This is a genomic window from Streptomyces sp. NPDC001443 (assembly GCF_053597355.1).
In genome coordinates, this window is the sequence record NZ_JBSFIA010000004.1 from 202273 (window position 1) to 259394 (window position 57122).

A 57122-nucleotide genomic window follows, 5' to 3' on the forward strand; every position below is an offset into this window, starting at 1 on the left:
CACGACGACGTACCACCGGCCGTCGACGACGTACCACCGTCCCCCGCCACGGACCGGCCGCCCTTCGCCGCCGACCTGGTCCGGGCCCCCGCCGACCTCATGCCCGCCGTGCGGCGGCTGCTGCGCGGGATCGTCGTCGTCGCCACCCTCGACGAGGCCGTGGATCTGGTCGGCACCCACCCCCAACTCACCGCCGTCACCGCCGAGGGCGACCTGCTGGGCACGCACTTCGCGCACGGCGGGTCGGCCGGCGCGCCCAGTCTGCTGGAGGTCCAGGCGTCGGTGGACGAGGCGGCCGCCGAGCTGGAGGTGCTGGCCGTCCGGTGCGAGGAACTGGCCGGGGCGCAGCAGGCGGCCGTCGCCCGGCGCGCGGAGTGTGCCGCGCTCGTCGAGGAGCTGGGGGAGCGGCGCCGGGCCGCCGACCGGGAGAAGTCGGCCGTGGCGCAGCAGCTCGGGCGGCTGGCCGGACAGGCCCGGGGTGCCGCCGGGGAGGCCGAGCGGTCCACGGCGGCCGCGGCCCGGGCGCAGGACGCGCTCGACAAGGCCGTACTGGAGGCGGAGGAGCTCGCCGAACGGCTCGCCGTGGCGGAGGAGATGCCGGTCGAGGAGGAACCGGACACCTCCGTGCGCGACCGGCTGGCCGCGGACGGGGCCAACGCCCGGCAGACCGAGATGGAGGCGCGGCTCCAGGTCCGTACGCACGAGGAGCGGGTCAAGTCGCTCGCCGGACGGGCCGACTCCCTGGACCGGGCGGCCCGCGCCGAACGCGAGGCACGCGCGCGTGCGGAGCAGCGGCGCGCCCGGCTGCGGCACGAGGCGGCCGTCGCGGAGGCGGTCGCCTCGGGCGCCCGGCAGCTCCTGGAGCACGTCGAGGTCTCGCTGCGGCGGGCGGACGAGGAGCGCACCGCGGCCGAGGCCGCCAAGGCCGAGCGCGAGCGGGAACTGGTCGTCGCCCGCACCGCCGGACGTGACCTCAAGGCGGAGCTCGACAAACTGACGGATTCAGTTCACCGGGGTGAGGTACTCGGCGCCGAGAAGCGGCTGCGGATCGAGCAGCTGGAGACCAAGGCGCTGGAGGAACTGGGTGTGGAACCGGCGGGACTCATGTCCGAGTACGGCCCGCACCAACCGGTGCCGGCCTCGCCCGCCGCCGAGGGCGAGGAGCTGCCGGACGATCCGGAGCACCCGCGCAACCGGCCCAGGCCGTTCGTACGGGCGGAACAGGAGAAGCGGCTGAAGGCCGCCGAGCGGGCCTACCAGCAGCTCGGCAAGGTCAATCCGCTCGCCCTGGAGGAGTTCGCGGCCCTGGAGGAGCGGCACAAGTTCCTCAGCGAGCAGCTCGAGGACCTGAAGAAGACCCGTGCGGACCTCCTCCAGGTGGTGAAGGAGGTCGACGAGCGGGTCGAGCAGGTCTTCACCGAGGCGTACCGGGACACCGCACGGGAGTTTGAAGGCGTCTTCGGCCGGCTGTTCCCGGGCGGAGAGGGGCGGCTGCTGCTCACCGACCCCGACAACATGCTCACCACGGGTGTGGACGTCGAGGCACGGCCGCCGGGCAAGAAGGTCAAGCGGCTGTCGCTGCTCTCCGGTGGTGAGCGGTCGCTGACGGCCGTCGCGCTGCTGGTGTCGATCTTCAAGGCGCGGCCGAGTCCGTTCTATGTCATGGACGAGGTCGAGGCCGCGCTGGACGACACCAACCTCCAGCGCCTGATCCGCATCATGCAGGAGCTCCAGGAGGCTTCGCAGCTGATCGTGATCACGCACCAGAAGCGCACGATGGAGGTCGCCGACGCGCTCTACGGCGTGTCCATGCAGGGCGACGGTGTCTCGAAGGTCATCTCCCAGCGCCTTCGCTAGTTGCGTGCAGGCTACATCAGTGTAACCTCGCATCCCTAATCAGTTCACTACTTGAACACTTGGTGGGCACGACCTGTCCATAAGCTCACACTCTCAGGATTATTAACTTCGAAACTTGAAGGCATAATCTCTGCGACATTGCTTTTACCTTCAGGTGGTGGCAGGCGTGAACTTGTGCGCCACTGGAACCATCACCCAAGGGCTTGCCCCCACATCCCGGCAGCGAGGCCGGTGGCCCGAGGAGTCAGACGTGACCAGCACAGCGCAGGTACCCCCACCCGGAGCCAGGACGGCTCACCCCGATCACCTCGGGCATGTCATCTTCATCGCGGCCGCGGCCGCGATGGGCGGCTTCCTCTTCGGCTACGACAGTGCTGTGATCAACGGTGCCGTCGAGGCCATCCGCAGCCGTTACGACATCGGCTCCGCAGCGCTGGCACAGGTCATCGCCATCGCCCTGATCGGCTGCGCCATCGGCGCGGCGACCGCGGGCCGGATAGCCGACCGCATCGGCCGCATCCGCTGCATGCAGATCTCCGCCGCCCTGTTCACGGTCAGCGCGGTCGGTTCCGCACTGCCGTTCGCGCTGTGGGACCTCGCCTTCTGGCGCATCGTCGGCGGCTTCGCCATCGGCATGGCCTCCGTCATCGGCCCCGCCTACATCGCCGAGGTCTCCCCGGCCGCGTACCGCGGTCGTCTCGGCTCCTTCCAGCAGGCCGCGATCGTCGTCGGCATCGCCATCTCGCAGCTGGTGAACTGGGGCATCCTGAACGCCGCGGGCGGCGACCAGCGCGGTGAGCTGCTGGGCGTGGAGGCCTGGCAGGTCATGCTCGGCGTCATGGTCGTCCCGGCCGCCCTGTACGGCCTGCTCTCCTTCGCGATCCCCGAGTCGCCGCGCTTCCTGATCTCCGTCGGCAAGGAGGAGCGCGCCCGCGAGGTCCTCAAGGAGGTCGAGGGCGACAGGACCGACCTGAAGGCCCGCGTCGCCGAGATCGAGCTCGCCATGAAGAGCGAGCACAAGTCCACCTTCAAGGACCTGCTCGGCGGCTCCTTCTTCTTCAAGCCGATCGTCTGGATCGGTATCGGCCTGTCGGTCTTCCAGCAGTTCGTCGGCATCAACGTCGCGTTCTACTACTCCTCGACGCTGTGGCAGTCGGTCGGCGTCGACCCGACGGACTCGTTCTTCTACTCCTTCACCACGTCGATCATCAACATCATCGGTACCGTGATCGCGATGATCTTCGTGGACCGCATCGGCCGCAAGCCGCTGGCCCTCATCGGTTCGGTCGGTATGGTCATCGGCCTCGGACTGGAGGCCTGGGCGTTCTCGTTCGACCTCGTCGACGGCAAGCTGCCGGCCACCCAGGGCTGGGTCGCCCTGATCGCCGCCCACGTGTTCGTCCTCTTCTTCGCCCTGTCCTGGGGCGTGGTCGTCTGGGTCTTCCTCGGCGAGATGTTCCCGAACCGGATCCGCGCCGCCGCCCTGGGCGTGGCCGCCTCCGCGCAGTGGATCGCCAACTGGGCCATCACCGCGAGCTTCCCGTCGCTGGCCGACTGGAACCTCTCCGCGACCTACGTGATCTACACGATCTTCGCCGCGCTCTCCATCCCGTTCGTCCTGAAGTTCGTGAAGGAGACGAAGGGCAAGGCGCTGGAGGAGATGGGCTGACCGCCCGCCCCGTGAACTCGGGGAGAAGGGCAAGTCCCCGCTGCCCCTCTCCTCGTTCCCGTAGGAGGTGCTGCCCCGGCTCAGTCACTGAGCCGGGGCAGCACCTCTTCGCAGAACAGCCGCAGACTGCGCCGCCCCTCCTCGACGGGCATCCCGCCGGCCAGCGGGTGCAGGACCAGGTTGTCCAGGCCCTGCGCCACACACTCCTCCGGTGTCAGGACCCGGTACACGCCCTCGGCGCGCAACTCCTCCACCGTGGTGGCCGAGGACCGCACGGCCGACCGGATGTCACCGGACTGCCAGGAGGCGTAGGTACGGGCCTCGTGCAGGAAGTGGCTCCCGTACGCGGCCCAGACCCGGTCCGGGTCCTCGGCGATGTGCAGCAGCGGGGTCTCGGCCGCGGGCATCATGGTCCAGCCCTCGGTGCCGTACTCCGCGAGCCGGTCCTTGTAGTACGCCTCCAGCTCCGGCAGATGCGCGCTGGGGAAGAACGGCAGCCCCAGGCGCGCGGCCCGGCGCGCGGCGGCCCGCGACGAACCGCCGACCAGCAGCAGGGGATGCGGTGCGGTGAACGGGCGCGGGGTGACCCGCACGGTACGGCCCCGGTGGGTGAACTCCTCGCCGGTCCACGCCTTCAGCACCGTCTCCAGCAGCTCGTCCTGGAGCCGGCCGCGCCGCCGCCAGTCCACCCCGAACATGGCGTACTCCTCGGGCCGGTACCCGATCCCGGCGACGGTCACCAGCCGCCCGCCGCTCAGCAGATCCAGTACGGCGATGTCCTCGGCCAGCCGCAGCGGGTCGTACAGCGGGCCGATCACCGCCGAGACCGTCACCGCCAGCCGTCGGGTCGCGCCGAGCAGGGCGCCCGCGAAGGCGAACGGCGACGGCAGCCAGTTGTCGGCGACGCCGTGGTGCTCCTCGGTCTGCACGGTGGTGATCCCGTGGTCGTCGGCGTACCGCGCCAGCTCCAGGGCCGCCGCGTAGCGCTCGTGCAGCGCGGTGGGCGTGGCGTCGGGGGCGACGAGATTGAGGCGTACGACGGTGACGGGCATGGGTCCCCCTTCGGGTCGGCGAGGGGGACGGTAGCTGACGATGCGTCAGATTGCTATGTCGCGGCCCGCCCGGGCCGGGGCCGTCGGGCGGCGCGCCGGGTTGGAGGAAACCACAAGCTGGGCCCTGCCCGGGTCCATGACAGATACTGGACGGGTTATGGAAACCGTCATCCTTGCTGTAGTCATCGCCGTGGTCGCGCTGGCCGCGATCGGCGCGCTCGTCGTCGGCAGTCGACGGACGAAGTCGCTGCCCCCGCCGCCGCCCTCGGCGCCCGACATCACCGCGCCTCCGGCCGAACCGCAGGTCGGCGAAGAGGCCGAGACGCCGCGTGAAGAACCGCGGCGCACGATAGAGGAGGTGGATCTTCCGGAGGCCTCGGCCCCGGTGGCCGTCGAGGAGCCTCCCGTCGAGGCTCCGGTCATCGAGATCCCGGAGCCCACCGCCGGGCGCCTCGTCCGCCTGCGCGCCCGTCTCTCCCGCTCGCAGAACGCCCTGGGCAAGGGCCTGCTGACCCTGCTGTCGCGCGAGCACCTCGACGACGACACCTGGGAGGAGATCGAGGACACGCTGCTCACCGCCGACGTCGGCGTGATGCCCACCCAGGAGCTGGTCGAGCGGCTGCGCGAGCGGGTGAAGGTGCTCGGCACCCGCACCCCCGAGCAGTTGCGCGGTCTGCTGCGCGAGGAACTGCTCACGCTGGTCGGTACCGACTTCGACCGTACGGTCAAGACCGAGCCCGAGACCAGCAAGCCCGGCATCGTGATGGTCGTCGGCGTCAACGGCACCGGCAAGACCACCACCACCGGCAAGCTCGCCCGGGTCCTGGTCGCCGACGGCCGGACGGTCGTCCTCGGCGCCGCCGACACCTTCCGTGCCGCCGCCACCGAGCAGCTCCAGACCTGGGGCGATCGGGTCGGCGCCCACACCGTGCGCGGGCCCGAGGGCGGCGACCCCGCCTCCGTCGCCTTCGACGCGGTGAAGGAGGGCAAGGACATGGGGGCGGACGTCGTCCTCATCGACACCGCCGGCCGGCTGCACACCAAGACCGGACTCATGGACGAGCTGGGCAAGGTCAAGCGCGTGGTCGAGAAGCAGGCCCCGCTCGACGAGGTACTGCTCGTCCTCGACGCCACCACCGGGCAGAACGGACTCGTGCAGGCCCGGGTGTTCGCGGAGGTCGTCGACATCACCGGCATCGTGCTGACCAAGCTGGACGGCACGGCCAAGGGCGGCATCGTGGTCGCGGTCCAGCGCGAGCTGGGCGTGCCGGTCAAGCTGATCGGGCTCGGCGAGGGTGCCGACGACCTGGCGCCGTTCGAGCCGGAAGCTTTCGTCGATGCCCTTATCGGGGAGTGATCCCCACCCGGCCGTCCGGCCGGTGAACGACGGGCCACCCGGCCCCCTGGGCGAACGCCCGGCCGGGTCCCCGACCGGAGAAGGGCCCCACCGCATGGTGCAGATGCGGCGGGGCCCTTCGTCGTGGGTGGCCCGGTCACGGGCCGTCCGACTTCCTCGGTCCGGTTACGGGCCGTCCGGCTCCTTCGGCCGGGGTTCCCGCCCGGGAGCGCGTCACCCCCGGAGCGCCTCGGACCGGTTCACGCGGGGGGCCGGTTCACGCTCGGGACCGGTGGGCCACGTACGCCAGCGTGCCGAGCAGCAGCCGGGCCTCGGGCGGCCTGCTCGCCGAGTCCAGGCCGGGCGGGCGCAGCCACCGCACCGGGCCGAGGCCGCCGCGGTCGGAGGGGGGCGCGGTGACGTACGCACCCGGGCCGAGGCCGCGCAGGTCCAGGGCGGTCGGGTCGTCCCAGCCCATGCGGTAGAGCAGGGCGGGCAGCTCGGCGGCGGCACCGGGCGCGACGAAGAACTGGGCGCGACCCTCGGGGGTGGCGGTGACCGGGCCGAGCGGCAGTCCCATGCGCTCCAGCCGGACCAGGGCGCGGCGCCCGGCGGCCTCGGCCACCTCTACGACGTCGAACGCGCGGCCGACCGGAAGCATCACGGCGGCCCCCGGGACCTCGGCCCACGCCTTGGTCACCTGGTCCAGCGTGGCCCCGGCGGGCATCGCCGGCGCGAAGTCGAGCGGATGCGCGCCCGGCGCCCGGCAGTCGGGGCGGCCGCAGGAGCAGGCGCCCGCGGCGGCCCTGGCGCCGGGCACGACGTCCCAGCCCCACAGCCCGGTGAACTCGGCCACGGCGGTGCACTCCGACGAGCGGCCGCGGCGGCGCGAGGCGGACCGGATGTCACGGATACCCAGACTGCTGCCGATCGTGAAGCCCATGCCCCCTCCAACGGGTCCGACGCACCGGTGGTTACGAGATGAACGCCATTCATCACTCTGCGTGACTTCGCGTGTTCCCGCTCCCTGGTGCCGCGCGATGCGGACGGCGCTTTGAGGCGTTCGGGGTTGCGTGTGCGGCGACGCGCGCCCCCGTGTGCACCTCTCTGCTCACTCCCGGCCGTCCTGTGTCAAGTGAATCGCGTAGAGGCCGTCGTGAGTTCATTCGAAGGGGTGGCGAATGGTGGCGTTTGAGGGATCCTCGTGGTGGGCGAGTGATCGTAGGATTACTTTGTGTGCACGAGGCCTGAAGGCGCACGCGCTTGTGGGTATGCCGGAGGCAACCCGGCTTTCCGTTCGAAGGGTGGCAACCCCGGGACGGACGGCCGCATCCACCGGCATTCTGATAGGGCTTGGCGCAGTCAGTGACAAGTGGTCTCAGGGATGGGGGCGTTCCAGTGGGCGGCAACGGCGGAAGCGGAGCGAACGCTGAGAAGCGCCCCAACGACATGCTCGGTTCGTGGTTCGTGCGCAGCGGCTGGTCCAAGGGCGAGCTCGCGCGCCAGGTCAACCGCCGGGCCCGCCAGTTGGGCGCCAGTCACATCTCGACCGACACCTCGCGGGTGCGCCGCTGGCTGGACGGCGAGAACCCCCGTGAGCCCATCCCCAGGATCCTGTCCGAGCTGTTCTCCGAGCGCTTCGGCTGCGTCGTCTCCGTCGAGGACCTGGGCCTGCGCACGGCACGCCAGTCGCCGTCCGTGTCCGGTGTCGACCTGCCCTGGACCGGCCCGCAGACCGTGGCCCTGCTCAGCGAGTTCTCGCGCAGCGACCTGATGCTGGCCCGGCGCGGCTTCCTCGGCACCTCGCTGGGCCTGGCCGCGGGCCCGGCCCTCATCGAGCCCATGCAGCGCTGGCTGGTGCCCACGCTGCCCGGCCCGCGCCAGGAGCCCGAGCCCGATCCCACGCCGGCCGCCCGCGCCCGCGGCCGGCTGTCCGGGCCCGAGCTGGAGCTGCTGGAGTCCACCACGGTGATGTTCCGGCAGTGGGACGCCCAGTGCGGTGGCGGTCTGCGCCGCAAGGCCGTCGTCGGCCAGCTGCACGAGGTGACCGACCTCCTCCAGGAGTCCCAGCCCGAGCCCGTCGCCCGGAAGTTGTTCAAGGTCGCCGCCGAACTGGCCGAGCTGGCCGGGTGGATGAGCTACGACATCGGACTTCAGCCCACCGCCCAGAAGTACTTCGTCCTCGCCCTGCACGCGGCGCGGGAGGCCGGCGACAAGCCGCTCGGCTCGTACGTCCTGTCCAGCATGAGCCGTCAGATGATCCACCTGGGACGGCCCGAGGACGCCCTGGAGCTGATCCACCTCGCGCAGTACGGCAGCCGTGACTGCGCGAGCCCGCGCACCCAGTCGATGCTGTATGCGATGGAGGCCCGCGCGTACGCCAACATGGGCCAGCCCGGAAAGTGCAAGCGGGCGGTGCGGATGGCCGAGGACACCTTCGCCGATGCCGACGAGTGGGACGAGCCGGACCCCGACTGGATCCGCTTCTTCTCCGAGGCCGAGCTGTACGGCGAGAACTCCCACTCCTACCGCGACCTCGCGTACGTCGCCGGCCGCAGCCCCACCTACGCCTCCCTGGCCGAGCCCCTCATGCAGCGCGCCGTCGAGCTGTTCGGCCAGGACCGCGAGCACCAGCGGTCGTACGCACTCAACCTGATCGGCATGGCCACCGTGCACCTGCTGCGGCGCGAACCCGAGCGGAGCACGGGCTTCGCCGAGGAGGCGATGGGCATCGCGAAGAAGGTCCGCTCCGAGCGCGTCAACACACGTATCCGAAAGACCGTCGACACCGCTGTACGCGATTTCGGGGATCTCGCCGAGATCGTCGATCTGACGGAGAAGCTCGCCGTCGAGCTGCCCGAGACCGCGGAAGCGGTCTGAACCCGCACGACCCCGGCCGCGGCCGGCCTTCCCGAACTGCCCGACTCGGCTCCCCCACGCCAGGTCATCGGAAGGCCGACCGCGGCCGGTTTCTTTCCTTCATCGAAGGTTGCGCCAAGATAACGATCCCCGCGCCCGTAATCCGGCGGTTCATCGAGGCGTAACACACAAGGTGCCTTCGTCACCGCGGCGAAACAACGAGGGGCGTCGACCGAAACGGCGCTGCGTCAATCTCATGGCGCATAACCGGCCCACCCCTCATTCCGCTCAGGCTTCGCCCGCACGGGTCCGTACCAACGACGAGGAGACGCCGATGGCACCAGCCATCACGCTTGCGGCAGACGCCACGCTGTCGCCGGCCAACACAGGCTTCATGCTCATTTGTTCCGCCCTGGTGATGCTCATGACCCCGGGTCTGGCCTTCTTCTACGGGGGCATGGTCCGCGTCAAAAGCACGCTGAACATGCTGATGATGAGCTTCATCAGCCTGGGGATCATCACCATCCTGTGGGTCCTCTACGGCTTCTCCGCCGCCTTCGGCACCGATTCCGGTGGATTCATCGGCTGGAATTCCGACTGGGTGGGCCTCAGCAACATCGGCCTGACGGAGTTGTGGGACGGATACACCATCCCGATCTTCGTATTCATGGTCTTCCAGCTGATGTTCGCGATCATCACGCCCGCCCTCATAAGCGGTGCGCTCGCCGACCGCGTCAAGTTCAGCGCCTGGGCGCTGTTCATCACCCTGTGGGCCACGGTCGTCTACTTCCCGGTCGCGCACTGGGTCTGGGGCGCCGGCGGCTGGGCCTACGAGCTCGGTGTGATCGACTTCGCCGGCGGTACGGCGGTCCACATCAACGCGGGCGCCGCCGCGCTCGGCGTGATCCTGGTCATCGGCAAGCGGGTCGGCTTCAAGAAGGACCCGATGCGTCCGCACAGCCTTCCGCTGGTCATGCTCGGCGCCGGTCTGCTGTGGTTCGGCTGGTTCGGGTTCAACGCCGGTTCGTGGCTCGGCAACGACGACGGCGTCGGCGCGCTGATGTTCGTCAACACGCAGGTCGCCACCGCCGCCGCCATGCTGGCCTGGCTCGCCTACGAGAAGATCCGGCACGGCGCGTTCACCACGCTGGGCGCCGCCTCCGGCGCGGTCGCGGGTCTCGTCGCCATCACCCCCTCGGGCGGTGCGGTCTCCCCGCTCGGTGCGATCGCCGTCGGCGCCATCGCCGGTGTGCTGTGCGCCATGGCCGTCGGACTGAAGTACCGGTTCAACTACGACGACTCCCTCGACGTCGTCGGTGTCCACCTGGTCGGCGGTGTCGTGGGTTCCCTGCTCATCGGCTTCTTCGCCACCGGCAAGGGCCAGTCGAAGGCGACCGGCGTCTTCTACGGCGACCACACCTTCGACCAGCTCTGGAAGCAGTGCGCGGGTGTCTTCGCGGTCCTCGGCTACTCACTGGTCGTCTCCGCGGTCCTCGCCTTCCTCCTCGACCGGACGATCGGCATGCGCGTCTCCGAGGACGACGAGGTGGCCGGTATCGACCAGGCCGAGCACGCCGAGACCGCATACGACTTCAGCGGTGCCGGCGGCGGCGCCGCCCGGACCGCCGTCCCGGCCGGGGTGGCCGACACTGCCAGCAAGAAGGTGGACGCATGAAGATCATCACCGCCGTCGTGAAGCCCCACCGGCTGGACGAGATCAAGGAGGCCCTCCAGGCCTTCGGGGTCCACGGACTGACGGTCACCGAGGCGAGCGGCTACGGTCGGCAGCGGGGACACACCGAGGTCTACCGGGGTGCCGAGTACACCGTGGACCTGGTACCCAAGATCCGCATAGAGGTGCTGGCCGAGGACGAGGACGCCGAGCAGTTGATCGACGTCATCGTCAAGGCGGCCCGGACCGGCAAGATCGGTGACGGCAAGGTCTGGTCCCTGCCGGTCGAGACGGCCGTACGGGTGCGGACCGGCGAGCGCGGGCCGGACGCGCTCTGAAACAGAAGACGGACAGGAGTCGCCGGGTGACGAGTACGGACGTGCGCAAGGAAACAGAGGACTCGGGACCCAGCGGCTACGCGGCGGCCCGGCTGCGCCTCCTCACCGAGGGGGCGCGGTCCGGGCCGCCGCGCCGTGCCGCCCTCGCCGAGCTCACGGACGACTGGCTGACCGGCCTGTTCGACGCGGGCGCCGGGGCGCTGCGCGGCGTGTCCCTCGTCGCGGTCGGCGGTTACGGACGCGGGGAACTGTCCCCCCGCAGCGACCTCGACCTCCTGCTGCTGCACGACGGCGGCGACCCGGCCGCGGTCGCCGCGCTGGCCGACCGCCTCTGGTACCCGGTCTGGGACCTCGGTCTCTCCCTCGACCACTCCGTGCGCACCTCGGCGGAGGCCCGCAGGACGGCGGCCGACGACCTCAAGGTCCAGCTCGGCCTGCTGGACGCCCGGCACCTCGCCGGCGACCTCGGCCTCACCGCCGGTCTGCGCACGGCCGTACTGGCCGACTGGCGCAACCAGGCGCCCAAACGCCTCCCCGAACTCCGGGATTTGTGCGCCGAACGGGCCGAACGCCAGGGCGAGCTCCAGTTCCTGCTCGAACCCGACCTGAAGGAGGCGCGCGGCGGGCTCCGCGACGCCACCGCCCTGCGCGCCGTCGCCGCCTCCTGGCTCGCGGACGCCCCGCGCGAGGGCCTCGCCGACGCCCGGCGCCGGCTGCTCGACGTACGCGACGCCCTCCATCTGGCCACCGGGCGCGCGACCGACCGGCTCGCGCTCCAGGAGCAGGACCAGGTGGCGGGCGAGCTCGGTCTGCTCGACGCCGACACGCTGCTGCGGCAGGTCTACGAGGCGGCACGGGTCATCGCCTACGCGAGCGACGTCACCTGGCGGGAAGTGGGACGCGTGCTGCGCTCGCGCGCCGTACGGCCGCGCCTGCGCGCCATGCTCGGCGGCGGCAAGCCGGTCGCCGAACGCTCCCCGCTGGCCGAGGGAGTGGTCGAGCAGGACGGCGAGGTGGTGCTCGCCCGCACCGCGCGCCCCGAACGCGACCCCGTACTCCCGCTGCGGGCCGCGGCCGCCGCCGCACAGGCCGGCCTGCCGCTCTCCCTGCACGCCGTCCGCCGCCTGGCGGCCACCACCCGTCCGCTGCCCACGCCCTGGCCCGCCGAGGCGCGCGAGCAACTGGTGACGCTGCTCGGCTCGGGCGAGCCGACCGTCGAGGTCTGGGAGGCGCTGGAGGCGGAAGGCCTGATCACCCGGCTGCTGCCCGACTGGGAGCGGGTGCGCTGCCGTCCGCAGCGCAACGCCGTGCACATCTGGACCGTCGACAGGCACCTCATCGAGACCGCCGTGCGCGCCTCCGCGTTCACCCGCCGCGTCAGCCGCCCCGACCTCCTGCTGGTCGCCGCACTGCTGCACGACATCGGCAAGGGCTGGCCCGGCGACCACTCGGTGGCCGGCGAGATCATCGCCAAGGACGTCGCCGCGCGGATCGGCTTCGACCGCCAGGACGTGGCCGTGCTCGCCACCCTCGTACGCCATCACCTGCTGCTCGTCGAGACCGCGACCCGGCGCGACCTGGAGGACCCGGCCACCGTGCGCCTCGTCGCCGAGGCGGTCGGCAGCCAGGGCACGCTGGAACTGCTGCACGCCCTCACCGAGGCGGACGCGCTGGCCACCGGCCCGGCCGCCTGGTCGTCCTGGCGCGGATCACTCGTCGCCGACCTGGTCAAACGGGTGGCGGCGGTACTGGCCGGGGACGAGCCCGCGGAACCCGAGGCGGTCCTCGCCACCGCCGAGCAGGAGCGGCTCGCCATCGAGGCCTGCCGCACCGGCGGTCCGGTGCTGGCGCTGCGCGCGCAGACCGAACCGCCGGCCGACGAGGAGCCGTCCGACGCGCAGGAGCCGGAACCGCTCGGGGTCGAACTGCTCATCGCCGTACCCGACCAGCCGCGGGTACTGCCCGCCGTCGCCGGCGTACTGGCCATGCACCGGCTCACCGTCCGTACCGCGGAACTGCGGGCCCTGCCGCTGCCCGACGGCGTCGGCGGCTTCGTCCTGCTGCTGGACTGGCGGGTGGCCGCCGAGTACGGCTCCCTGCCGCAGGCCGCCCGGCTGCGCGCCGACCTCGTACGCGCCCTGGACGGCTCGCTGGACATCGCGACCAGGCTCGCCGAGCGCGACGCCGCCTACCCGCGCCGCCGGGGCGTCGTCGCGCCCCCCGCGCGCGTGACGGTCGCCTCCGCGGGCTCCCGCCTGGCCACGGTGATCGAGGTACGGGCCCAGGACGCCCCGGGGCTGCTCTTCCGGATCGGCTCGGCGCTGGAGGACACGGGCGTGCGGATGCGCAGCGCGCACGTCTCGACGCTCGGCTCGAACGCCGTGGACGCCTTCTACGTCACCGACCCCGAGGGCGCGCCCCTGCCGAGCGAGGAGGCGGCCGGCGTGGCACGGAAGCTGGAGGAGACGCTGCGGGGCTGAGCCGAGGGCGCCGGCAGCGCCGTGCGGGGTCCCGGCCGCGCGGGCCCGGCGTGTTTCCCGCCACGGGGGTGCTCCGGGGGACGGCGGTCGGGTGCTTGCCGCCGCGCGGGTGACCGGGGGCCGCCAGCGCCGTGCGGGGTCCCGGCCGGGCGGCTCCGGCGTGTCGACCTTGCGGGGTCCCCGCCCGGTGGGCCTGGTGCGTCGGCCGTGCGGGGTTCCGGCCGCGCGGGCCCGGCGTGTTTCCCGCCACGGGGTGCTCCGGGGGACGGCGGTCGGGTGCTTGCCGCCGCAGGGCGGTCGCCGTGACCGGGAAGCCTGCGCGGCGGCCTCGACGGCGGCCGTGCGGCGGCCTGTGGGCTGGTCGACGAGGTGGTCGGACCCGTCGGCCGGTCCCGCAAGGAGCGCGACCCCGCTCGCCCATTCGGCGGGCGGGGACGATTTTCTTGCGGGGCCGGATACCCTGGAAGGCACTCACATCGCCCCCGACCCCGAGGACCGACGTCGCCGTGTTCGATACCCTCTCTGACCGCCTCAGCGCCACCTTCAAGAATCTGCGCGGCAAGGGGCGCTTGAGCGAAGCGGACATCGACGCCACGGCGCGCGAGATCCGCATCGCCCTGCTCGAAGCCGACGTCGCCCTCCCGGTCGTCCGCACGTTCATCAAGAACGTCAAGGAGCGCGCCCTCGGCGCCGATGTCTCCAGGGCCCTGAACCCGGCCCAGCAGGTCCTGAAGATCGTCAACGACGAGCTGGTGACGGTCCTCGGCGGTGAGACCCGGCGCCTGCGGTTCGCCAAGCAGCCGCCGACCGTGATCATGCTGGCGGGTCTGCAGGGTGCCGGTAAGACCACCCTCGCGGGCAAGCTCGCCCACTGGCTCAAGGGGCAGGGCCACTCGCCTCTGCTCGTCGCCGCCGACCTCCAGCGCCCCAACGCCGTCAACCAGCTCAGCGTCGTCGCCGAGCGCGCCGGCGTCGCGGTCTACGCGCCCGAGCCGGGCAACGGCGTCGGCGACCCGGTCAAGGTCGCCAGGGACTCCATCGAGCACGCGCGGACCAAGGTCCACGACATCGTGATCGTGGACACCGCCGGCCGCCTCGGCATCGACCAGGAGATGATGCAGCAGGCCGCGGACATCCGGGACGCGGTCTCGCCGGACGAGATCCTCTTCGTCGTCGACGCGATGATCGGTCAGGACGCGGTCAACACCGCCGAGGCCTTCCGCGACGGCGTCGGCTTCGACGGCGTGGTGCTCTCCAAGCTCGACGGTGACGCCCGCGGTGGCGCGGCCCTGTCGATCCGCCAGATCACCGGCAAGCCGATCATGTTCGCGTCGAACGGCGAGAAGCTGGACGACTTCGACGCCTTCCACCCTGACCGGATGGCCTCCCGCATCCTCGACATGGGTGACCTGCTCACCCTGATCGAGCAGGCGGAGAAGACGTTCAGCCAGGAAGAGGCCGAGAAGATGGCCTCCAAGCTGGCGTCCAAGAAGGGCCAGGACTTCACCCTGGACGACTTCCTGGCCCAGATGGAGCAGGTCAGGAAGATGGGCTCCATCTCCAAGCTGCTCGGCATGCTCCCGGGCATGGGCCAGATCAAGGACCAGATCAACAACCTGGACGAGCGGGACGTCGACCGCACCGCCGCCATCATCAAGTCGATGACCCCGGCCGAGCGCCAGGACGCGACGATCATCAACGGCTCGCGCCGCGCCCGTATCGCCAAGGGCTCCGGCGTCGAGGTCAGCGCGGTGAAGAACCTCGTCGAGCGGTTCTTCGAGGCGCGCAAGATGATGTCCCGCATGGCCCAGGGCGGCGGCATGCCGGGGATGCCCGGGATGCCGGGCATGGGCGGCGGGGCCGGCCGGACCAAGAAGCAGCCGAAGCAGGCCAAGGGCAAGCAGCGCTCCGGCAACCCGATGAAGCGCAAGCAGCAGGAGCTGGAGGAGGCCCAGCGCCGCGAGGCCGCCGCCCAGGGCGGCGGCGCCTTCGGGCTGCCGCAGCAGGGTGGCAAGGACTTCGAGCTGCCCGACGAGTTCAAGAAGTTCATGGGCTGACCGATCCGGTCCACGGACCGGAAGCCACAGCGATACGGCGTCGGGGTACCCACCCCGGCGCCGTACGTGTGTGCAGCGGCTTACGGCGTGCGGGCGATCAGGTAGCGGAAGACGTTCGGCATCCAGACCGTTCCGTCCGCGCGCCGGTACGGGTGCAGCGCCTCCGTCAGTTCCTTGTCGACCTGCGCCTGGTCGGTGGCGGCGACGGCCGCGTCGAACAGCCCCGTCGACAGCAGCCCGCGCACCGCGCTGTCCGTGTCGGCGTACCCGAAGGGGCACGCCACGCGCCCCGAACCGTCCGGCCCGAGTCCGGCCCGCCGGGCGACCTCCTCCAGGTCGTCGCGCCGGGCGCGGCGCGGGCCGTCCGTACCGCGCAGCGGATCGGCGAGCCGCGCGGCCACCCGCAGCACGGACGACGTGGCGCAGCGCTCAGGCGGCCCCCAGCCGGCCAGCACCACCGGCGTGCCCCGTCCGGCCGACGGCGCCGCCGCGGTGAGCAGCCGGACGAGCCCGTCGGAGTCGCCCGCGAGGCACCCGATGGGCTCGAAGGCGGTCACCAGGTTGTACGGGGGCGTCGCCGCGTCGGCCGCGTCCTTCGGCGATCCGGCCACGAGCCGCGCCCGTGTGCCGGTACGCGCGTGCGTGTCCCACGCGGCCGGCAGCAGCCGTCGGCGGGCGAGGGCCAGCCGTTCGGGTGAGGAGGGTTCGACACCGGTGACCGAGGCGCCTCTGGACGCGGCCATCAGCAGGGCCAGCCCGGAGCCGCAGCCGAGGCCGAGCAGCCGCGTGCCGGGACCCACTTCCAGGCGCTCGTAGGCGGCCTCGTAGAGCGGAACCAACATGCGTTCCTGGATCTCGGACCAGTCACGCGCGCGTGCAGCGAGGTCGACACGGGGCGCCGGGCCCGCGTGAGGAAGGTGCTGCCGCACGAGCGTAGGTGTCATAGGAAAGCGCCCCAATCCGCCGAGAGTTGTCGCCGTGCTCGAATCCGCCACCCCGTGACGTTCGCCCGCACTCCCTCCGTATGCCAGGTAACTCCCGGCTCGCGATGCCGTCCAGGGGTCGCGGAGTCCGCTTTGCGGGTTGTTGGCGCGCGTGGCGAGAATTCACATCCCGGCAACGTGGGCCCGTACCATCTCGCCATGGCAAAGGCACCCGTACTCACGCCCCGGGCCGACGACTTCCCACGCTGGTACCAGGATCTGATCGCCAAGGCGGAACTGGCCGACAACGGTCCGGTGCGCGGCAGCATGGTGATCCGGCCGTACGGCTACGGGCTGTGGGAGCGGATGCAGGCCGAGATGGACGCCCGCATCAAGGAGACCGGCACCCAGAACGCCTACTTCCCGCTGCTGATCCCGCAGTCGTACCTCACCCGGGAGGCCGACCACGTCGAGGGGTTCGCGCCGGAGCTCGCCGTGGTCACGCATGGCGGCGGCAAGGAGCTGGAGGAGCCGGCCGTCGTCCGCCCCACCTCCGAGATGATCGTCAACGACTACTTCTCGAAGTGGGTGCAGAGCTACCGCGACCTGCCCCTGCTGATCAACCAGTGGGCGAACGTGGTGCGCTGGGAGCTGCGGCCCCGGCTCTTCCTGCGGACGTCGGAGTTCCTGTGGCAGGAGGGCCACACGGCGCACGCGACGTACGAGGACGCGCGCGACTTCGCCGCCCGCATCCACCGCGAGGTCTACGAGGACTTCATGGTGAACGTGCTCGCCATGGACGTCGTGCCCGGCCGCAAGACCGCCAAGGAGCGGTTCGCGGGCGCCGTCAACACCCTCACCCTCGAAGGCATGATGGGTGACGGCAAGGCACTCCAGATGGCCACGAGCCATGAGCTGGGCCAGAACTTCGCCAAGGCCTTCAACACCCGCTATCTGTCCAGGGACGGCCGGCAGGAGCTGGTCTGGCAGACGTCCTGGGGCTCCACCACCCGCATGATCGGCGCCCTGGTGATGATGCACGGCGACGACAGCGGGCTGCGCGTGCCGCCCCGGCTGGCACAGATCCAGGCCGTCGTGCTGGCGGTCAAGGACGACGAGGCCGTTCTGGCCAAGGTCCGCGAACTCGGCGACCGGCTGCGGGCGGCCGGGATCCGGGTCCGGGTCGACGACCGTACGGACGTCCCGTTCGGCCGGCGTGCCGTCGACTGGGAGCTGAAGGGCGTACCCGTCCGCGTCGAGATCGGCCCCCGCGACCTGGCGGAAGGCACCGCGACGCTGGTCCGTCGCATCCCCGGGGGCAAGCAGCCGATGGCGATCGACGCCCTCGCCGAGGCGCTGCTGGGGATCCTCGACGAGGACCAGGCGCTGCTGCTGCGTCAGTCCCGCGAGCGCCGCGAGTCGCGTACCTCGGAGGTGTCGACGTTCGCGGACGCTGTCGAAACCGCAGTCGGCGGCGGCTGGGCGCGCATCCCGTGGGCGGCGCTGGGCGAGGCGGGCGAGGCCGCCCTGGCCGAGCACGGGGTGACCGTACGCTGTCTGGTCGCCGAGGACGGGTCGGTGCCGGACGACGGTGACGCACCCGGTAACGTCGCGATCGTCGCGCGCGCTTACTGAGGTAGCGTCCTCAGGCCACCAGAGCGACCGAAAGACGTCTTGCGCATCCGCGGACCACAGGAGTTCGGGCGCGTGGACATTGTCTACGCGCCGGGGCGTACGTCAGCCTACGCACCAGCTTGTTACGAGCTGTGCGGCTTCTCCGCAGATCAGCGCACCCGCCCTCGTCGGGACGCATCAGCGGCAACTGACGGGTACGTGCAAATTATTTGAGATGGCCCGGAATCGGAACACACGGGCCCTCAGGCTCGTTGTCATTACGTGAGCACGACACAGACACCACCTGTTCTCGCCGCAGAGCTGGCAGAGGCGTGGGCCGACATTCAGCGGTACCACCCCGAACTGCCCGACCTTGCCGCGCCAGAGTCCCTGATCGGGGAGTCGTCGTCCGCGTGCGGGCACGAACTCTCCTTCGAGCGACTGCTCCATGAAGCAGTCCACGGCATCGCCGCCGCCCGCGGTGTCCGCGACACCTCCCGTGCCGGCCGCTACCACAACCGCAGATTCCTCGCGATCGCCGAGGAACTGGGCCTGGACCATCCCGAGGAGCCGCACCCCAGCAGCGGATTCTCGCTGGTCACGCTCAGTCCCGAGGCCAAGCGCCGCTACCGCCCGACCATGGAGCGCCTCCAGCGCGCCCTGAAGGCGCACACCGCGGCCACGTCCTCCGACGCCACCCGGAGCTTCCGCGGCCCGGCCGCCCGCCACGGCTCCTCCGGGGGCGGGGTGCGGGTGAAGGCGGTCTGCGACTGCGGCCGCAACGTACGGGTCGTCCCCTCCGTCCTGGCCCAGGCGCCGATCGTGTGCGGCGGCTGCGGGAAGCCGTTCCGGATTCCCGAGATCGTGGGTGCGGCGAGCTGACGACGCGGCTGCTCGTGGCAGCCGCGCCGGGCGGCGCGGACCGAGGTGCACCCGACGGACGGCCCTGTCGGCGCCGGGTGCATCTCAGGCATGCCAAGGAGCCCGCGGACGGACGTACCCCTCAAGGTGTGGCAGAATGTCTAGCTGTACTCGACAGTCGCACAGGACCCCTCTCTCCTCCGGCTGACGCGTCCATCGGGCACTCGGGTACCGCAACCCCACGCGGCCATCTCGCCGTGCCCAACCCACGTCAAGACCAGGAGACACCACTTCCGTGGCAGTCAAGATCAAGCTGAAGCGTCTGGGCAAGATCCGTGCGCCTCACTACCGCATCGTCATCGCCGACTCCCGTACCCGCCGTGACGGCCGGGCCATCGAGGAGATCGGCAAGTACCAGCCGACGTACAACCCCTCGATCATCGAGGTGGACGCCGACCGCGTCGCGTACTGGCTCGGCGTCGGCGCCCAGCCGACCGAGCCCGTTCTCGCCATCCTGAAGAAGACCGGCGACTGGCAGAAGTTCAAGGGCGAGCCCGCCCCGGCTCCGCTGCTCGTTGCCGCTCCGAAGGCCGTGCGTCCGTCGTTCGAAGCCCTCGGTGGCGGCGACGAGGGCAAGGGTGAGGCCATCACCCAGAAGAAGAAGGCTGAGAAGAAGGACGAGGCCGCGGCCGAGTCCGCGTCGACCGAGGCCTGAGCATGCTCGAGGAGGCTCTCGAGCACCTCGTGAAGGGCATCGTCGACAACCCCGACGAAGTGCAGGTCGCCTCGCGCAACCTGCGTCGCGGACGCGTTCTCGAGGTCCGGGTCCACCCCGACGACCTCGGCAAGGTGATCGGCCGCAACGGCCGCACCGCGCGCGCTCTGCGCACCGTCGTGGGTGCCATCGGCGGCCGTGGTGTCCGCGTCGACCTCGTCGACGTGGACCAAGTCCGCTGACGCATTCGCAGCACCGGCTCGGGCCGGGGAGGGCCACTGGGCCGTCCCCGGCCCGATGTCGTACCGGCCGGTGTCGCACGGCCCGTCGTACCCGTCGGATGAGTCGTATGGGATGAGTCGTATGACAGGAGATCAAGCACAGTGCAGCTGGTAGTCGCACGGATCGGCCGCGCCCACGGCATCAAGGGCGAGGTCACCGTCGAGGTACGAACCGACGAGCCGGAACTGCGGCTCGCGCCCGGCGCCGTCCTGGCCACCGACCCGGCCTCGGCCGGCCCGCTGACCATCGAGACGGGCCGCGTCCACAGCGGCCGCCTCCTGCTGCGCTTCGCGGGCGTGCGCGACCGCAACGCCGCCGAGGCCCTTCGCAACATCCTCCTGATCGCCGACGTCGACCCCGACGAGACGCCCGAGGACGAGGACGAGTACTACGACCACCAGCTCATGGACCTGGACGTGGTGACGGTGGACGGCACCGAGATCGGCCGGATCACCGAGATCTCGCACCTGCCCTCGCAGGACCTGTTCATCGTCGAACGCCCCGACGGCACCGAGGTCCTCATCCCCTTCGTCGAGGAGATCGTCACCGAGATCGACCTGGAGGAGCAGCGGGCCGTCATCGACCCGCCCCCCGGCCTGATCGACGACCGAGCGGAGATCGCCTCCGCCCGCGACGCGGCCGAGGACGACGGCGCATGAGGCTCGACGTCGTCACGATCTTCCCCGAGTACCTCGAACCGCTGAACGTCTCGCTCGTCGGCAAGGCACGCGCGCGTGGACAGCTCAAGGTGCACGTGCACGATCTGCGGGCCCACACGTACGACCGCCACAACACGGTCGACGACACCCCCTACGGCGGCGGCCCCGGCATGGTCATGAAGACCGGCCCCTGGGCCGACGCCCTCGACACCGCCCTCGCCGACGGCTACGAGTCGGGCGCCCACGCGCCCACGCTGATCGTCCCCACGCCCAGCGGCCGCCCCTTCACCCAGGAACTCGCCGTCGAGCTCGCCGAGCGACCCTGGCTGATCTTCACGCCGGCCCGCTACGAGGGCATCGACCGCCGGGTCGTCGACGAGTACGCCACCCGGATCCCGGTGTGCGAGGTGTCCATCGGCGACTACGTCCTGGCCGGCGGCGAAGCGGCCGTCCTGGTCATCACGGAAGCCGTCGCGCGGCTGCTGCCGGGTGTGCTCGGCAACGCCGAGTCCCACCGGGACGACTCCTTCGCGCCCGGCGCCATGGCGAGCCTCCTCGAGGGGCCCGTCTACACCAAGCCGCCCGAGTGGCGCGGCCGGGAGATCCCGGAGGTGCTGCTCAGCGGACACCACGGGAAGATCGCCCGCTGGCGCCGGGACGAGGCGCTGAAGCGCACCACGGCCCACCGGCCCGACCTGATCGAGCGCTGCGACCCCGCCGCCTTCGACAAGAAGGACCGCGAGATGCTGTCCATCCTGGGCTGGGCGCCGGATCCGGCAGGCAGGCCGTACGGCCGATTTTGGCAGCGAACCGAAGGCATGGAAGAATAGGTCGCTGTTGTGCGCCGTCCGGCGTGCGCCCCTGCCGCAGGGGGACACGACGCCCGTTCCGACCCGCACGACTTTCGTCCAGAACACCTAGCTTCCGTTGATGACCTGTGGCATCACCGAAGAAAGCAGACAAAATGTCTCACCTGCTCGACTCCGTCGACGCCGCGTCGCTGCGCAGCGACCTCCCGGCCTTCCGCCCGGGTGACACCGTCAACGTCCACGTCCGCGTCATCGAGGGCAACCGCTCCCGTGTGCAGCAGTTCAAGGGCGTGGTGATCCGTCGCCAGGGCGCCGGTGTCCGCGAGACCTTCACGGTCCGCAAGGTCTCGTTCTCCGTCGGCGTCGAGCGCACCTTCCCGGTGCACACCCCGATCGTCGAGAAGATCGAGCTCGTCACCCGCGGTGACGTGCGTCGCGCGAAGCTGTACTACCTCCGTGAGCTGCGCGGCAAGGCCGCGAAGATCAAGGAGAAGCGCGACAACTGATCGCGCGTCGGGGTTCACGGCGGAGCCGGATAACATCTGGCTCCGATGGACACCGAAGCACAGCCGACCGAGCGCGACCGCTCCTCCCACCCTTCCGGATCCGAAGAGATCCCGGACACACAAGGGCCGGGGGAACGGTCGCGTTTCGCGTTGCTGTCGCGGATCACCGAATGGCTGCCCGGCGGAGGTCTCTCCCTGGGCGTGCTGTGCTGCCTGCTGTTTTTGCTGCTCCTCAACACGTTCGTGGTGCAACCGTTCCAGATTCCCAGCGGATCCATGGAGAACGGATTGAGGATCGGGGACCGCGTTCTCGTAGATAAGTTGGCGTACCGTTTCGGTGCCCCGCCGCAGCGCGGTGACGTCGTCGTCTTCGACGGCACCGGGTACTTCGGGCACGCCGACTACATCAAACGCGTTGTGGGTGTGGGGGGAGACCACGTGCTCTGCTGCGACAAGGAGGGGAGGATCCAGGTGAACGGCAGGTCGGTCGACGAGTCGACGTTCCTGTACCCCGGCGACAGCCCGTCCTCGGTGGCCTTCGACGTGGACGTGCCCGAGGGCACGCTGTTCGTCCTGGGTGACCACCGCAGCGACTCCAGCGACTCCCGCGACCACCTGGGCTCACCGGGCGGCGGCATGATCCCCGTGGGCGCCGTGATCGGCCGGGCCGACTGGATCGTCTGGCCGGCCGGCCGGCTCACCCGTCTGGAGCGTCCCGGCGGCTACGCGCGCGTGCCCGCCGCGGAGGGCACGCATGGGTAACCGCGGCCGACCGCGCGGCGTCCAGGGCTCCGCCGTCGACAACCTCCTGCCCACCGGCGCCCGGCGCGCCGCCGGCGGCGGCGCGTCCGCGGGCCGCAGCCGGGCCGAGCGGCGCAAGCTCCAGCGCAAGGTCAAGCGGAAACGCAGACGCAGCGCGGTCAGGGAGATACCCCTCCTCGTCGGTGTCGCGGTCCTCATCGCGCTGGTGCTGAAGACCTTCCTCGTCCAGGCGTTCGTGATCCCCTCGGGCTCCATGGAGCAGACGATCCGCATCGGCGACCGGGTGCTCGTCGACAAGTTCACGCCGTGGTTCGGCTCCACGCCGCAGCGCGGTGACGTCGTCGTGTTCAAGGATCCCGGCGGCTGGCTCAAGGACGAGCAGACCACCGCGAAGAAGGACGACCCGGTGGTCGTCAAGCAGGTGAAGGAGGGACTCACCTTCATCGGCCTGCTCCCGTCCGACAACGAGAAGGACCTCATCAAGCGGGTCGTCGGCGTCGGCGGGGACCATGTGAAGTGCTGTGACGCGCAGGGGCGGCTGACCGTCAACGGTGTCCCCCTCAGCGAGACGGAGTACATCTATCCGGGGAACAACCCGTCGGACATCAAGTTCGACATCACCGTTCCCGCCGGGCGGCTGTGGGTGATGGGTGACCACCGGGGCAACTCCGCGGACTCCCGCTACCACCAGAACACCGACTACGGCGGCACGGTCTCCGAGGACGAGGTGGTGGGCCGCGCGATGGTGATCGCCTGGCCGCTCGGTCACTGGAACCGGCTCAAGGAGCCACAAACCTTCTCTTCCGTGTCCGACTCGGGGTCCGGGACGACTGCTGCCCCCCGGCTGTCGCATAGGGTTGCTTCAGAAGGTCCGAACGGATCGATCCAACTCCCGACCCCTGCGGAACTCCCGCTCGTTATGGGAGTGGTGGGCCTGTACCGCATACGGGACAGGCAGCGGCACGGAGTAAGGAGTTGGCGTGGGGGATGTGGCGGTTGGCGCACGGTCCGGACACGACGGCGAGGAGCATCGCGGGCGACCCGCGGGAGCCGATGTCCCGGCCGCGGACAGCGCCGTGCCCTCCGGGAATGACGCCGGAACGGCCGAGGACGGCATGATGAGCGACGAGCGGGACCAGACCGAGGGACGCGGATCGGGCGGATCGGCGCCCGCGCAGCGCAAGCAGCGCTCCTTCTGGAAGGAGCTGCCGATCCTGATCGGCATCGCTCTGGTCCTCGCCCTGCTGATCAAGACGTTCCTGGTGCAGGCGTTCTCCATCCCCTCCGACTCGATGCAGGACACCCTCCAGCAGGGTGACCGCGTCCTGGTCGACAAACTGACGCCCTGGTTCGGCTCGAAGCCCGAGCGCGGCGAGGTCGTCGTCTTCCACGACCCGGACGACTGGCTGGCGGGTGAGCCCACGGCCAACCCCAACGCCCTGCAGACCGTCCTCAGCTGGATCGGCCTGATGCCCTCGGCGGAGGAGAAGGACCTCATCAAGCGGGTCATCGGCGTCGGCGGCGACACGGTCGAGTGCAAGGGCACGGGCCCGCTGACGGTCAACGGCAAGCCGCTCGACGACAAGTCGTTCGTGTACCCCGGCAACACCCCGTGCACGGTCGACGACGTGGGCGGTCAGTTCAAGGTGAAGGTGCCCGAGGGCTACATCTGGGTCATGGGCGACCACCGGCAGAACTCCCGCGACTCGCGCTACAACCAGAGCGACAAGAACCACGGCATGGTCCCCGTGGACAAGGTCGTCGGCCGCGCCATCGTCAAGGCCTGGCCGATCACCCGCTGGGGCACGCTGCCGATCCCGGACACCTTCGACCAGCCCGGCATCAACGACCAGACCTCGGCGGCCGCGGCCCTGACGGTCGCCCCGCAGGGCATCGCCCTGGTCGGTGTGGTGCCGATCGCGGTGTGGCGGCGCCGGCGCAGCTCGAAGGCGGCGTCCGGGACCCGCTGAGAACGACAGGAACCCGCCCGTGCCCGGGACCCCCGCGAAGCCGCGGGGGAGCTCGTGACCTCGGTGACCGGAGAGGGGCTGCCCCGGCTCGGTACCGCCGGGTAGGGTGCGGGTCCATGGGTGGCGAGAGCACTACACGTACGGCCCCGCGCAGCGGCGGCACCAGCACCACGGGCCCGGTGGGCAGCCGGACCGGACAGCGTCTGTCCGGCCTGGCCGTCGCGCTGGGCCTCGTGCTGTTCCTGGCGGGATTCGCCTGGGCGGCGCTGATCTACCGGCCGTACACCGTCCCCACGAGTTCGATGACCCCGACCATCGGCGCCGGCGACCGGGTGCTCGCGCAGAGCGTCGACGCCGGGGAGATACGCCGGGGCGATGTCGTGGTCTTCCGCGACAGCACCTGGGTCGACAACTCCGCCGTGGTCAAGCGGGTCGTCGCGGTCGGCGGGGACACGGTCGCCTGCTGCACGAACGGCAAGCTGACGGTCAACGGCAAGCAGATCGAGGAACCGTACCTGCCCGAGGGCAGCCTGGCCGAGATCACGGACTTCCCGACCGTGACGGTCCCCAAGGGGCGTCTCTTCCTCCTCGGTGACGAGCGGCAGGGCTCGTTGGACTCCACCGCCCACCTCACGGACGCCGCCCGCGGCACCGTGGCGAGCAGCGCGGTGAACGCCCGCGTCGACGCCGTCGTCTGGCCCATGCGGGGCATGCTGAAGCGCCCCACGGGCTTCGAGACGCTCGGCGCCCTCTCCGAGCCGGGACCGCTGCGCACCATCGGGCTCATGATCGTCGGCGGCGGCGCGCTCGTCCTGGCCGGAGGCGCCTACGGGCCCGTGGCAAAGCTGCTGGGGCGCCTCGGGCGCTCCCGGAGGGAGCCCGCCGGTGCCCGCTGACCCGGAGGGTCCCGGCGACGGACTGCGCCGGGTGGCCCGGGTCGTGCTGCTCGACCCCGAGGACCGCATCCTGCTGCTGCACGGTCACGAGCCGGACGATCCGGCCGACGACTGGTGGTTCACCCCCGGCGGCGGACTGGAGGGCGACGAGACCCGTGAACAGGCGGCGCTGCGGGAACTCGTCGAGGAGACCGGCATCACCGAGGTCGAGCTCGGCCCGGTGCTGTGGCGGCGCCGGTGCTCCTTCCCGTTCGCCGGCCGCCGCTGGGACCAGGACGAGTGGTACTACCTGGCCCGTACGACCCAGACGGCGACGCGGGCGGTGGCGCTCACCGAACTGGAGCGGCGCAGCGTGGCCGGAGCACGCTGGTGGACGTGTGAGGAACTGAGCCGGGCGCATGAGACGGTGTATCCGACCAGGCTTGCCGAGTTGCTGCGCAGGGTGCTCGACGAGGGTCCCCCGCCCGGACCCGAGATCCTTGACACAGAAATCGTCTAGGTGCACCCGGCACTGGCGCACAATGGTGGGATCGCACGGCTGAAGGGGAACATGCCATGAGCGCCGAGGACCTCGAGAAGTACGAGACCGAGATGGAGCTGAAGCTCTACCGGGAGTACCGCGATGTCGTCGGTCTGTTCAAATACGTGATCGAGACCGAGCGGCGTTTCTACCTGACCAACGACTACGAGATGCAGGTGCACTCGGTCCAGGGTGAGGTGTTCTTCGAAGTGTCCATGGCGGACGCCTGGGTCTGGGACATGTACCGGCCGGCCCGGTTCGTGAAGCAGGTCCGTGTCCTGACATTCAAGGACGTGAACATCGAGGAGCTGAACAAGAGCGACCTGGAGCTGCCGGGAGGCTGACGGTCCCCCAAAGGGGTGACGCGGATATCCACAACCGCCGAGTAGTCAACGAAGATCCACTTCGTTGGGGCGGACGCGTGACCGTGGGTGCCGGAGGTGGTGCCGACATGAGCACACAGCAGGCACGCAGCGCACTCGGCAGGTACGGCGAGGGACTGGCCGCGCGGCGGCTGGCGGAGGCCGGACTGACGGTCCTGGCACGCAACTGGCGGTGCGGCAGGACGGGCGAGATCGACATCATCGCCAGGGACGGCGACGTCCTGGTGATCTGCGAGGTCAAGACCCGCAGGGCGGGTCTCTTCCAGCACCCCGCGGACGCGGTCACCCCGGCCAAGGCGCAGCGCCTGCGCGGACTGGCCCAGCGGTGGACGCAGGAGCACGGGGGAGCGCCGCCCGGCGGGGTCCGCATCGACCTGGTCGCCGTGCTGCTGCCGCGCCGCGGCGCCCCCGTGGCCGAGCATCTGCGGGGGGTGGCCTGAGATGGGCTTCGCGCGTACGTGCTCCGTGGCGCTGGTGGGCGTCGAGGGCGTGGTCGTGGAGGTGCAGGCCGACCTGGAACCCGGCGTCGCGGCCTTCACCCTGGTCGGACTGCCGGACAAGAGCCTGACGGAGAGCCGCGACCGGGTACGGGCGGCGGTGGTGAACTCGGGCGGCGAGTGGCCGCAGAAGAAGCTCACGGTCGGGCTGAGTCCGGCGTCCGTACCGAAGGCCGGTTCGGGGTTCGACCTCGCCGTCGCCTGTGCGGTACTGGGGGCCGCCGAGCGCATCGACCCCCGTGTGCTCGCGGACGTCGTGATGATCGGCGAGCTGGGCCTGGACGGGCGCGTGCGGCCGGTACGGGGCGTCCTGCCGGCCGTGCTCGCCGCCGCGGACGCCGGATTCGAGCAGGTGGTCGTGCCGGAGTCCGCCGCCGCGGAGGCCTCACTGGTCCCCGAGGTCTCGGTGCTCGGCGTCCGCAGCCTGCGGCAGCTGATCGCCGTCCTGACCGACGAACCGGTCCCCGACGAGGACCCGGACGAACCGGGACGCCCGGGCCCGCTCCTGGCCGGCCTGCGTATGCCCGGAGCGGGAGCGGTCACCGGGGTGCACAGCCTGCACGCCGCGTACGGCCAGGGGCACGACCTCGCCGACGTCGTGGGCCAGATCTCCGCCCGCACCGCGGTGGAGGTGGCCGCCGCGGGCGGACACCATCTGTTCCTGGAGGGCCCGCCCGGCGCGGGCAAGACCATGCTCGCGGAGCGGCTGCCCGCGGTGCTGCCCCGGCTGGTGCGGGAGGAGTCGCTGGAGGTCACGGCCGTCCACTCGGTGGCCGGGCTGCTGCCCCCGGGCAAACCCCTGATCGACGTCGCGCCCTACTGCGCGCCGCACCACTCGGCCACCATGCAGGCCCTCGTCGGCGGAGGCCCCGGCATCGCACGGCCCGGCGCGGTCTCGCTCGCCCATCGCGGTGTGCTCTTCCTCGACGAGAGTCCCGAGTTCAGCAGCCGTGCCCTCGACGCCCTGCGTCAGCCCCTGGAGTCGGGCCATGTCGTCATCGCCCGCAGCGCGGGGGTGGTGCGGTTCCCGGCGAGGTTCCTGATGGTCCTCGCGGCCAATCCCTGTCCCTGCGGACGCTTCTCGCTGCGGGACACGCTGTGCGAGTGCCCTCCCTCGGCCGTCCGCCGCTACCAGGCCAAACTCTCCGGCCCGCTGCTCGACCGGGTCGACCTGCGCGTCGAGGTCGAACCGGTCGGCCGGGCCGAGCTCGCGCGAAGCGGTGCGGCGGGCGAGTCCACGGCGACCGTCGCCGAACGGGTGCGGGCGGCACGCGAACGGGCTGCCGCCAGATACGCGGGAAGCCCCTGGCGGACCAACGGCGAGGTGCCGGGACGGGAACTGCGCTCCCGCTTCCACGCCGTGGCCGGAGCGATGGACGAGGCGGAACGCAACCTGGAACGGGGCGTGCTCACGGCCCGTGGAATCGACCGCGTCCTGCGCGTCGCCTGGACCGTCGCGGACCTCGTCGGCCACGACCGGCCCGACGCGACGGACGTCGCACTCGCCGTACAACTGCGCACGGGCGTGCCACGCGGGGTGCCGATGGCCATCGGGGCCCTGGCATGAGCGGCGGTACCGACTCGGACGGAGCGGCCCCCGGCACGTCGGACGGCACGGACGACGGCCTGCTCGCCCGGGTCCTGCTCACCCGGGTCATCGAGCCCGGGGACGAGACCGGCGGAGGGTGGGTGCGGGAGCACGGGGTGCGGGAGGTGGCGCGGCGGCTGCGGGGCGGCCCACCGCTGCCCGGGGTGAGCGCGCAGCGGTGGACGGGGCTGCGGGCGCGGGCCGAGCGGGCCGAGCCCGCGCGGGACCTGGCCGTCGCCCGGGCGGCCGGGGTGCGGTTCGTGGCGCCCGGCACGGGGGAGTGGCCCGGCCCGCTCGACGACCTCGGCGACGCCCGTCCACTGGGACTGTGGCTGCGCGGCCGCCCCAGCCTGCGGATATGGGCACTGCGCTCGGTCGCCCTGGTCGGCGCACGCGCCTGCACCCAGTACGGCGCCCACATGGCGGCCGACCTCGCCGCCGGACTGGCCGAGCGCGGCTGGGTGGTGGTCTCCGGCGGCGCCTACGGCATCGACGGCGCCGCCCACCGGGGAGCCCTCGGCGCCGGCGGGGCCACCATCGCCGTCCTCGCCTGCGGTGTCGACCGGCCCTATCCGCGCGGACACACCGCGTTGCTCACCAGGATCGCGGAACAGGGCCTGGTCGTCGGGGAGTTGCCGCCCGGCGACCACCCGACACCGAGCCGGTTCATCCTGCGCAACCGGGTGATCGCCGCGCTGACCAGGGGCACCGTGGTCGTCGAGGCGGCCTGCCGCAGCGGCTCGCTGGCCACGGCGCGGGCGGCGCAGCGGTTGGGCCGGCACACCATGGCGGTACCGGGGCCGGCCACCAGCGCCCTCTCGGCCGGGGCGCACGAACTGCTGCGCGGCGACGCCGTCCTGGTCACGGACGCGGCGGAGATCGTCGAACAGGTGGGCGAGATGGGGGAGCTGGCGCCGGTCCGGCGCGGCCCGGTGCTCCCGCGGGACCTGCTGGAGCCCGCCGCCCGGCGGGTGCTGGCCGCGCTGCCCGCACGCCGCGCCGCGGCCGCGGGTGAGATCGCACGCGGCGCGCTGACGACCGAGGACGACGCGATCGCGAGACTGTACGAACTGCGCGCGCTCGGTCATGTCGAACGACACAGCGACGGCTGGAAGTTGACACGCGAGTCGATGACCTCCGTCAGGGACGGTCGAGGACCGCGCTGACCTGGCGGGTTCGGCCGTCCGGGGGATGTCCGAAGCCCTTGGGAATTCACGCAGTTGATGCTTTCCGGCGACTCGCCGGGGCGACCGGCGCGCCTCGGCGGAGCGTTGAGAAGAACGTATCTGCGCACGGCGCCGACCCCTCCCTTCGCGCACCGCGACTCCCCAGTCACGCTACGCTCACAAGGATCCGGACACGGACCACCAACTCGTACCAGCCCGACCTCTCACCCAGTCACTCCCGGTTCACCACCTCCACGGCAGAACGGCACTAGGCGACGAATGCCCCAGCACACCTCCGGGTCCGACCGGGCGGCGATCCCCCCAGCCGCCCGCGACGGTGGCAGCGTGCGGCCGCCGGCTCCCTCGACACTCGACGAGCTGTGGCGGTCCTACAAGACGACGGGGGACGAGCGGCTGCGCGAGCAGCTGATCCTGCACTACTCGCCGCTGGTCAAGTACGTGGCGGGACGGGTGAGCGTCGGGCTCCCGCCCAACGTCGAGCAGGCGGACTTCGTGTCGTCGGGGGTGTTCGGGCTGATCGACGCGATCGAGAAGTTCGACGTCGACCGCGAGATCAAGTTCGAGACGTACGCGATCACGCGGATCCGGGGCGCGATGATCGACGAGCTGCGCGCGCTGGACTGGATCCCGCGGTCGGTGCGGCAGAAGGCGCGCAACGTGGAACGGGCCTACGCCACCCTGGAGGCCCGGCTGCGCCGCACCCCGACGGAGACCGAGGTGGCCGCCGAGCTGGGCATCGCGGTGGACGAACTGCACGCGGTCTTCGGCCAGTTGTCGCTGGCGAACGTGGTGGCCCTGGAGGAGCTGCTGCATGTGGGCGGGGAAGGCGGCGACCGGCTGAGCCTCATGGACACCCTGGAGGACACCGCCGCCGACGATCCCGTGGAGGTGGCCGAGGACCGTGAGCTGCGGCGATTCCTGGCGCGGGCGATCAACACCCTGCCCGACCGGGAGAAGACCGTCGTCACGCTCTACTACTACGAGGGCCTCACCCTCGCCGAGATCGGCAACGTGCTCGGGGTGACCGAGAGCCGGGTCAGCCAGATCCACACCAAGTCCGTGCTCCAGCTGCGCGCGAAACTGGCGAGCTTCGGACGCTGACCCGGCCGTGGCGGGTCGTGGCGGGACGGCGCGGGACGCGTCGGGGGGAGTCGCTCCCGCCGGCGGTGGTACGTCCGTACAGTGGTTGACGTGCCAAGGATTCGAGCGGCCTCTGTGGCCGAGCACCGGTCGATGCAGCGAGCCGCCCTGCTGGACGCCGCACGGTCCCTGCTGTCCGAGGGCGGGACGGAAGCGCTGACCTTCCCGGCCCTCGCCGAGCGGACGGGGCTCGCGCGTTCTTCCGTGTACGAGTACTTCCGCTCCCGGGCCGCCGTGGTCGAGGAACTGTGCGAGGTCGACTTCCCGGTCTGGGCGGCCGAGGTGTCGGCGGCGATGGCGGCGGCCGACACCCCGGAGGCCAAGGTCGAGGCGTATGTCCGGCAGCAGCTCGCGCTGGTCGGCGACCGCCGCCACCGGGCCGTCGTGGCGATCTCCGCGAGCGAGCTCGACGCGGGCGCCCGGGAGAAGATCCGGGCCGCGCACGGCGGGCTCGTGGCGATGATCGTCGAGGCGCTGGGCGAGATGGGGCACGCCCAGCCTCGACTGGCGGCGATGCTGCTCCAGGGAGTGGTCGACGCGGCGGTGCGGCGGATCGAGTTCGGCGCCGCGGAGGCCCCTTCGGCGATCACCGACGCGGCGGTCGGCATGGCGCTGCGGGGCGTCCGGGGCTGAACCCGTCGGGCGCACGGCGCAGGCGTACGGCTGCCGCGCGTGCTCCCGGTACCCGCCCGACCCGCGCGGTTCCGTGCCGCGCGCGTCCGGCGCGCAGGAGTGGACGACGACCGGGGCTCGACCCGCGCCCGCCCGCCCGACCCGCGCCCGTCCGTCCGTGCCGCGCCCGTGTCGCGGGTGCGCGCAGGTCAGGGTTGGTGCGTCCGGGAAGGGCTGGGCAGGGCCGGGCTGGGTGGGTCAAGGAGGCAGTGGGACGCCCAGTACCGGGAGCAGTCTCGACAGGCCCCGGCGCAGCAGCCGGGGCGGCAGCAGGGACAGGGGATCCAGGTAGTCCCGCCCCCTGAGCAGGCCCCAGTGCACGCAGCCGACCGGACAGTGTCCGCCGGTTGCCTCCACCGTGCCGACCTGGTCCGCAGCCGACAGCAGGTCGCCCTTCGCCACGGACGGCCGTACCGGCTCGTAGGTCGTGCGCAGGGGCGGCTCGCCCGTGCCCGTCAGTTCCACCGCGACGACACCCCGGCCGGCGACGCGGCCCGCGAAGGAGACCCGGCCCGCGGCCACCGCCCTGACCGGCACTCCCGGCTCGGCCGCCAGGTCGGCACCGCGGTGACCGGGGCCGTAGTCCGTCGCCGGCGGCTCCCAGCCGCGCAGGACCCGGGGACGCAGCCCCACCGGCCAGACGCGCGCGAGGGCGGGCACAGGGCCCGAGGGCCCGGGCGGAGCGTCCGCCCGCGCCGACGTCGGCAGGATCGCGGTGCTCGCGCGGGCCGTCGGTGGCGGGGCGGCCGGGGCCGGGGCGGTCAGGGCCAGGACGGGCAGGGCCGCCAGGGCCAGTGGCGGCAGAGCGGCCGGGAGCAGGGGCGTCAGGCGCGACCGTCGTTCCGTTCGCGTCCGGGGCGTCAGCGTCAGAGGCATGCGTGAACCGTCCCGCAGAACATCCGGACATGACCGGCATCTGTGGACTACTCGCCGGTTGTGGACAGCGGCGTCACCCGCCACCTCCCCGGTCCCGTACACTTCTTCTGGCGATCCGGGTCACCGGGTCGACTTCGCACGCCCCGACAGGGCGGCCGGCAACGGTCCCTGTCAGCGCCCCTCGGTCCTTTGCGGCACGGCGCACCGCGGGCGTCAGGCGCGGATGCCGTCCGGTATCCGTGGCAACCGAGAAACTCAAGGAGAACGGCCATGGCCGTCGTCACGATGCGGGAGCTGCTGGAAAGCGGCGTCCACTTCGGTCACCAGACCCGTCGCTGGAACCCGAAGATGAAGCGCTTCATCTTCACCGAGCGCAACGGCATCTACATCATCGACCTGCTCCAGTCGCTGTCGTACATCGACCGCGCCTACGAGTTCGTCAAGGAGACCGTCGCCCACGGCGGCACGGTCATGTTCGTCGGCACGAAGAAGCAGGCGCAGGAGGCCATCGCCGAGCAGGCCACCCGCGTCGGCATGCCCTACGTCAACCAGCGCTGGCTGGGCGGCATGCTCACCAACTTCTCCACCGTCTACAAGCGTCTGCAGCGCCTCAAGGAGCTCGAGCAGATCGACTTCGAGGACGTCGCGGCCTCCGGTCTCACCAAGAAGGAGCTTCTCGTGCTCTCGCGCGAGAAGGCCAAGCTGGAGAAGACCCTCGGCGGTATCCGCGAGATGCAGAAGGTGCCCAGCGCCGTCTGGATCGTGGACACCAAGAAGGAGCACATCGCGGTCGGTGAGGCCCGGAAGCTCAACATCCCGGTCGTCGCCATCCTCGACACCAACTGCGACCCCGACGAGGTCGACTACAAGATCCCGGGCAACGACGACGCGATCCGCTCCGTCACCCTGCTCACCCGTGTGATCGCCGACGCCGTCGCCGAGGGCCTCATCGCCCGTTCCGGCGTCGCCACCGGCGACAAGGGCGAGAAGGGCGCGGGCGAGCCGCTCGCCGCGTGGGAGCGCGACCTGCTCGAGGGCGAGAAGAAGGCCGACGAGGCCGAGGCCCCCGCCGCCGAGGCGCCCGCCGCCGAGGCTGCCGCCACCGAGGCTCCGGCCGAGGAGGCCCCCGCCGCGGACGCCGAGCAGGCCTGACCCCCTCACTCCTTCGGGTCCGGACGGCGGGGGCAGCACAGCCCCCGCCGTCCCGCCCGTAGATCTTCAGACTCCGAGAGAGATTCCAGGAATCATGGCGAACTACACCGCCGCTGACGTCAAGAAGCTCCGCGAGCTCACCGGCGCCGGCATGATGGACTGCAAGAAGGCGCTGGACGAGGCCGAGGGCAACGTCGACAAGGCCGTCGAGGCGCTCCGTATCAAGGGCCAGAAGGGCGTCGCCAAGCGCGAGGGCCGCTCCGCCGAGAACGGCGCCGTGGTCTCGATCATCGCTGACGACAACTCCTCCGGCGTCCTCGTCGAGCTGAAGTGCGAGACGGACTTCGTCGCCAAGGGCGCGAAGTTCCAGGCCGTGGCCAACGCCATCGCCGAGCACGTCACCAAGACCTCCCCGGCCGACATCGAGGCGCTGCTCGCCTCCGAGATCGAGCCCGGCAAGACCGTCCAGGCGTTCGTGGACGAGGCCAACGCCAACCTCGGCGAGAAGATCGTCCTGGACCGCTTCGCGCAGTTCGGCGACGGTTACGTGGCGGCGTACATGCACCGCACGATGCCCGACCTGCCCCCGCAGATCGGTGTCCTCGTCGAGCTGGACAAGCCGAACGCCGAGGTCGCCCGCGGTGTCGCCCAGCACATCGCCGCCTTCGCGCCGAAGTACCTCGCCCAGGAGGACGTCCCGGCCGAGGTCGTCGAGTCCGAGCGTCGTATCGCCGAGGAGACCACCCGCGCCGAGGGCAAGCCCGAGGCCGCGATCGCCAAGATCGTCGAGGGTCGTCTGAACGGCTTCTTCAAGGACGCCACGCTGCTCGGTCAGCCGTACGCGCTCGACAACAAGAAGTCGGTCCAGAAGGTTCTGGACGAGGCGGGTGTCGCCCTGAAGCGCTTCACGCGCATCAAGGTCGGCATCTGAGTCCGTATCGCGATCGACGAGCGACTCCTGGCGGAACTTCGCTAGGGTCGAAGCAGTCGTCCGCGTACGGCGTCGTCACGCACGCGCGTGACGGACGACAGCAGATCTGACGAGGAGGCCATTGCCGCGCACGGGTTGCGAACCACATCCCACCGGCAATGGCCTTCTTCGTATGTGCACCACGTGAAAGAGGCGGATCCCCATGACCACGAAGGCCCAGAAGAGCGACGACGGCAAAGTAGGCGGCCGGTTTCTGCTGAAGCTGTCCGGAGAGGCTTTCGCCGGTGGCGGGGGCCTGGGTGTGGACCCCGACGTGGTGCACAAGATCGCCCGGGAGATCGCGGCCGTCGTCCGTGACGGCGCGGAGATCGCGGTCGTCATCGGCGGCGGCAACTTCTTCCGTGGCGCCGAACTCCAGCAGCGAGGCATGGACCGCGCGCGCTCCGACTACATGGGCATGCTCGGCACGGTGATGAACTGCCTCGCCCTCCAGGACTTCCTGGAGAAGGAGGGCATCGACAGCCGGGTACAGACCGCCATCACCATGGGCCAGGTCGCCGAGCCGTACATCCCGCTGCGCGCCGTGCGGCACCTGGAGAAGGGCCGCGTGGTCATCTTCGGCGCCGGCATGGGCATGCCGTACTTCTCCACCGACACCACCGCCGCGCAGCGCGCCCTGGAGATCGACGCCGAGGCCCTGCTGATGGGCAAGAACGGCGTGGACGGCGTCTACGACTCCGACCCGAAGACGAACCCGGACGCGGTCAAGTTCGACGCTCTCGGCTACGGCGAGGTCATCACCCGCGACCTCAAGGTCGCCGACGCCACCGCCATCACGCTCTGCCGCGACAACAAGCTTCCGATCCTGGTCTTCGAACTTCTGGCGGAGGGCAATATCGCGCGCGCCGTCAAGGGTGAGAAGATCGGCACGCTCGTGGGTGACCAGAGCAGCCGGAACTGACCGGAGCACGACCTCGTCCACGGGGACGACACCCGTCCGGGGACGGACGGGACGGCCCCCGACCGGGGGATGGACAATGTCCTGCCGGTCGGGAACCGTGCAGGAAGAAGACGCGACGCAGCCGGCCACCAGGCCCCCACAGGGAACCGAAGCCGGGCCTACTCAAGACACGCAGGAGCAAGTGGTGATCGAAGAGACCCTCCTCGAGGCCGAGGAGAAGATGGAGAAGGCCGTCGTGGTCGCCAAGGAGGACTTCGCCGCGATCCGCACCGGCCGTGCGCACCCGGCGATGTTCAACAAGATCGTGGCCGACTACTACGGCGCGCTGACGCCGATCAACCAGCTGGCCTCGTTCTCCGTGCCGGAGCCGCGCATGGCCGTCGTGACCCCGTTCGACAAGAGCGCCCTGCGCAACATCGAGCAGGCGATCCGCGACTCCGACCTGGGCGTCAACCCGAGCAACGACGGCAACATCATCCGGGTGGTGTTCCCCGAGCTGACCGAGGAGCGCCGCAAGGACTACATCAAGGTCGCCAAGACCAAGGGCGAGGACGCCAAGGTCTCGATCCGTTCCGTGCGCCGCAAGGCCAAGGACGCCATCGACAAGATGGTCAAGGACGGCGAGGTCGGCGAGGACGAGGGCCGCCGTGCGGAGAAGGAGCTCGACGACACCACCGCGAAGTACGTCGCCCAGGTGGACGAGCTCCTGAAGCACAAGGAAGCAGAGCTCCTCGAGGTCTGATGAGCGACTCTTCCTGGGGAGCACCGCCCCGAGCCGGGTACTGGGGGCCGTCCGACCAGGGGCCTGCCCAGGGGGCTGTCCCGGCGGGTCCCGCGTACGATGCGCCTGAGGCGCAGCACACTCGCCCCGCGCCCATCGTGCCCGGCCTGCCCGCGTACGGCGGCGACCAGGATGACGACCGGGGGGCCGCTTCGTCGAGCGGCCCCCTGTTCCGGGACGGGCCGTTCCACGACCAGCCGTTCCACGACCAGCCGTTCCGAGACGAACCCTTCCGGGACCAGTCCTTCCAGGACCGGTCCTTCCCAGACCAGCCCTTCCCAGACCAGACGTACGGCCATCAGCCGTACGGCGACGAGATCCCGTCGGCACAGCCCCCTGCGGCGGTGCCGCAGAAACCGGAGCCCATGCCCGACGCCTCTCACCCGGCGCCCGCACCGCAGAAGAAGAGCGCGGGCCGTGACCTGGGCGCGGCCATAGGCGTCGGCGTCGGGCTCGGTGCGGTGATCATCGCTTCGCTGTTCGTCGTCAAGGCCGTGTTCGTCGGCGTCGTGGCGGTCGCCGTGGTCGTCGGCCTCTGGGAGCTGACCAGTCGGCTCCAGGAGCGCAAGGAGATCAAGGCCCCCCTCGTGCCACTGGCGGTCGGCGGCGCGGCGATGGTCGTCGCCGGCTACGTCAGCGGGGCGGAGGGCGCCTGGGTCGCCATGGCCCTGACGTCGTTGGCCGTACTCGTATGGCGGATGACCGAACCGCCGGAGGGCTACCTCAAGGACGTCACGGCGGGCGTCTTCGCCGCCTTCTACGTGCCGTTCCTGGCCACCTTCGTGGCGATGATGCTGACGGCGGACGACGGACCGTGGCGGGTCCTGACGTTCCTGCTGCTGACGGTGGTCAGCGACACGGGCGCGTACGCCGTCGGCTGGCGCTTCGGCAAGAACAAGCTGGCCCCGCGCATCAGTCCCGGCAAGACCCGCGAGGGACTGCTGGGCGCGGTGTCGTTCGCCATGGTCGCGGGCGCGCTGTGCATGCAGTTCCTGATCGACGGCGGCGCGTGGTGGCAGGGGCTCCTGCTCGGCCTCGCGGTGGCCGCCAGCGCGACGCTCGGCGACCTCGGCGAGTCCATGATCAAGCGGGACCTCGGCATCAAGGACATGGGCACGCTGCTGCCGGGGCACGGCGGCATCATGGACCGGCTGGACTCGCTGCTGCCCACGGCTCCCGTGGTGTGGCTGCTGCTCGTGATCTTCGTGGGCTCCGGCTGACGACCGCGTCCGCCCCGTTCGTCACCACCCCTTCCGCATCTGCGATCACTGCACCGTGATCCGCGCCGCGGGAGGGGTGGAACGTTTTTGCCGTACACCGGGTCCGACCCGGGCCGGGCAGGGGGAAAACCCGCTGGCCAGAGCACACGGACGGCCCTAGCATCCCCCCATGATCGAGAACACCGGGACCGTGGACGCCGACAGCGACACGGACGACACGAACGACACGAACGACGCGGACGAAGCGGGCCACGAGGCCGCGGCGAACAGGCACATAGCCTGGCGCGCCGGAACCCTCGGCTTCGCGGCACTCGACGTGGACGACGCCGACCTGCTGCACGGCTGGCGATCCGACCCGGTGATCGCCCATGAGATGGGCATCTGGCCGCGCTCCCGCACCGCGACGCGCGAACGCGTCGAGCGCGACTGCGACGACAACGACCGCGACGACTTCCTCGTACTGCTCCCCGACCACACCCCCATCGGCCACGCCGTTCTCAACAACCAGGACCTCGGCGACGGCAAGGCGGAGGTGGAACTGATGCTGGCCCCCGGACATCGCGGGCAGGGCCATGGCGTCGCCGCCCTCGACGCCCTGGTGGACCTGGCGTTCGGCGAACTCTGCCTGTACCGGCTCACGGCGGAGATCCACACGGACAACGCCCCCGCCCTCGCCGTCCTCGCCAGATCGGGCTTCGTCCAGGAGGGCGTCAGCCGCGCCGCCTGCCTCCACCGCGGCCGCCGCCACGACCTCGCGATCTTCTCTCTGCTGCGCCCCGAATGGGAGGGACTGAAGCGTCCTCGCGCGTGGGAGAAGTCCGCACATCTCTGAAGAGCCGACCCCGGTCTCGGAGGGGCCGGCTCTTTGGTCAGGGGTCCTCGGTGATGTGCTCGGGTCGGCTCAGGCGTTGGGACGCTTGCCGTGATTCGCCTTCTTCTTCTTGCGCGCGCGACGCTTGTTCCCTCGCTTGGCCATGGTGCGCATCTCCCTATTTTGGGGGTTTTATGCCGTGGTCAGTCTAGATTCGGCGCAGTGCACCCGCATCAGCGGCACCGCGGCCGTCGGCCGAAGGCGTCCGCGCCCGGTTCAGCGGGTCCTTCAGCGGGTGCGGAAACTGCTGGTGTACACGTCAGTACGGTTCTGCGGTGCGCCGGAGTGGGTCTCGGTGAGCACCGCCCGTACTCCCTTGCCGTCTGCCGCCAGGCCTTGGTAGTCGCCGAGGAAGTAGCCCCCTGCGAACGGCGCCTGCAGCCAGTCGAAGACCCGCGAGATCCGTCGTTCGCTCCGGAGCTTCGGGTTTCCGTGCCGCAGCGTGGCCAGTTGGTAGGCGGTGGGCAAGGTGGTGGTGTTGCCGGGCCTGAGGAAGCGCAGGTCGTAGTAGGTGAGCGCGACCGTGCCCCGCTCGGCGACCGCGATCGACGGCGAGAAGGCCGGAACGTCCTTGGGGCTGATCAGCTCCGGGGTCCCCCAGGTGCGTCCGCCGTCGGTGGACCGCACAAGCTGGACGGAGTCGAACTTTCCGCCGGAGAAGTCCGAGCCCTCGTAGGCCATGTACAGCGTGCCTGTCCTGGGGTCGACGGCAGGGCTCGGCAGCGTGGACCCGGCGCGCAGCAGTTTGGCGGGGTCGTTCGGGTCGACCTCCGGTACGGAGGTGTCCCGGGCCACGGTGACCGGGGCGCTCCAGGTCCTTCCGGCGTCGGTCGAGGTGACCATCTCGTAGCCGGCTTCGACGACGGTGCTCAGGTCGTCGGCGTAGGTGATCAGGTCGTAGAAGTCGTACAAGGTGCCGGTGCGTCGGTCTACGACGATCTGATGACCGATGGTCTGGGTGTTGGGCACGGTGCTGGTGTCGACGAACGGCCGGGCCCTGCTCCAGGTGCGGCCGCCGTCGCGGGTGAGGGAGATGTAGCCGGGACCGTCGAGGGAACTGGGGCCGGGCGGGTCGTTGTCGAGGCGGTCCCAGACCTGGTAGGCGGTGCCCTTGCGGATCGGGTCGGCGGTGACTGTGGGCTTGTCGTTGAAGAACGGCTGTTCGTCGACGTGCGTGGTGGTGAGGTTCCGCCAAGTGCGACCGCCGTCGCGGGACGTGACCGCCAGGAGGGCGGTGCGCGTGCTCTTCGTGAAGTCGACTCCCTCCCCGCCGGCGTAGACCGTGCCGTCCGGTCCGGTGCTCACCCAGGGGTCGGTGGCCCGTTCGTAGTCCGCGCCGCCGGGGGCGCACAGACTGAACGGCAGCGTGCTCCGGTGGAAGGTGTGGCCGTCCGTGGTCCAGCCGGCCACCAGGCCACGGGCGCCGCCGTCGTTCCAGCGGTCCTGCTGGAACACGGTGACCACGCGCTTGGGGTCGCGCGGATCGACGGACAGATACGGCTCGACCTCGGTGCCCGGGTAGACGACGCTGTCGGGAGACCTCGCTCCGACGGTGCACTTCGCGTACGGGTCGCCGTGGGACACCTTGACCAGCGGTGTGCCGTCGAGGTTCCGGTCCGCTGTCGCGGGAGTCGCGCCGGTGACCGTGACGAGCAGCAGCGCGGCGGTGGTGACGGCGGTCAGGGGCAGGAAGACGCGCATGCGGGATCTCCTCCGGGCCTGTCGGCCGGGGTACGGGACCGCCGTCATCGCGACGGTCTGGGGCGCGGAGGCGTACCGGAACACGAGGGTGGGGCGACTCCGCTTGCTCCTTTTCGGCGCCGCAGCCGACGCCCTTGATGGGCCGAACGACGGAGCCCAAGATCATTCCTGGACCGTCCCGGAGCCCTCCGAGGCTGACAGAGACCCCCTGCCGGGGGGCCACCCCCACCCCGCTCCGGCCCGGGCCGCCAGAGTGGCTCCGGGCAAGTGGCGAAGGGCGTGCATCCCGTGCTGCCGGGCGGAGGCGTACGGCTTCCCGGGCCCGGGCGTCGGAACGAGGCCGGCCGCCGCAAGGCGGGCTTCCACTCCGGGGCGTTGAAGTTGCTCCGCCGGACGATTCCGCCGGCAGTGTCGGTGAAGATCAGCCGCCGCTCGGCGAGCGGGCCGTCCGGCCGAGGCATACAGGCCGTTCTAGCGCGGGCCCACTTCTTGCGGGAGGACATACCGCCCCAAGTGCCGGCGGAGAAAGCTCTCCAGCCGTGGAAGCTCGATCGCCTCGGCCGGTAGGTCACCGGGACGCGGACGGTAGAGCTCGACCAGTCGGGTCATCAGTTCTTCGTTGAGCAACGGCGCCTGACAGCGATCAACCGTCCCGATGTAGAAGAGCCGGCTGAACAGCCGGTTGGTGGGGCACTGCCCTCGACCCGCGTGCAGGTTCTCCGGTTCGTGCTCGTCACCCCAGGAACCGACGTACAGGTAGGAGGCGCAACGCAAGCCCTCGTCCAGAGTCGGCGTCGGATCGTCCTTGCAGTTCCAATGGATCCGAGCCTCATCCGCGGGTATGGGGCTCGGCACGGCTGCCAACCACAGTTGACAGGTCTCCTCCACGGCCGCAGTCCGGCGGGCGAGTCAAGCGCCGGACCGACAGCACACGCTTGGCCCGTGCCACACGCGCGCCAGAGGGAGCAGGGAATCACGGGCAACAGGGGTGCGCCGGGGTACGGCCGCTGGACTCCGTCCAAGACAGGGAACCCACAGATCAGCCGCGTGGCTGCCCACCTCGTTCCTGACGCGGTGATCTGCACCGGGCGAGTGAGACCATCCGTGGATGACCGACGCGCGACTGCCGCAGGGATGGACGCTTCAGCGGATCCGCGATGTCTCGGGGGACCGGGAGGCCGTCGCCCTGGATCCCGATCGGCCGGTGAAGTGGGTCGGCGTCGGCCAGGAGCACGAGATGCCGCGACCAGAGATCGTTCTCGGGTTCCACAGCCTGTGTCTCGTCATGCCGGTCGATGACGACGGCTGGTACATGGGCAGTCTGCATGAGGATGGCAGCGTCGTCTGCTGGACCTCCTACGGCGCCAATCTGTACGAGGCGCTACGCGGCCTCTGAGAGCGGGCGCCACGGCCGCGCGCGCAAGGCGCGCCGAGTGCCCGACTGCGTGACGACCACGACGCGCAACTGCGAACAGCCGTGGACGTCAACGGACCATCGACGCAGGCAACCGGCACAGCGGGCCAGGGACATCGGGCATCCCAGGTTGCTTCGGGACGAGGCAGTCGCGTCGCTGAGGTGTGTCGTATGAGCGACGACGCTCCGGTCTGCCCCGGGTGCAGCCGGCCCATGCGGTTCGGTGGCCTCGTGCTGTCCACGCGGGAGGACGATGGCCGGCGGACCTGTCGGTCGCTGTGGAAGTGCGCCGACCGATATGTCTGGTGGCGCTGGGCCGACCGGCCGGACGGGCCATGGGAGGTCTGTCCTGTGCCGCAGCTGTTTCGCTGACATCTACGGCTGACATCAACGACCACGGCCGGCAGGGACAGCCAGGCGCGTCGTACTTTGTGTTTGTGCAGGCAGCACAGCTTGTGTCTGCCCACGCCACGGGGTGCGCGGCCGGCCATCAGCACAGGTGAGGAATACGGCGGACCAAGGCGGCGCCCTCGCCCGACTTGCGTCGTGACGAAAAGGCCGTGGGTTCAAAACTCGGCGTCGTGGTCACCCCCGGGCCTGCAGCTCCCGCTGGAGACGCAGGCCCGGAGGCTGTTGTCCCGGACCGTCAGTACAGCGCTCTGTAGCCTCCCCAGCCGGTGCCGATCTTGACGCGTGCGGTGAAGCCGCCCTTGCCGTTGCCCGCCCAGCGGTACAGGTTGCCCGCCGTGTCGCGGGTGAGGAGGTCGTTGCGCCCGTCCTGGGTCAGGTCGCCGACACCGACCAGGGCGTTGTACGCGTTGAAGCCCGAGGCGATCTTCACCCGCCCTCCGAAGCCGCCCTTTCCGTTGCCGTACCAGCGGTAGAGGTTCCCGGCCTTGTCCCGGCCGAGCAGGTCGCCGTTCCCGTCGCCGTTGAGGTCGCCCGCTCCCACCAGCGCCGTGTAGCCGGACAGCCCGGTGGCGACGTGCACCCGGGACTTGAACGTGCCCTTGCCGGTACCGGCGTAGAACCACAGGGCTCCGGCCTTGTCCCGGGCGAGGAGGTCCGCGCGGCCGTCGCGGTTGAGGTCCCCGGACGACGTCAGCACGTTGTACGCGTTCCAGCCCTTGCCGATGAGAGCGGACTTGTTGGTGTCCCGGGCGAAGTACACCTGGCCGATGCCCCAGTACGCGCGCAGTTCGCCGGTGGAGTTGCGGACCAGCATGTCGGCGTTCCCGTCGCCGTTGAGGTCGCCGGCCGGTACCAGGGTGGAAGAGGTCGGCCAGTCCGCGGTGTAGCTGCGGTTGTAGAAGTACCCCTTGGAATGGCCCTCCCAGGAGTCGGTCCTGCCGTCCTTGCGGACCGCCACCAGGTCGGGGAACCCGTCGCAGTCGTAGACGTGGGTCGGCAGGACGCCGCACAGCACCTGGAAGTCGCCGCCGCCCACCCGCACCGGCACGGTTCCGCCGCCGGACGTGGCGGTCAGCTGCCAGGTGTAGACACCGCTCCGGGTGAGAGCGCCGTTCGACTCACGGCCGTTCCACGAGGCCTGGACGCCGTCGGTACCGCGTACGGCCCCGCCCCGCAGCACGGCCACCCGGCGCCCGGTGATCTTCTGGACGATGTCCAGTTCCCAGGAGTCCACGGGGCGGCTCAGCAGCACCGAGGCCGTCCAGATCGAGTCGTACGACGAGGTGGTCCGCGGCGCGACGGCGTCGGAGACGTACTGCTCGCCGACGACCGGGGCGGAGTCCGGTACGCCGTCCGCCGTCACGTGTACGCGGCGGTCGGCGTCCAGGTAGGCGACGTGGCCGCCGTACTTGTCCACGGTCCAGGTGATCCTGCGGTCGTCCGCGAGCGTTCCGGCCGGGAGGGCGGCGAAGGTGCGCTCCGTGAGGGGGCTGCCGGAGTGGAAGTCCGTCAGTTTGAGCTCGCCCGCCGCCCGGTCGTGCCGGACCACGTAGCCGTCGCCGAGCATGGCGGGGCCCGACGGCACCGCGAAGCCACGGTTGTTCGTCAGGTCGTACACCCCGGCCTGCATGTCGGCACCGCAGGACCAGTAGAGCCAGCGCGCCGTCGCCTGGAGCTCGGTGGGAACGCAGGCGGCACCGGTCCGCACGGTGCGGACGGGCTTGCCGGGAGTGGTGGCGACCGAGGTCAACTGCTCCGCGGTCAGCGTGCCGGGGCTACCGGGTGTCGCGCTCCACAGGGTGGAGTACCAGAGCGCCGCGGCCTGCACCGGGCGGCTGCGGATCACCTTGCTGTAGCGCGGGTCGATCAGGTACTGGGTCCTCGGGGATCCGCCGTCCACCACCACGTACGACGAGGACGCGTCCCTGATCTCGCCTCCACTGCCGGGCAGCGGCATCCGCACACGCGAGGTGTAGGCGTTCGCGCGGGTCTCCAGGTACGTCCGCCCGCCTGTCTCGGACAGGAAGGACAGCCCGTACCCGTTGCCCTCCACGAGCCGTACGCAGTCCTCACCCGTCGCGCAGCGCACGGCGGTGGAGGGCAGGTCCGCGGGCAGGGGCCTGGCCGCTCCCGCGACGGGGACCGGCCCGATTCCGACGTCCTGCTGGTGGATGGAGAGCTTCCCCTCGATGCCGTCCACCCGGCCCAGGGTGCCCCGGTACAGGTTCAGTCCCAGGACCTTGGCGCGCACGGGGGGCAGCGGCTGGACCACCTCGTGCGCCGGTGTCCCGGCGGGGCCTTCGGTGAAGCGGTGCACCGCCCAGTCGCCGGTGCCGGAGCCGCCGACCAGCAGGGCGCTCCCGTCCGCCGCCTGCGGTACGGCGTCCGACACGACCGCGATGTGGTCGAGTACGGTGCTCGGCTCCCCGCCGTCGAGCGGCCGGGCCGTCAGCCGCCGGCCGAGGGTGGTGCCCGAGGTGGTGTCAGGGGCCGAGGTCAGGAGGGTGCCGCCGAGGAGGGCCACGGGGGCCTCGTCGCCGGGGAGCGGGGACTCCTGCGTCCCGGAGGAGACGTCACCGCGGGGCAGCCGGCGCAGTCCGCTGTAGCCGGGCTTCCACCAGGCGACGCGGTCGGCGCTCAACAGGATGCGCAGGCCCTCGCCGCTCATCGCCTCGGGAAGAGGGGTGATCACGGCGGTCGCGGGGTCCAGCAGGCCGTAGCGGTACGCGCCGCCCAGCCGGAAGGAGATCACCGCGCCGTGGTCGTCCGTGGCGCCCTGCTGCAGGGAGAGACTGCTCAGCTGCCCGCCTGCGGGCAGGCCCGTGATGCCCAGCGGCTCCGCGGGGTCGGCGCCGGTGTCGAGGAGCACGCCGGCAGAGCTGGTGGTGCTGGTCGCGGACTCCAGGGCCAGCACCTTGCCGGCGACGGTCCCCCGGAACGTGTAGCCGGCCGGGAGTTGCGCTTCCCGGCGCTCACCGGTGTGCGGATCGAGCAGGGAGTACCAGCCGGTGCCCCGGGCCGGGCTCGGCGAGACGGCGAGCAGGTCGCCGCCGACGCCGACGGGACGTACGAGCGCTTCGGCCGGGAGAGTCTGCAGGCCGGGAACTCGGGTCGAGGTGCCGCTCGCGAAGTCGGTCCAGGTGTAGCCGTCCCGGCCTTCCTGCTGGTGCAGGAAACCGGTGGTGCCCACCGCCAGCGGGGTGTCCACACGGGGTGTGGCCCGGTCGGCGAGCGGCGGGATCACGACCTCCTGGGACGAGTCCGCCGCGGTCGCCTCCTGCGCGGCCCACACGGGCGGTGCCCCCACGGCGAGCGGGACGGTCGTCCCCACGACCGCCAGAGCCGTGGCTGCCGCACGGGCGACGATGCCTGCTCCACGTCTGTGGCGACGGTCTCCGTTCAGTGGATCAGTCGGCGTTCGGGTCGATGCCCCCACGTCTCCCCCTCGTTGATGTGGTGTTGCTGCCGCCCTGCGGCGCTCCGGCGGCAAGACATGCCGCTGTTCTGTGGAGCCGATGGCTGCGGCCGGATGCCGTCGGCCGCTCGCGGGGTAGACGCTAGTCGATCAACGAGACCCGAGTCCGCCCTGGTGGGATCACAATCAGACAACTGCATGACGCCCCGTCAGGACCGGCCGGAGAGCGACACCAGCGGGGTGGTGACGCCAACCGGTACGGACGTGCGAGCCCGGCGGACACGGTGAATTCCCGGAACCGGCTGTTCGGCAGCGCGTCACCGTCAACCGGGGGATGGAGGGGGTGCCGTAGCCGACCGCGGGCCCGTGGTGGCGTGCGCGGGGAGCTCCCGTCCCGTCCGCCGTCGACCCAGGCAGAGCCGAGCAGACGCGGCCCATGGCGTCCAGGAAGCTGATCGGAAAATCGACGTGCGGGAGGGCAGGCGGCAGCATCCGGGCCGCTTGCGGACCGGATGGCGGTGAGATGGGACGGTCAGGCTGATGCCGGGCTGAGCACGACCTGGTGGCCGAGGGTCTGAAGTTGGCGGACGAGATCGCGGGTCTTGCGGGCGGGATCGAGGTGACGGCGGTGCCAGTCGGCACCGAGCTCCTGGTAGGAGGCGTCCGGGTCGTTGATCAGGTGCCAGGCGATGGCGAGTATCGAACGGGCGACGGCGACCAGGGCTTTGGCATGGCCGCGGCGTTTGACGATACGTCGGTAGCGAGCGCCGAAGAAGGTGTCGGTGCGGGCAGCGGCGTTGGCGGCCTCACCGAGAGCGCCCTTGAGCCAGGGGTTGCCTTTCCCGGCCGGCCCCGCGGTGTTCTTCGCCCCGGACTGGATCGTGCGAGGGCACAGCTTGGCCCAGGACACCAGGTGTTCAGGGGTGGGGAAGCGGCTCATGTCCGCGCCGATCTCGGCGAGGATGATCTGCGCGGTGGCCGGCCCGATCCCGGGGACGACGTCCAGCTTCTCGACCAGAATCCGAGCACTGACCGCGGCGGCCTCGTCCCCGGTGCCTGTGCCTCCTGGCGAGGTGGTGATCTCCTCCAGCGTCCAGGCGATCAGCTGGTCGAGTTCGTCGATCCGTGCGGTGAGGTGGTCGACGGTGGACAGCAGCACCCGCAGCAGACGGGCGTGGTGGTCTTCGAACTGTCCGGTCAGGGCCTCGATGAGGGCAGGCTTCTTCTTGACCATGCTGCCCTTGGCGAGGTCGGCCAGGATGCGCGGGTTGCGTTCTTTGGCGACCATCGCGTCGAGCATGGCTCGCCCGGACATGCCGAACAGGTTCGAGACGACGTCGGACAGTTTGATCTGCGCGTCCTGCAGGGCCTTGTCGACGCGGTGCTTGTGCCGGGTGCGTTCCTGGACGAACACGGTGCGGGTGCGGGTGTAGTCCCGCAGATGTCGCACCGGCTTCGGTGGCACGAATGAGGCGCGGACCATGCCGCGTTCGGCGAGCTTGGCCAGCCAGACCGCGTCCAGCTTGTCCGTCTTCGGGCGCCCGGGGACGTTCTTCACGTCACGGGCGTTGACGAGCCAGCAGTCCAGACCGCGGGCCTCCAGCAGATAGAAGAACGGGCGCCAGTACGATCCCGTCGCTTCCATGACCACCCGCTCGACGCCCTGGCACAGAAGCCGATCGCCGAGTTCGAGGATCGTGTTCGTGGTCGAGGCGACGGTCCAGACCTTCTGAACACGTCGGCCTTCGATGGTGTCGTGCGGGACGCGAAGGCAGACCATCCCGGTCGCCTTCGCGATGTCGATCGCCGCAACCCTGGCGACCGTCCCGTCGTCGTGGTCTTCTCCCAACTCCTCCATGACATACCCCCTGGTGTGCTGGTGCAGGCAGGGGCTGCCCGGGAAGCCAAAGGGGTAGCGGAGAAGCTGATCGGCGTGCTCGAGACGACAGTGTGCGGCCCCTCTGACGGCTCCCTCACCAGACTCCTATGCGGGCTCACAGCCCAAACATCAAGCGGCGTCGGCGGACAGCCCCTATACCGATTTTCACGCCCGCGGGGCGTCACCGCAGGTGAACGGTCGACTCCTATCGCTGATAGCTCGGTCCCCCGACATCGCCCGTCGTGGGGACCGTTTTGCGTACGGCCGCCCAGAGAGTGCGGCCGTTCAGGCTGGTGGCGAGGAGGCCGAACCGGTCTGCGTCGGCCACCACGTCCAGGACCTCCCGCCATGACTCGGCGGAGAGCGATTCCGGTATCTCCGCCTCGACCGTCGTGTGACTCCCGTGTTCCTCCACTTGTGTGGGAAGCCCGAGAGCGGACAGCCGGGCGGCGATGGCCGCCGCGCCAACTCCCGAAGCGGGCACAGGGCAGCCTCCGTCACCAGCGATCACGTTGAGTTACATACGTCGCCGAGCCCCGGCAGCGGGTGCGGGTGGTCCGGTCGGCGGCGCGGGAGCGGCGCGACGGGTCGCCGTTCCGGGCCGACATGCGGGACATCGGCAGGGCGGGGGACTGGGAGAGTCGGACCGACGCCAAGGTGCCGGCGCCCGCCGACATCGCCGCGCGGCTCGGGATCGCCGAGGGTGAGATGTGCGTCCGGACTGCTTACGAGTTCCTGGCCGACGGCAGGCCCGTGCAGCTGTCGACGAGCTGGGAGCCGTACGACCTCACGGCCGGCACTCTCGTCGTCCTCCCCGAGGGAGGACCGCACGCCGGAGCCGGTGTCGTGAACCGGATGGCTGCCATCGGGGTCACCGTCAGCCATGCCGTTGAGCAGCCCGAGCCGCGGACGGCGACTGCCGAGGAGGCGTCGCTGCTCGGCATCCAGAAGGCCGCGCTCGTCACGCACATCCGGCGGACGTACTACAGCGACGACGGACGGCCCGTCGAGACGGCGGACATCGTCGTGCCCGTCGCTCACTGCGAGATCGTCTACGAGATTCCGATCAATCGTTGATCGCCGGTGGAGGCGGGGGCGGTCGCGGGTGTTGATGCCCCGCGACCGCCCTCGACTCTTCCCTGCCACCGTTCATGGCCGGTCAGAGGCCTCGCGCAAGATCATTCCTGGGCCGTCTCTGGGCCGTGAAAGGTCGACAGAAGCTGACAGAGACCGCCCAGGGGTGACCACCCCCACCCCGCTCTGGCCTGGGGACCCGCCGATGATCTGCCACACTGAAGGTGTTATGCCTGCACCCGGAGAACTCACTTTCGTCGCCCCCCGTGGAGCCAAGAAGCCGCCGCGGCATCTTGCCGATCTCACGCCCGCCGAGCGCAAGGACGCCGTGGCCGAGATCGGGGAGAAGCCGTTTCGTGCCAAGCAGCTCTCGCAGCACTACTTCGCGCGGTACGCGCACGACCCGGCGGAGTGGACCGACATCCCCGCCGGTTCGCGCGGCAAGCTCCAGGAGGCGCTGCTTCCCGAGCTGATGACGGTCGTACGGCATCTGTCCACCGACGCGGGCACCACGCGCAAGACGCTGTGGCGGCTGTTCGACGGGACGCTCGTCGAGTCGGTGCTCATGCGCTACCCGGACCGGGTGACCATGTGCATCAGCTCGCAGGCGGGCTGCGGGATGAACTGCCCGTTCTGCGCGACCGGGCAGGCGGGGCTGGACCGGAACCTGTCGACCGCCGAGATCGTGCACCAGATCGTGGACGGGATGCGGGCCCTGCGGGACGGTGAGGTGCCCGGCGGACCGGCCCGGCTGTCCAACATCGTCTTCATGGGCATGGGCGAGCCGCTCGCCAACTACAAGCGGGTGGTGGGAGCCATCCGGGCGCTCACCGACCCCGCGCCGGACGGACTCGGGCTGTCGCAGCGCGGTATCACCGTGTCGACCGTCGGTCTCGTGCCCGCCATCCACCGGTTCGCCGACGAGGGCTTCAAGTGCCGTCTGGCGATCTCCCTGCACGCGCCCGACGACGAGCTGCGCGACACCCTGGTCCCCGTGAACACGCGGTGGAAGGTGCGCGAGGTCCTCGACGCCGGCTTCGAGTACGTCGAGAAGTCCGGCCGCCGGCTGTCCATCGAGTACGCGCTGATCCGGGACATCAACGACCAGGCCTGGCGCGGTGACCGGCTGGGACGCCTGCTGCGGGGCAAGCCCGTGCACGTCAACCTCATCCCGCTGAACCCGACGCCCGGCTCCAAGTGGACCGCCTCCCGGCCCGAGGACGAGAAGGCGTTCGTCGAGGCCATCGCGGCCCACGGCGTGCCCGTCACGGTCCGGGACACCCGCGGCCAGGAGATCGACGGGGCGTGCGGGCAGCTGGCCGCCACGGAGCGCTGATCCCACCCACCGGTAGCCGTCAGTACCGGGCGGTAGCCATAGGGTGGCGATTCGGCGGACGGTAGTCTGACGCCGTACACATCTTCATATTCCGACAGGGGAGCGCCACAGCGCTGAGAGTGCGGCAATCGGGCCGCAGACCCTCTGAACCTCGCCCAGGTCATTCTGGGTAGGAAGTTCGGTCTTCACTCGAGCTGTTGCGCCCTGCCCGGGAGCCGGCGGATCCGTCCGACGGCCCCGGGCAGGGCCGCGTCTCTTCCTGGTCACCCCCAGGAGGAAATCAAGTGCACACCAAGACGTTCGTGGCCGCGGCGATCGGGCTCGGCCTGGTCACGCTGTCCGCCTGCGGCTCGTCCGGCGACAAGGGCGGCGCGGGTTCCGGCGGTTCCGGCGGTTCCAAGACCGTCACCCTCGTCAGCCACGACTCGTGGGCCGTCTCCAAGAACGTGCTCGCGGACTTCGAGAAGCGGTCCGGGTACAAGGTCAGGGTCCTGGAGGACGGGGACGCGGGCCAGGCCGTCAACAAGGCCATCCTCACCAAGGACAACCCGCAGGGCGACGTCTTCTTCGGCGTCGACAACACGCTGCTGTCCCGGGCCCTCGACAACGGACTGTTCCAGTCGTACCGGGCCAAGGGGCTGGACCAGGTCGGCGCCGCCTACCAGCTCGACCAGGGCAAGCACCGGGTCACGCCGATCGACTACGGCGACATCTGCGTCAACTACGACAAGGCCTGGTTCAGCGCGCACAAGCTGACCCCGCCGGCCTCCTTCGACGACCTGGCCGAGCCCGCCTACAAGAACCTCCTCGTCACCGAGAACGCCGCCACCTCCTCGCCGGGCCTGGGCTTCCTGCTCGGCACCGCCGCGAAGTACGGCGATGGCGACGCCTCCGGATGGGAGGGCTACTGGAAGAAGCTCAAGGACAACGGCGTGAAGGTGGTCGACGGCTGGGAGCAGGCCTACAACGAGGAGTTCTCCGGTTCCGCCGGCGGCAAGAAGGCCAAGGGCGACCGGCCGCTCGTCGTGTCGTACGCCTCCTCGCCGCCCGCCGAGGTGATCTACGCCGACCCCAGGCCCACCACCGCGCCCACCGGAGTGGTCGAGGGCACCTGCTTCCGGCAGATCGAGTTCGCCGGGCTGCTGAGCAACGCGAAGAACACCGAGGGCGGCAAGGCGCTCATCGACTTCCTGGTCTCCAAGGAGTTCCAGGAGGACATGCCGCTGAACATGTTCGTCTACCCCGTGGTCACCGGAGCGAAGGTGCCCGCCGAGTTCACCCAGTACGGTCCCGCGGCCAAGGACCCCGAGACCGTGGCCCCCGAGAAGATCGCGGCCAACCGTGACCAGTGGGTCAAGTCGTGGACCTCGCTCGTACTGAAGTAGCCCCCCGCGGGAGCCGGAAGGGGAACGCGGCGCGGTTCGGGCTCATGGCCCTGCCCGTCGCGTTCTTCGGCGTGTTCTTCGCCTGGCCGGTCGCCGCGATCACGGCGCGCGGGCTGAAGTCCGACGGCGCCTGGCACCTCGGGCGGATCACGGACGTGCTCGCGCAGTCCGACATCCGGCACGTGCTCTGGTTCACCGTCTGGCAGGCGCTCGCCTCCACCGCGCTCACCCTGCTCGTCGCGCTCCCGGGCGCGTACGTTTTCGCCCGGCTCGACTTCCCGGGCAAGCGGGTGCTCCGGGCGGTGGTGACCGTGCCCTTCGTGCTGCCGACGGTCGTCGTCGGTACGGCGTTCCTGGCACTGGTCGGGCGCGGCGGGCTGCTCGACGAGCTGTGGGGCGTACGGCTGGACACCACCGTGTGGGCGATCCTGCTCGCGCACGTCTTCTTCAACTACGCGGTCGTCGTCCGTACGGTCGGCGGCCTGTGGGCGCAGCTGGACCCGCGGCAGGAGGAGGCGGCGCGGATGCTGGGCGCCTCCCGGCTGCGGGCCTGGCGCACCGTCACGCTGCCGGCGCTCGGGCCCGCCGTGGCCGCCGCCACGCTCATGGTCTTCCTGTTCACCTTCACCTCCTTCGGCGTGGTGCAGATCCTGGGCGGCCCCACCTTCTCCACCCTCGAGGTCGAGATCTACCGGCAGACCTCCGAGATCTTCGACCTGGCCACGGCCGCCGTGCTCACCCTCGTCCAGTTCGCGGCGGTGGGCGCGATCCTCGCCGTGCACGCCCGGACCGTACGGCGCTCGGAGAGCGCGCTGCGGCTGGTGGACCCGGCCCGCACGGCTCGACGGCCGCGCGGGGCCGGGCAGTGGGCGCTGCTGGCCGGTGTCCTCGGCACGGTCGCCGTGCTGATCCTGCTGCCGCTGGCGGTCCTGGTGCAGCGGTCGCTGGACGCGCCCGACTTCGGTTATTACCGGGCGCTGACCTCGGCTGACTCGGGTGTCTTCCTGGTGCCGCCGATCGACGCCGTCGGCAACTCCCTGACGTACGCGCTCGCCGCCACCGCCATCGCGGTGCTGATCGGCGGGCTCGCCGCGGCGGCCCTCACCCGGCGGGACACCGGGCGGTTCGTACGCGGCTTCGACGCGCTGCTGATGCTGCCGCTCGGGGTGTCCGCGGTGACGGTCGGCTTCGGGTTCCTGATCGCGCTCGACGAGCCGCCGCTGGACCTGCGGGCCTCCTGGATCCTGGTACCGCTCGCGCAGGCCCTGGTGGGTGTGCCCTTCGTCGTACGGACCATGCTGCCCGTGCTGCGGGCGGTGGACGGGCGGCTGCGGGAGGCGGCGGCGGTGCTCGGGGCGTCGCCGTGGCGGGTCTGGCGCGAGGTCGACCTGCCGCTGGTGCGGCGGGCGCTGCTGATCGCGGCCGGGTTCGCCTTCGCGGTGTCGCTGGGCGAGTTCGGGGCGACGGTGTTCATCGCGCGGCCCGACAACCCGACCCTGCCGGTCGCGGTGGCCAAGCTGCTGGGCCGCGCCGGTGAGCTCAACTACGGCCAGGCGATGGCCCTTTCGACGATTCTGATGGTGGTGTGCGCGGTGTCCCTGCTGATGCTGGAGGGGCTGCGGAGCGCGGATCGGACGGGGGAGTTCTGATGTTGCTGTCTCTCGCGGGGGCGACCGTGCGGTTCGGCGGTCAGGCGGTGCTCGACGCCGTCGACCTGGACGTCGCCGAGCACCAGGTCGTGTGTGTGCTCGGGCCGAGCGGCAGCGGCAAGTCGACGCTGCTGCGGGCGGTGGCCGGGCTGCAACCCCTTGACGGCGGACGGGTGGTGCTGGACGGGCGTGACCAGACCGGGGTGCCCGCGCACCGGCGGGAGGTGGGCCTGATGTTCCAGGACCACCAGCTCTTCCCGCAGCGGGACGTGGGCGGCAACGTGGCGTTCGGACTGCGCATGCGCGGCGCGTCGCGTGCCGAGCAGAGCGCCCGGGTGGGGGAGTTGCTCGACCTGGTCGGACTGCCGGGGGCCGCGCGCCGGGCTGTCGCCGCGCTGTCGGGCGGTGAGCAGCAGCGGGTGGCGCTCGCGCGGGCGCTCGCGCCCCGGCCGCGGCTGCTGATGCTGGACGAGCCGCTGGGGCAGCTCGACCGTTCGCTGCGCGAGCGGCTGGTGGTCGAACTGCGCCAGTTGTTCGGGCAGTTGGGCACGACGGTGCTGGCGGTCACCCACGATCAGAGCGAGGCGTTCGCGCTGGCCGACCGGGTCGTGGTGATGCGGGACGGGCGGATCGCCCAGTCCGGTACCCCGCTGGAGGTGTGGCAGCGACCCGCGGACGCGTTCGTGGCCCGCTTCCTCGGCTTCGACAACGTGGTGGAGGCGACCGTCGCCGGGGAGGCCGCGGACACCCCCTGGGGCAAGGTCGCGGTGGGCGAGGGCGCCCCACAGGGGACGCGCACGCTGCTCGTGCGCCCGGCCGGCGTACGGCTGGTGCCGGCGGACGAGGGCCTGCCCTGCACGGTGACCGCCCGCACCTTCAAGGGCACCCATGTCGCCGTTCATCTCCAGCCCCGGGACGCGCCCCGCCTGGAGGCGGCCTGCGCGCTGCGGACGGCGCCGGAGACCGGTGACACGGTCGGAGTGCGGTTCGACTCCTCGGACGTCGTGGTGCTCGACTGAGCGTCGGCTTCGCGCCGACATGCCGGTGGCCCGCCCCGGTGCGGGACGGGCCACTGGTGTGTACGTGTGCTGCGGGGTCAGCTCTTGCTGCTCGCCCCACGGCGGCGCATGCCGAAGAACACGGCACCGCCACCGACGACCACGAGGGCGCCCGCGATGCCGGCGATCATGCCGGTGTTGGAGTTCGCACCGGTCTCGGCGAGGTTGGACTCACCGACCTCGGCGGCGGACGGCGCGTTGCCCTGGGCGGCAGCGGCGGTCTCCGACTCGGTCGCGGACGGGGCGGGGGACGCGCTCTCGGACTCGTCGTCGGCCGGGGCGGTCGTCGACTCGGCCGGGGACGACGGGGTCGACGGGGTCGACGGCGTCGTGGTGTCCTCGGTCTTGCAGGCGGTGGCCGGCGCGGTCACGGTCTTCTCGCCGATCTTCTTGTCACCGGCCATGACGAGGATGCGGTAGGTGGCGTTCGGCTGCAGGTCCACCGGGAAGGAGAGGGTGACGCCGTCCTTGGAGCCCTGGACGTCCGCCTTCTCGCCGACCTTCTGCGCGTCCGCGCCGTTGTTCTCGAGGAACACGGAGACAGTGGGTCGGGTGCTGGAGGAGTCGTGGTCGACCACGGTGATGACGCCCTGGTCGCCTTCACAGGTGGCCTTGGCGTCGGTGAACTCGGTGATGCTGCAGGCGAGGGCGTTGCCCGCGACGCCGAGCGCGAGGGCGGCCGAGGCGGAGGCGACGCCGAGGATGCGCACGGAACGACGTGCGGTGCGACGAGATATGGACACGGTTGCCCTTCGGGGGATGCACAACTGCGGGGGGCTGTGGCGGAGATGAGGTGAGTCCCGGGACAGTCTCAGAACTCCCAGGAGAATCACAGGTCTATAAGTGTCGCGTAAGCAGTGTCAATGCGTATGCGCCCGCGCGCCGTCGACTTTACCCATTCGTTGCTGTCAAAGATGTTTCAGCACGTCAGGAGCCTGCTCGATCCGGTCAACCAGGGCTATTCGGGCCTCCATCGAGCGCCCCCGCGCGAGCGCCTGGAGGAGCGGCCACGCGGGCAGTTCCTCCGTCCAGTGCTTGCGGTTCACGAGCACCATCGGGGTGGGCTCGCCGCGCGATTCGTAGTGGTTCGGCGTCGCGTTGTCGAAGATCTCCTGTACGGTCCCGGCGGCGCCCGGCAGGAACACCACGCCCGCGGTGGAGCGGGCCAGAAGCCCGTCCTCGCGCAGGGCGTTGGCGAAGTACTTCGCGATGTGCGAGGCGAAGGCGTTGGGCGGCTCGTGGCCGTAGAACCAGGTCGGGACGCCGACCGAGGACCCGCCGTCCGGCCAGCGCTCGCGCACCTCGAAGGCGGCCCCCGCCCAGTCGCCGACGGACGGCCTGAACGAGGGCGCCTTGGCGAGGACGCGGAGCGCCTCGGTGAGCATGCCGTCGTCGAACGGGGCGGCGTACGCGCCGAGGTTGGCGGCCTCCATCGCGCCGGGGCCGCCGCCGGTGGCCACCGTGAACCCCGCGCGGGCCAGTTCCCGGCCGAGCCGGGCGGCGCCCGCGTACTCCTCGGTGCCGCGTGCCATGGCGTGCCCGCCCATGACGCCCACCACCCGCTTGCCGACGAGGAGTTCGTCGAGGGCGTCGGAGACGGCGTCGTCGTGGATCGAGCGCAGCATGGAGGCGAAGACGTCGCCGTTCGCCTTCGTCCGCTGGAACCAGCCGTACGTCAGGGCGTCCGGGGTCGCCTCGTAGCCCTGGTCGAGGGAGGCGAACAGTTCGTCGGGCGTGTAGACGAAGCCGCGGTACGGGTCGAAGGGCAGGCCCGGCACGGGCGGGAACACCAGGGCGCCGGAGGCGCGCAGGTGCGCGGCCGCCTCCGGGGCCATCGGGCAGCCGAGGAAGACGGCGCCGGCGGCGTCCAGGGTGAGCAGGGCGTCCGTACGGCCCGTCAGGTCGACGGCCTGGACGCGCAGATGGGGCCCTCCGGTCCCGGCGGCGCCGGGAGTTCGGGGGAGGGACGGGGCGTCGAGCGTGGCGAGGACCTCGTCGAACTCGTCCAGGGTCTCTATCTCGAGGTCGCGGAGGCCGTCGACGGGCTGGCCCGGCAGGGCGGGTGTCGGATTCACCCGCCCATGCTAGGAGGGCCGTTCGGCCGGGCGGTCAGCCCTGGACGGCCGCCGGGTCCATCCAGACGACTTCCCAGGTGTGCCCGTCGAGGTCGTCGAAGGCGCGGCCGTACATGAAGCCGTGGTCCTGCGTCCGGCCGCTGGTCGTGCCTCCAGCCGCCAGTGCCCGGTCGACCAGTTCGTCGACCTTCTCGCGGCTCGGGGCGCTCAGGGCCACGAGCACCTCGCTGGTCTTCGTGGCGTCCGCGATCTCCTTGTCGGTGAAGGTGGCGTAGAACGACTTCGTCAGCAGCATCGCCACGATGGTGTCGCTGATCACCACGGACGCCGCGTTCTCGTCGCTGAACTGCGGGTTGATGATGTAACCGAGGTCGGTGAAGAACTTCTTCGAGGCGTCGAGGTCGTTCACGGGCAGGTTCACGAAGATCATCTGCTGGTACATGCGAGGTCTCCCCTGAGATGTCGGTCGGCTCGTGCGTCGGGCTTTCGCCGAGATGCGATGTGGAGACCGGGGACCGCGGTGAAACTCATCGGTGGGCCAGCGGAAGGGCCGCCAGCTCCGCCACGATCAGGGTGAGCGGGCCGAACAGGGCCACGAGCGCGCCGGCCCGCAGCGCGGCCGCGCTGCGCAGCATGGTGCTCGGGGCGCCCAGGCGCAGCAGGGCGGCGGTGGTGTCGGAGCGGACCTGTCTGGCCTCGACGGCCGCGGTGAGCAGCGTCGTCACCGTGCAGCCCAGCACCAGCGCGGCGCCCAGGGTGGTGAGCGGGCCGAAGGACGCGCCGCCGGAGTCGCTCAGCGTCGTGGCGGCGTACGTCGCCGACAGCACGGCGCAGACCACGCCGAGCGGGCGGCCGATGCGGGCGGCCTCGGCCATCAGGACCCGGCCCGCCAGCAGCCGCAGGGCGCCGGGCCGGCCCGCCTGGAGCAGCACTCCGCACAGGTGGGTGAGGCCGGGGCCGGCCAGCGCGAGACCGAGGGCGGTGAGCAGCCAGCCGGCCAGGACGCCGGCGGGGCCGGTGGCCAGACCGGCGGGCAGCCGTGGCCCGGCGGCGGTGGACCGGCTCGCGTAGGCCTCCACGGCCAGGCCCGCGGCGAGGACGGCCACGCCCCAGGGCAGCGCGCCGGGGGCCGGGCGGGGGGCCGGGGGGCGCTGCGGGTCGGGGTCGGACGGGTGGTCCGCGGGGTGCCAGGTGCCGTTCTCCTCGAGCGTCTCGACGGCCTGGGAGGCGCCCTCGGCCGCACCGGCGTGCGCGGTGCCGTCGGGGGCAGCCGGGGCCTGCCGGGTGCCGTTCGTCGCGGCCCGGGCGGGCGGGGCGTCGTCCGCCGTGGACCAGAGACCGTCCGTACCGTCGGGCAGTGTCACAGGGCCGTCGGGCAGTGTCGCCGTGCCGTGCGGACCCGGCCGTACCGCCTCGGCGGCGTGGCCGCCCGCGGACCGGCGCGGCTGGAGGACCGGAACCTGTCCGGGCCCCGGGGCCTCGTCCGTACCCGTGCCCCCCGCGGCGGAGGTGCCGGACGCGGTCGTCCGCAGCCGGGCGCCGAATCTGGCGTACGTCCCGAACGTCTCGCGCGCGCCCGTCGGGCCGGACGCGCCGAAGCGGCCGTACCCCCGGGCCGGCAGGTGCCGC

General features: G+C 71.1%; 51 protein-coding genes and 1 pseudogene (1 of these 52 running past the window's edge). 38 read left to right on the forward strand and 14 right to left on the reverse strand.

The window, feature by feature from the left end:
- On the forward strand, nucleotides 1-1857 hold a 1857-nt coding region (locus ACWC24_RS07620; RefSeq protein WP_450661899.1), incomplete at its 5' end, for an AAA family ATPase.
- Nucleotides 1858-2107: 250 nt separating this feature from the next.
- Nucleotides 2108-3526, forward strand: a complete 1419-nt coding sequence (locus ACWC24_RS07625) for a sugar porter family MFS transporter (RefSeq protein ID WP_450661900.1) — start codon at nucleotides 2108-2110, stop codon at nucleotides 3524-3526.
- 80 nt (nucleotides 3527-3606) lie between these two features.
- On the opposite strand, the gene ACWC24_RS07630 is transcribed toward ACWC24_RS07625, so the two are convergent.
- Nucleotides 3607-4578 (reverse strand): LLM class flavin-dependent oxidoreductase, encoded by a 972-nt coding sequence (locus ACWC24_RS07630; RefSeq protein WP_450661901.1) that lies wholly within the window; start codon nucleotides 4576-4578, stop codon nucleotides 3607-3609.
- A 157-nt stretch (nucleotides 4579-4735) separates the two neighbouring features.
- Here ACWC24_RS07630 and ftsY point away from each other — a divergent pair, with 157 nt between their 5' ends.
- A complete protein-coding gene (gene ftsY / locus ACWC24_RS07635) occupies nucleotides 4736-5935 on the forward strand; it encodes a signal recognition particle-docking protein FtsY (protein ID WP_450661902.1) in 1200 nt (399 codons plus the stop codon).
- A 256-nt stretch (nucleotides 5936-6191) separates the two neighbouring features.
- Here the strand turns inward: ftsY and ACWC24_RS07640 are convergent, their stop codons facing one another.
- The gene (locus ACWC24_RS07640; RefSeq protein ID WP_450661903.1) at nucleotides 6192-6857 is read right to left on the reverse strand and encodes a bifunctional DNA primase/polymerase; all 666 of its coding nucleotides are present in this window, start codon (nucleotides 6855-6857) and stop codon (nucleotides 6192-6194) included.
- 455 nt (nucleotides 6858-7312) lie between these two features.
- Here ACWC24_RS07640 and nsdA point away from each other — a divergent pair, with 455 nt between their 5' ends.
- The 5 genes from nsdA to ffh all read left to right on the forward strand — a co-directional run bounded on the left by nsdA (nucleotide 7313) and on the right by ffh (nucleotide 15320).
- Nucleotides 7313-8794 (forward strand): transcriptional repressor NsdA, encoded by a 1482-nt coding sequence (nsdA, locus tag ACWC24_RS07645; RefSeq protein ID WP_450661904.1) that lies wholly within the window; start codon nucleotides 7313-7315, stop codon nucleotides 8792-8794.
- Between the two features lie 313 nt (nucleotides 8795-9107).
- Nucleotides 9108-10448 (forward strand): ammonium transporter, encoded by a 1341-nt coding sequence (locus ACWC24_RS07650; RefSeq protein WP_450661905.1) that lies wholly within the window; start codon nucleotides 9108-9110, stop codon nucleotides 10446-10448.
- Nucleotides 10445-10783: a P-II family nitrogen regulator gene (locus ACWC24_RS07655; RefSeq protein ID WP_450661906.1), complete on the forward strand. Its 339-nt coding sequence runs from the start codon at nucleotides 10445-10447 to the stop codon at nucleotides 10781-10783. Before ACWC24_RS07650 ends, ACWC24_RS07655 begins: the two co-directional genes overlap by 4 nt.
- A gap of 26 nt (nucleotides 10784-10809) precedes the next feature.
- Entirely contained in the window at nucleotides 10810-13263 is a 2454-nt protein-coding gene (locus tag ACWC24_RS07660) for a [protein-PII] uridylyltransferase (protein ID WP_450661907.1), read from the forward strand.
- Between the two features lie 506 nt (nucleotides 13264-13769).
- A complete protein-coding gene (gene ffh, locus ACWC24_RS07665) occupies nucleotides 13770-15320 on the forward strand; it encodes a signal recognition particle protein (RefSeq protein WP_450661908.1) in 1551 nt (516 codons plus the stop codon).
- 80 nt (nucleotides 15321-15400) lie between these two features.
- On the opposite strand, the gene ACWC24_RS07670 is transcribed toward ffh, so the two are convergent.
- On the reverse strand, nucleotides 15401-16264 hold the full coding sequence (locus ACWC24_RS07670) for an SAM-dependent methyltransferase (protein WP_450661909.1): 864 nt from the start codon (nucleotides 16262-16264) through the stop codon (nucleotides 15401-15403).
- Nucleotides 16265-16462: 198 nt separating this feature from the next.
- Here ACWC24_RS07670 and proS point away from each other — a divergent pair, with 198 nt between their 5' ends.
- The 18 genes from proS (at nucleotide 16463) to ACWC24_RS07760 (ending at nucleotide 31265) form a co-directional block, all read left to right on the forward strand.
- On the forward strand, nucleotides 16463-17878 hold the full coding sequence (proS, locus tag ACWC24_RS07675; protein WP_450661910.1) for a proline--tRNA ligase: 1416 nt from the start codon (nucleotides 16463-16465) through the stop codon (nucleotides 17876-17878).
- A 261-nt stretch (nucleotides 17879-18139) separates the two neighbouring features.
- Nucleotides 18140-18739, forward strand: coding sequence for a hypothetical protein (locus ACWC24_RS07680; protein ID WP_450661911.1), 600 nt, complete (start codon nucleotides 18140-18142; stop codon nucleotides 18737-18739).
- A 274-nt stretch (nucleotides 18740-19013) separates the two neighbouring features.
- Complete coding sequence (rpsP, locus tag ACWC24_RS07685) at nucleotides 19014-19433, forward strand: 30S ribosomal protein S16 (RefSeq protein WP_392623014.1); 420 nt, start codon at nucleotides 19014-19016, stop codon at nucleotides 19431-19433.
- A 2-nt stretch (nucleotides 19434-19435) separates the two neighbouring features.
- Nucleotides 19436-19675, forward strand: a complete 240-nt coding sequence (locus ACWC24_RS07690) for an RNA-binding protein (RefSeq protein WP_095579114.1) — start codon at nucleotides 19436-19438, stop codon at nucleotides 19673-19675.
- A gap of 141 nt (nucleotides 19676-19816) precedes the next feature.
- Complete coding sequence (gene rimM / locus ACWC24_RS07695) at nucleotides 19817-20374, forward strand: ribosome maturation factor RimM (RefSeq protein WP_450661912.1); 558 nt, start codon at nucleotides 19817-19819, stop codon at nucleotides 20372-20374.
- Complete coding sequence (gene trmD / locus ACWC24_RS07700; RefSeq protein ID WP_450661913.1) at nucleotides 20371-21204, forward strand: tRNA (guanosine(37)-N1)-methyltransferase TrmD; 834 nt, start codon at nucleotides 20371-20373, stop codon at nucleotides 21202-21204. Before rimM ends, trmD begins: the two co-directional genes overlap by 4 nt.
- A 134-nt stretch (nucleotides 21205-21338) precedes the next feature.
- On the forward strand, nucleotides 21339-21689 hold the full coding sequence (gene rplS, locus ACWC24_RS07705) for a 50S ribosomal protein L19 (protein WP_152892233.1): 351 nt from the start codon (nucleotides 21339-21341) through the stop codon (nucleotides 21687-21689).
- A gap of 45 nt (nucleotides 21690-21734) precedes the next feature.
- Complete coding sequence (gene lepB / locus ACWC24_RS07710; RefSeq protein WP_450661914.1) at nucleotides 21735-22451, forward strand: signal peptidase I; 717 nt, start codon at nucleotides 21735-21737, stop codon at nucleotides 22449-22451.
- Nucleotides 22444-23544: a signal peptidase I gene (lepB, locus tag ACWC24_RS07715; protein WP_450661915.1), complete on the forward strand. Its 1101-nt coding sequence runs from the start codon at nucleotides 22444-22446 to the stop codon at nucleotides 23542-23544. The genes lepB (ACWC24_RS07710) and lepB (ACWC24_RS07715) overlap by 8 nt, the downstream gene beginning before the upstream one ends.
- Complete coding sequence (gene lepB / locus ACWC24_RS07720) at nucleotides 23432-24421, forward strand: signal peptidase I (RefSeq protein WP_450661916.1); 990 nt, start codon at nucleotides 23432-23434, stop codon at nucleotides 24419-24421. Before lepB (ACWC24_RS07715) ends, lepB (ACWC24_RS07720) begins: the two co-directional genes overlap by 113 nt.
- 116 nt (nucleotides 24422-24537) lie before the next feature.
- A complete protein-coding gene (gene lepB / locus ACWC24_RS07725; RefSeq protein ID WP_450661917.1) occupies nucleotides 24538-25317 on the forward strand; it encodes a signal peptidase I in 780 nt (259 codons plus the stop codon).
- Nucleotides 25307-25816, forward strand: coding sequence for an NUDIX hydrolase (locus ACWC24_RS07730; protein WP_450661918.1), 510 nt, complete (start codon nucleotides 25307-25309; stop codon nucleotides 25814-25816). The genes lepB (ACWC24_RS07725) and ACWC24_RS07730 overlap by 11 nt, the downstream gene beginning before the upstream one ends.
- A gap of 56 nt (nucleotides 25817-25872) precedes the next feature.
- Nucleotides 25873-26181 carry a DUF2469 domain-containing protein gene (locus tag ACWC24_RS07735; RefSeq protein WP_003965949.1) on the forward strand — a complete coding sequence of 103 codons (309 nt, stop codon included), beginning with the start codon at nucleotides 25873-25875 and terminating at the stop codon, nucleotides 26179-26181.
- Between the two features lie 77 nt (nucleotides 26182-26258).
- Nucleotides 26259-26660 (forward strand): YraN family protein, encoded by a 402-nt coding sequence (locus tag ACWC24_RS07740; protein WP_450661919.1) that lies wholly within the window; start codon nucleotides 26259-26261, stop codon nucleotides 26658-26660.
- Between the two features lies 1 nt (nucleotide 26661).
- Entirely contained in the window at nucleotides 26662-28284 is a 1623-nt protein-coding gene (locus ACWC24_RS07745) for a YifB family Mg chelatase-like AAA ATPase (RefSeq protein ID WP_450661920.1), read from the forward strand.
- Nucleotides 28281-29471: a DNA-processing protein DprA gene (dprA, locus tag ACWC24_RS07750; RefSeq protein WP_450661921.1), complete on the forward strand. Its 1191-nt coding sequence runs from the start codon at nucleotides 28281-28283 to the stop codon at nucleotides 29469-29471. Before ACWC24_RS07745 ends, dprA begins: the two co-directional genes overlap by 4 nt.
- 279 nt (nucleotides 29472-29750) lie before the next feature.
- On the forward strand, nucleotides 29751-30593 hold the full coding sequence (gene whiG, locus ACWC24_RS07755; RefSeq protein ID WP_351604635.1) for an RNA polymerase sigma factor WhiG: 843 nt from the start codon (nucleotides 29751-29753) through the stop codon (nucleotides 30591-30593).
- A gap of 114 nt (nucleotides 30594-30707) precedes the next feature.
- Nucleotides 30708-31265 (forward strand): TetR/AcrR family transcriptional regulator, encoded by a 558-nt coding sequence (locus ACWC24_RS07760; protein ID WP_450661982.1) that lies wholly within the window; start codon nucleotides 30708-30710, stop codon nucleotides 31263-31265.
- Between the two features lie 237 nt (nucleotides 31266-31502).
- On the opposite strand, the gene ACWC24_RS07765 is transcribed toward ACWC24_RS07760, so the two are convergent.
- Nucleotides 31503-32180 (reverse strand): peptidoglycan DD-metalloendopeptidase family protein, encoded by a 678-nt coding sequence (locus ACWC24_RS07765; RefSeq protein WP_450661922.1) that lies wholly within the window; start codon nucleotides 32178-32180, stop codon nucleotides 31503-31505.
- A gap of 270 nt (nucleotides 32181-32450) precedes the next feature.
- On the opposite strand from ACWC24_RS07765, the gene rpsB reads away from it, so the two are divergent.
- From rpsB to ACWC24_RS07795, 6 genes are all read left to right on the forward strand, one after another.
- On the forward strand, nucleotides 32451-33332 hold the full coding sequence (gene rpsB, locus ACWC24_RS07770) for a 30S ribosomal protein S2 (protein WP_450661923.1): 882 nt from the start codon (nucleotides 32451-32453) through the stop codon (nucleotides 33330-33332).
- 94 nt (nucleotides 33333-33426) lie between these two features.
- Nucleotides 33427-34263, forward strand: coding sequence for a translation elongation factor Ts (gene tsf, locus ACWC24_RS07775; RefSeq protein WP_450661924.1), 837 nt, complete (start codon nucleotides 33427-33429; stop codon nucleotides 34261-34263).
- Between the two features lie 202 nt (nucleotides 34264-34465).
- Entirely contained in the window at nucleotides 34466-35224 is a 759-nt protein-coding gene (pyrH, locus tag ACWC24_RS07780; RefSeq protein ID WP_450661925.1) for a UMP kinase, read from the forward strand.
- Between the two features lie 184 nt (nucleotides 35225-35408).
- Entirely contained in the window at nucleotides 35409-35966 is a 558-nt protein-coding gene (frr, locus tag ACWC24_RS07785; RefSeq protein ID WP_351604624.1) for a ribosome recycling factor, read from the forward strand.
- Nucleotides 35966-37225, forward strand: coding sequence for a phosphatidate cytidylyltransferase (locus tag ACWC24_RS07790; RefSeq protein WP_450661926.1), 1260 nt, complete (start codon nucleotides 35966-35968; stop codon nucleotides 37223-37225). The genes frr and ACWC24_RS07790 overlap by 1 nt, the downstream gene beginning before the upstream one ends.
- Nucleotides 37226-37394: 169 nt before the next feature.
- Entirely contained in the window at nucleotides 37395-38057 is a 663-nt protein-coding gene (locus ACWC24_RS07795) for a GNAT family N-acetyltransferase (protein ID WP_450661927.1), read from the forward strand.
- 69 nt (nucleotides 38058-38126) lie between these two features.
- On the opposite strand, the gene ACWC24_RS07800 is transcribed toward ACWC24_RS07795, so the two are convergent.
- From ACWC24_RS07800 to ACWC24_RS07810, 3 genes are all read right to left on the reverse strand, one after another.
- Nucleotides 38127-38201, reverse strand: a complete 75-nt coding sequence (locus tag ACWC24_RS07800; RefSeq protein WP_100661309.1) for a 50S ribosomal protein bL37 — start codon at nucleotides 38199-38201, stop codon at nucleotides 38127-38129.
- Between the two features lie 123 nt (nucleotides 38202-38324).
- Nucleotides 38325-39797: a sialidase family protein gene (locus ACWC24_RS07805; protein WP_450661928.1), complete on the reverse strand. Its 1473-nt coding sequence runs from the start codon at nucleotides 39795-39797 to the stop codon at nucleotides 38325-38327.
- 471 nt (nucleotides 39798-40268) lie between these two features.
- Nucleotides 40269-40685: a hypothetical protein gene (locus ACWC24_RS07810; protein ID WP_450661929.1), complete on the reverse strand. Its 417-nt coding sequence runs from the start codon at nucleotides 40683-40685 to the stop codon at nucleotides 40269-40271.
- Nucleotides 40686-40905: 220 nt separating this feature from the next.
- On the opposite strand from ACWC24_RS07810, the gene ACWC24_RS07815 reads away from it, so the two are divergent.
- The gene (locus ACWC24_RS07815; protein ID WP_450661930.1) at nucleotides 40906-41193 is read left to right on the forward strand and encodes a hypothetical protein; all 288 of its coding nucleotides are present in this window, start codon (nucleotides 40906-40908) and stop codon (nucleotides 41191-41193) included.
- A gap of 664 nt (nucleotides 41194-41857) precedes the next feature.
- On the opposite strand, the gene ACWC24_RS07820 is transcribed toward ACWC24_RS07815, so the two are convergent.
- From ACWC24_RS07820 to ACWC24_RS07830, 3 genes are all read right to left on the reverse strand, one after another.
- Nucleotides 41858-44953 carry an FG-GAP repeat domain-containing protein gene (locus ACWC24_RS07820; protein ID WP_450661931.1) on the reverse strand — a complete coding sequence of 1032 codons (3096 nt, stop codon included), beginning with the start codon at nucleotides 44951-44953 and terminating at the stop codon, nucleotides 41858-41860.
- A 616-nt stretch (nucleotides 44954-45569) separates the two neighbouring features.
- A complete protein-coding gene (locus ACWC24_RS07825) occupies nucleotides 45570-46895 on the reverse strand; it encodes an IS110 family transposase (protein ID WP_450661932.1) in 1326 nt (441 codons plus the stop codon).
- Nucleotides 46896-47121: 226 nt separating this feature from the next.
- A complete protein-coding gene (locus ACWC24_RS07830) occupies nucleotides 47122-47400 on the reverse strand; it encodes a hypothetical protein (protein WP_450661933.1) in 279 nt (92 codons plus the stop codon).
- Between the two features lie 35 nt (nucleotides 47401-47435).
- Here ACWC24_RS07830 and ACWC24_RS07835 point away from each other — a divergent pair.
- The 5 genes and pseudogenes from ACWC24_RS07835 to ACWC24_RS07855 all read left to right on the forward strand — a co-directional run.
- A pseudogene (locus tag ACWC24_RS07835) lies at nucleotides 47436-47993 on the forward strand (UTRA domain-containing protein); the annotation flags it as partial.
- 226 nt (nucleotides 47994-48219) lie between these two features.
- Nucleotides 48220-49326 (forward strand): 23S rRNA (adenine(2503)-C(2))-methyltransferase RlmN, encoded by a 1107-nt coding sequence (rlmN, locus tag ACWC24_RS07840; RefSeq protein WP_450661934.1) that lies wholly within the window; start codon nucleotides 48220-48222, stop codon nucleotides 49324-49326.
- Between the two features lie 284 nt (nucleotides 49327-49610).
- On the forward strand, nucleotides 49611-50711 hold the full coding sequence (locus tag ACWC24_RS07845) for a thiamine ABC transporter substrate-binding protein (RefSeq protein WP_450661935.1): 1101 nt from the start codon (nucleotides 49611-49613) through the stop codon (nucleotides 50709-50711).
- Between the two features lie 44 nt (nucleotides 50712-50755).
- Nucleotides 50756-52360 (forward strand): ABC transporter permease, encoded by a 1605-nt coding sequence (locus tag ACWC24_RS07850; RefSeq protein ID WP_450661936.1) that lies wholly within the window; start codon nucleotides 50756-50758, stop codon nucleotides 52358-52360.
- Nucleotides 52360-53379: an ABC transporter ATP-binding protein gene (locus tag ACWC24_RS07855; protein WP_450661937.1), complete on the forward strand. Its 1020-nt coding sequence runs from the start codon at nucleotides 52360-52362 to the stop codon at nucleotides 53377-53379. Before ACWC24_RS07850 ends, ACWC24_RS07855 begins: the two co-directional genes overlap by 1 nt.
- Nucleotides 53380-53456: 77 nt before the next feature.
- On the opposite strand, the gene ACWC24_RS07860 is transcribed toward ACWC24_RS07855, so the two are convergent.
- From ACWC24_RS07860 to ACWC24_RS07875, 4 genes are all read right to left on the reverse strand, one after another.
- Nucleotides 53457-54161 (reverse strand): LAETG motif-containing sortase-dependent surface protein, encoded by a 705-nt coding sequence (locus ACWC24_RS07860; protein WP_450661938.1) that lies wholly within the window; start codon nucleotides 54159-54161, stop codon nucleotides 53457-53459.
- Between the two features lie 165 nt (nucleotides 54162-54326).
- Nucleotides 54327-55493: an LOG family protein gene (locus ACWC24_RS07865; protein WP_450661939.1), complete on the reverse strand. Its 1167-nt coding sequence runs from the start codon at nucleotides 55491-55493 to the stop codon at nucleotides 54327-54329.
- Nucleotides 55494-55527: 34 nt separating this feature from the next.
- Complete coding sequence (locus ACWC24_RS07870; protein ID WP_450661940.1) at nucleotides 55528-55935, reverse strand: VOC family protein; 408 nt, start codon at nucleotides 55933-55935, stop codon at nucleotides 55528-55530.
- A gap of 85 nt (nucleotides 55936-56020) precedes the next feature.
- A protein-coding gene (locus ACWC24_RS07875; protein ID WP_450661941.1) for a hypothetical protein crosses the window boundary here: on the reverse strand, nucleotides 56021-57122 show its 3' portion. Its footprint extends 515 nt past the window's final position; only the last 1102 of its 1617 coding nucleotides appear in the window; the start codon falls outside the window, past its right edge — the gene reads right to left on this strand; it ends in the stop codon at nucleotides 56021-56023.

Excerpts from the sequence above, each read along its gene's own strand:
- whiG (WP_351604635.1), top strand. The coding sequence starts at position 29,751 with ATGCCCCAGCACACCTCCGGGTCCGACCGGGCGGCGATCCCCCCAGCC.
- ACWC24_RS07850 (WP_450661936.1), top strand. The coding sequence starts at position 50,756 with ATGGCCCTGCCCGTCGCGTTCTTCGGCGTGTTCTTCGCCTGGCCGGTC.
- ACWC24_RS07765 (WP_450661922.1), bottom strand. The coding sequence starts at position 32,180 with ATGCCTCTGACGCTGACGCCCCGGACGCGAACGGAACGACGGTCGCGC.
- ACWC24_RS07815 (WP_450661930.1), top strand. The coding sequence starts at position 40,906 with ATGACCGACGCGCGACTGCCGCAGGGATGGACGCTTCAGCGGATCCGC.
- lepB (WP_450661915.1), top strand. The coding sequence starts at position 22,444 with ATGGGTAACCGCGGCCGACCGCGCGGCGTCCAGGGCTCCGCCGTCGAC.
- ftsY (WP_450661902.1), top strand. The coding sequence starts at position 4,736 with ATGGAAACCGTCATCCTTGCTGTAGTCATCGCCGTGGTCGCGCTGGCC.
- pyrH (WP_450661925.1), top strand. The coding sequence starts at position 34,466 with ATGACCACGAAGGCCCAGAAGAGCGACGACGGCAAAGTAGGCGGCCGG.
- rpsB (WP_450661923.1), top strand. The coding sequence starts at position 32,451 with ATGGCCGTCGTCACGATGCGGGAGCTGCTGGAAAGCGGCGTCCACTTC.
- dprA (WP_450661921.1), top strand. The coding sequence starts at position 28,281 with ATGAGCGGCGGTACCGACTCGGACGGAGCGGCCCCCGGCACGTCGGAC.
- lepB (WP_450661917.1), top strand. The coding sequence starts at position 24,538 with ATGGGTGGCGAGAGCACTACACGTACGGCCCCGCGCAGCGGCGGCACC.
- ACWC24_RS07790 (WP_450661926.1), top strand. The coding sequence starts at position 35,966 with ATGAGCGACTCTTCCTGGGGAGCACCGCCCCGAGCCGGGTACTGGGGG.
- ACWC24_RS07630 (WP_450661901.1), bottom strand. The coding sequence starts at position 4,578 with ATGCCCGTCACCGTCGTACGCCTCAATCTCGTCGCCCCCGACGCCACG.
- trmD (WP_450661913.1), top strand. The coding sequence starts at position 20,371 with ATGAGGCTCGACGTCGTCACGATCTTCCCCGAGTACCTCGAACCGCTG.
- ACWC24_RS07795 (WP_450661927.1), top strand. The coding sequence starts at position 37,395 with ATGATCGAGAACACCGGGACCGTGGACGCCGACAGCGACACGGACGAC.
- lepB (WP_450661914.1), top strand. The coding sequence starts at position 21,735 with ATGGACACCGAAGCACAGCCGACCGAGCGCGACCGCTCCTCCCACCCT.
- ACWC24_RS07870 (WP_450661940.1), bottom strand. The coding sequence starts at position 55,935 with ATGTACCAGCAGATGATCTTCGTGAACCTGCCCGTGAACGACCTCGAC.
- rlmN (WP_450661934.1), top strand. The coding sequence starts at position 48,220 with ATGCCTGCACCCGGAGAACTCACTTTCGTCGCCCCCCGTGGAGCCAAG.
- ACWC24_RS07855 (WP_450661937.1), top strand. The coding sequence starts at position 52,360 with ATGTTGCTGTCTCTCGCGGGGGCGACCGTGCGGTTCGGCGGTCAGGCG.
- rplS (WP_152892233.1), top strand. The coding sequence starts at position 21,339 with ATGTCTCACCTGCTCGACTCCGTCGACGCCGCGTCGCTGCGCAGCGAC.
- ACWC24_RS07670 (WP_450661909.1), bottom strand. The coding sequence starts at position 16,264 with ATGACACCTACGCTCGTGCGGCAGCACCTTCCTCACGCGGGCCCGGCG.
- ACWC24_RS07650 (WP_450661905.1), top strand. The coding sequence starts at position 9,108 with ATGGCACCAGCCATCACGCTTGCGGCAGACGCCACGCTGTCGCCGGCC.
- tsf (WP_450661924.1), top strand. The coding sequence starts at position 33,427 with ATGGCGAACTACACCGCCGCTGACGTCAAGAAGCTCCGCGAGCTCACC.
- ACWC24_RS07690 (WP_095579114.1), top strand. The coding sequence starts at position 19,436 with ATGCTCGAGGAGGCTCTCGAGCACCTCGTGAAGGGCATCGTCGACAAC.
- ACWC24_RS07640 (WP_450661903.1), bottom strand. The coding sequence starts at position 6,857 with ATGGGCTTCACGATCGGCAGCAGTCTGGGTATCCGTGACATCCGGTCC.
- ACWC24_RS07655 (WP_450661906.1), top strand. The coding sequence starts at position 10,445 with ATGAAGATCATCACCGCCGTCGTGAAGCCCCACCGGCTGGACGAGATC.
- ACWC24_RS07825 (WP_450661932.1), bottom strand. The coding sequence starts at position 46,895 with ATGGAGGAGTTGGGAGAAGACCACGACGACGGGACGGTCGCCAGGGTT.
- ACWC24_RS07745 (WP_450661920.1), top strand. The coding sequence starts at position 26,662 with ATGGGCTTCGCGCGTACGTGCTCCGTGGCGCTGGTGGGCGTCGAGGGC.
- ACWC24_RS07735 (WP_003965949.1), top strand. The coding sequence starts at position 25,873 with ATGAGCGCCGAGGACCTCGAGAAGTACGAGACCGAGATGGAGCTGAAG.
- ACWC24_RS07805 (WP_450661928.1), bottom strand. The coding sequence starts at position 39,797 with ATGCGCGTCTTCCTGCCCCTGACCGCCGTCACCACCGCCGCGCTGCTG.
- proS (WP_450661910.1), top strand. The coding sequence starts at position 16,463 with ATGGCAAAGGCACCCGTACTCACGCCCCGGGCCGACGACTTCCCACGC.